Raw genomic sequence first — 57,671 nt, forward strand, 5'->3', positions numbered from 1 at the left:
TTCTCTTCAACCGTGCGCCAGCGACGTCGGGGCTCAGTGGTCCCAACACCAACTTCAGAACCTGCAACAATGCTCTGCTCCATACAGGCATCGTCTACAGATCCATCACCAGCGTCCAGACGGTCGGGACCAAACGCTTACCCACTTACCAATAACATTGCGATATCTATCGGTCGTAGGATTGGGGGTTGCATAGTTATTGGCAAAGGGATTCGAGGCAGGCGGTGGGGTTGAATTCGGCTTTGGATAGTAAGAGAGCATCTTCAGCGCAACAGGATTGATCCGTGCCGTCGGAATCTTATTCCCAGGGAACGGGTCGCGCACAAGTCGGCCTGTGCCGTCGTCATGAATAGTCAGAGGATCGTAGATGGTCATAGGCGCGTACTTGCTGCCGTCCCACCACGTCAGATTGCTGAAATCTCCGGTAAGCCAGGCTGGATCCGGAACACTTGTGACAAGCGAATTCGGAACCTTCTCGTTCCAGTTCTCATACTGCAAGACAAAGAACGATTTGTTACGGCCATCGTAGACTTTAGGAATAAAGACTGGACCGTCCAGCTCTCCGCCATACTGGTCAAGTTTGTGCTGGGACTTCGCGTATCGATTCGTGTGGTTGACGCTGTTCAGATAGTCATTCTGCCAGGTATTCGCATCCAGCCAGGAGCGACGAGCAAATTCATATATGTCGCCATGCACCCGGTTCGTACCCGACTTCAAAGTCATATCCACGACGCCACCTGAAGCACGGCCATATTGCGCGTCATACGGATTGGTGACGATCTTAAATTCCTGAACGGCATCGACCGGCGGAACATATGCAATCTTCGAGTTGCCGCCGACAGCAGACTCGTTGCTTACGCCGTCAAGCATCATCTCGTTGTTGCCGGAGCCACCACCATTGATGGACAGATTCGCCTGGGTGTCGTCAAAAGGACGCTGCCATTGAATGCTGCCTGTCCAGATAGCGCCTGCATTCAGGATCGAGAGCATTCCAGGATCGCGGCCGTTGAGCGGCAATTCAGTAACACGCGTATTCTCTACGACCTCACCGCGATCCGCTTTCCCGTAGTCGAGAATGGCCCCGTCGGAATTCACGACGACAGACTCAGATACAGCACCCACTGTAAGGGCGAAGTTTAGAGTCGCGGTTTGACCGACCTCCAAAGTGATGTGAGAACGGATCTCCTTTTTGAAGGACGGCGCTTCGACGGATACGTCGTAGACGCCGGGCGTCAGATACGGTACGGCAAAGTCACCCGTAGAGGTGGTCGTAGTTGTGACGTCAGTATTTTTCTCCACGTTATGAACGATGATTTTTGCTTTGGGAAGAACCCCTCCCGTCGAATCAGTCACTCTCCCTGTGAACTGCTGTGCGAAGACAGCTGTCGAGCAGAGAAATAGACACAATAGAAATCGAACGAACTTTCTTTCTACTTTCATCTAATTCCTCATGTAACTGGCCTATGAAAGGCTCATTTCCGGTGTCCGCTCACCAATACCGTTCCTGAGCCCAAGAGATGATACGTTTGGCACACGAAATCTCGTGAACCGCTGATGGAAGAATCGTTTTTTAGTGGTAGACGTGTAATCGATTACACGGCCGCTGCTAAAAAGTCTGCCCCAGCACTTTGAGCTCAGGCCTTATGGCAGCGTTCCCATATCAACGATGGACGAAAGATTAGATTTATAGAAAGTAAATTGTCAATACTGTTTGCTTTCGTTTTAAAGGACATTTGCGACAAATAGCCTAGTAAAGCCAACTATATTGTTGCTTCTTTCGCAAGCCATTCGAGTGGCTAGCCACTGCATCGGCGGCCTGGGATGCTACCCGTGGCAGTCGCTATTTTCTGCTTTCTATTGCTTGCGATCAGTCGTGCTACGGAGACAACGCGCGAGCCTGCGTGTGCGTCCCCATCTCTACTCACCGCTGCACACAGAAATTTCGCCGGAAGCCAGTCACCGCTGAAGAATGACCGGCTCGCTCAGCGAATTTGCCAACTATCTATGCTATTTACTGGACTTTCGTAGCTGCGGCGTTGACAGAAACAGGCGCGGCATCAAGGGATGGCATCTTTCGATCCTTCAGAATCGGAAGACGCCCGGTGCTGTCCCAATCCTGGTGGCCAGCGGGCACCAGTCGCAGCACATAGGAGAACGCCGTTGGATCGGACCACGGCACGTACTTATCCAGCGGGCGAGGGCCGCAACTATTCGACCCTACTCCTAAAGTTGCCACGTCAAGAGTCACAACGGTTGCAACGCTAGGCGGAAGATTGATCGAATATTCCGGTCCATCCAACTCCTCATCGGTGTAAGGCAGGGCCGAGACCTGAAGCAGTTTGCCGTCACTCTGGGCCAGCAACCCTGGCAGCTTGCTGCCGCGGATCGCTGCCCATCGAACATCCCCATGATTCCCGCATTCCATAGGCTTGGAATATGGAGTCAACTGTTCTTTGACGCTGCTCGAATAGAGTCCTACATCGGAACCGCGTTCGCGATCTGGATAGTTCTCCATCGGTCCGCGGCCCAGATAGCTGAATTGATCCAGTCTTTTATCCATCCGCATACGGACGCCGAGGCGGGCGAGCGGAATTCGCTTGCCTTGTGGCACAACGGCATTGTCCACCACGATGGAGCCATCTCCAGAGATGTCGTAGAAAGCCGTGTGCGTAGCGAACCATCCCTCACGGCCCACCTGCTTCACCGTGGCCTCAACACGCACGAGCGACGCACTGACCTGGCTCGCCGTAATCGCGATCACTTGCGGTCGAAGCACATTCAAGCCATACGCCTGCCAATCCTTGGCAGCCCACTGATCGTCGTTACGGTGGGGAGCGCGCCACAGGTATAGCTGCGGCCCTCCATTCGGGACCAGCAGCGGAACACCATCGCGCACCAACTGCGAGATGGCACCTTGTGATCTATCGAAGACTACCTTGAAGCCGTCGCCCTCCACAGTGATCAGCTTTGCATCCTGGATCAGGTGCAGAGGTTTGCCGGGCGCTGGAGTCATCGCGGTAGAAGTCGACTCCACCGGCAATTGGAACTGCGCTGTAGCTACCTCATAACCTGCCTTCGCCCATAGTTCGTCCTTCGCCAGCTTGAAGGAGAGTTGTAGAAAATATTCTCGTCCCGGCCTTGCAACAAACTTCGCAAAAGGAACCGTAACGTCGCGGGTTGTCGCAGGAGCCACGTCGAGTTGGCCAAGTGAGCCATGCTGAATTACGCTGCCATCCTGGCTGAGTGTCCACGACGCGAGGAACTGATTCAGATTGGTGAATGCGTATCGATTGCGAATTTGAAACTTGCCTGCCGCCACGTCCTGCGCGTCAAAGCTCACCCACTGGTAGACGCGTTTCAATTCAGGATAGTGCGGCTTCAGAGTTCTATCAGAGAAGACAACTCCCTTATGAATAAAGTAGTGGTCATTGGGGACCTCGCCGAAGCCTCCGCCGTAGGCTAGAAAGGGATGTTTGGGATCACGCCTGTTCCACAGCCCCTGGTCCTCCCACTCCCAGATGGCGCCGCCCATCAGCTTGGGATATTTATCAAATAGATCGTTATATTCCCCTACTGAGCCCATCGAATTATTCATGGCATGTGCGTATTCGCAGAGGTAGAAGGGCTTGGTTCGATTTGAATCTCGTGCGGCCTTCTCCAGATCCGCCACGTTGGTGTACATGTGGCTCTCAATATCCGCGGGCAACTTCTCTCCACCGCCGAACGGTTCGTAGTGTGTGAGGCGCGTCGAATCCAGTTGCTTGACGGCATTGAGTGCACTTCGAAAGTTGCTCCCGCCGCCGCACTCATTTCCCAGGGACCAGATCACAACCGACGCATGATTCTTGAGGTTTTCAACGTTGGCCACATTGCGATCGACAATCGCTTTTTCAAATCTCGGCTCGTGATCCAGCACGCCATAGTATCCATGGCACTCCACATTCGCCTCGGCGACGAGATAGATGCCGTATTCGTCGGCCAGTTCATACCAACGCGGATCATCTGTATAGTGCGAGGTTCGCACATGATTCGCGTTCACCTGCTTCAGAAGCTCGAGGTCGCGAACCATCCTTTCGTCCGTGACATAGTGGCCAGTATCGGGCCAATTCTCGTGACGATCTGCTCCCTTAAGCTTCACCGGGACGCCGTTGACTATAAACACTGCGTCCTTGATCTCGATCTTGCGAAAGCCGGTGCGGGATGACAGGTATTCAGCTGTGGATTTTCCTTCCTGAAGCTTCAGGACCGTTGTATAGAGGTTTGGTGTCTCCGCCGTCCACTTCTCAGGATTCGTAACTGGTATGGATACAGATACTTCCTTCTCCTCTCCGCCCTTCAGGGCAGGCACGGCAACCATGGCCGCCGCACCGGGGATCGCTTTGCCCGCTTTTGTTGTCAGTTCTACGGTCAACTGGCGCGGAGTTGTGTCTGCGTCGGAGAAGTTGTGGATCTTCGCGGATACCTTGAGCACCGCGTCGCGATATTGGCTGTCCAGTTCCGTCGTTACCGCAAAGTCACGGATATGAACCTGGGGCGCGCTCCAGAGCGTGACATTACGAAAGATACCGCTCAACCGCCACATGTCCTGATCTTCCAGATAGCTGCCAGCGGAATAGCGGTAAACCTCAATGGCGACCATATTCTTCTGGCCAACTTTCACATAAGGAGTAATGTCGAACTCCGCTGGATTGCGGCTATTCACGCTAAATCCGACTTTTTCCCCGTTCACCCACAAAAAGAAGGCCGAGTCGACTCCGGAGAAAGTGAGGAAGATCCGCTGCCCATTCCAAGCCGCGGGAACCTCAAAATCGCGGCGATAACTGCCCACCGGATTGCGTTCTTTGTAGGCTGTGAAATTCTTTGGCGGCTCGCTCATTACGCGCGGCCAATCCTTCTGGAAGGTATAGCCGTTGTTGCGATAAAAAGGTGTCCCATATCCCTCGACCTCCATATTCGAGGGCACAGGAATCGTCTTCCATGTCGAAACGTCAAACGATGTCTTGTAGAAATCCGCCGGCCGCTCTTCTGGCCGCGGAACCCAGTGAAATTTCCACAGACCATTGAGGCTGCGAGCCCAGGTGGAAGCCATACGGTTGGCCTTCACCGCTTCTGCACGATCCGGATAGGGCATCAGGGTCGCGTGATATGGCTGTTTGTTGATCCCCAGCAGCTGTTCGTTTTCAATCTCGGAGGGAACAGACTGTGCGCGCATCCTCGGCGACAAGCCAAAACCAAGCAGAAAGATAACGAGAGAAAAGCGAACAATACTCGTCGATAGACCGCGCTTCATCATCAGAAAGCCCTTCTTTTTCTATGGATCACGGGAACTCCATAGTGTAATCGCTTACAGACTCTTGCTGCTGCGCTCTAACGATTTATTTCCAAAGGCAGCTTTCGCCGGGAATTCCTACGCCGGGATGGCTGATTCGACCAGGAACCGCCTTTACCCCTATTTCGCGATGGAGTAGACTCGCCCATCTGCGACAATGGGTTTTGACATGCAACCTGAGAGTTTAACGATCCTCAAAGACGATATGGTGGCCTTCATTGAAGGCCACGGAATGCGGCGCCTTCCCGGCTTTGTCACGGAAGATATCCCCAGCGTGGAATGGGAAGACAATGGCAATCCCGACAGCTGGAAGGACTTCGTCGAGCTGGCAACCGCTGCCTCCGCCCCATTCCTGACCATGAGCGAAGTGACCCTGGAAAAGGATGATCTGGAGCTGCTCGTCGAGCAGTTACGCGATCAGAACTTTCCCGACGAAGATGCGCCGGAGATTCAGGAAGCACTCCTGCTGGTCAATTGCGTAGGGAAGATCGGCTACGTCCAGCTCGGTTTTGCGCACCAGGGCATCATGTTCCTCCATGAAACTTCAACCCCGTGGTATGAACACTACCAGCAGCTTCTGGAGAAAATGGAAGGGTTCAGCGACATCGTCTTTAATTCCGGCGATGGCGAGGACGAAAACGAAGCTCAGTGAGCAGCGCGAATCTGCCGGCGATAGCCGGAAAACAACGTTGGCTCCTGCCGGAAATCGATGCCGCACGCGCTGCCGAGCTTGCAGCCGCCGCGGCCACGCCGCTTCTGATTGCGGAACTGCTGCTCGATCGCGGAGTTCAAACTGCGGAAGAGGTTCAGCATTTTCTGCATCCGCAACTCGATGATCTGCTGGATCCCTATTCGATGTTCGGAATGGAGGCCGCAGTAAGCCGCGTGCAGGCCGCGATTCGCAATCAAGAACTCATCCTGATCTATGGAGATTACGACGTCGATGGCACCACTGCCGTTGTTTTGCTAAAGACGGCAATCGAGATGCTTGGCGGCAAAGTGCGCTTTCACGTTCCGCATCGCCTTCGCGAGGGCTACGGCATGCAAGGCAGTGTGCTCGAATCGGCCTTCGCGGACGGAGTCCGTCTCGTCATCAGCGTGGATACTGGCATTCGTGCATTCTCCGAGGCAAAGATTGCCGAACGCTTGTGCCTGGACCTGATCGTCACCGATCACCACCTGCCGGAGGCCGCTCAGGAATTGCCCCGCGCTCTGGTCATCCTCAATCCCAATCAGCCGGATTGCGAGTATGCCTGCAAGCACCTCTGTGGCGCCGGTGTTGCATTCAAGCTGTCGCAGGCGCTGCTGGAGGCAGAGAACCGGGAACGCACCCGCGCAAAGATTCTTCCCTCCTTTCTCAAGATGCTTGTCCTCGCCACGGTTGCCGATTCTGTTCCCCTGCTGGGAGAAAACAGGGTTGTCGCCAGCCTTGGCCTGCAACAACTGCAAAGGCCGGTCGGAGCAGGGCTGCGTGCTCTGATGGAGCAGGCCAAACTGGATCCCGCACAACGCCCGCTCACCGCCATTGACATCGCCTTCCGCATCGCACCGCGCATCAATGCTGCGGGCCGCATGGATGTTGCTTCCGATGTGGTGGAGCTCTTCACTACGCGCGATGCCGCACGCGCCTCCGAACTCGCGGCAAAGCTGGAGCAGCTCAACGCTGATCGCAAGCAAAGCGAACTGGCGGCGCTCGAACAGATTGAACAAAGGCTTGCTGAGGATTCCAGTCTGCGCGAAGCGCAATGCATTGTGGTTGACGGCCAGGACTGGCATCGCGGGGTCATCGGTATCCTGGCTTCAAGGGTGGTGGATCGCACCGCGCGGCCAGCCATTGTGATCGCAGTCGAGGACGGACAGGCCTATGGTTCCGGGCGTTCTGTGCCGGGCTTCCACCTGCTGGAGGCAATCGAGAGCTGCGCGGAACTCTTTTCGCGCTTCGGCGGTCACGAGCATGCGGTTGGTTTCTCTTTACCGACAGAGCGCGTTGGCGAACTCCGCGAAAGGCTGGCCATTTATGCCTCGGAACATCTCGAACCCGGCATTCCAGCCAAAACCGTAGAGTGCCACGGCGTTCTTGCGCTCGGCAGTCTTACTTCGGAACTCTACCAGTGGCTGCGCCAATTCGAGCCCTTTGGCATGGGTAATCCAGAGCCAACTTTTCTAGCGCGAAATGTTCGCCTGGCAACCGATCCTCGGGTTATGAAGGAAAAGCACATTCGCCTAACGCTGGAGGATGGTCCCGCAGGCAGGAGCATCTCCGCCGTCGGCTGGAACTGGGCGGAACGTGCAGCCGAGATGGATCTGGCGAGAGGTAGCGTCATCCATATCGCATACCACCTACGCCGCAACGAACACCCCAATTTCGGCGGCCTGGAGCTTGAGATCGTCGGCATGGAACCTGCTGAGGCCTAGAGAACACCTGGCTGCGAATTTCCTGGTCAGAATTTGTAGGTGAGCCCCATCCCGAAGACGGAGCGAGCGTGCAGATTTACACCGGGCATAATTCTGCCGGCCACCTGCCCCACTCCAGCATCAAAGGCGAACCGGGGATTCTCCCGCTGCGTGATGCGCACAGCATAGTCCATCGTTGTGGGAATATCCGCAGCTGGCAGATTCTTCACTCTGCGGGGCTCCTGCGTGAATCCGGCTGCCGGAACCGCAATCAGCCCGTGACCCAGCGGCAACCCGATGCCAAGCCCTCCATAAAATTTGCCTACAAAATCAGGAGAATTACCTCCTACTCCAAAAATGGAGGCGTTTGTCCCCTTATAACCAAAATTCAGGAGAAGGGGAGGTTTGGTCATGCGAAGCGTCCGCGTCGCCACAATATACACATCGCCGTTGTCATAGGACTTTCTGGCGATTGCGCCGCTCACATAGTGAACCCCATTGCGATACACGCCGCCTATCCCGACTGCTGGCACCCATGCATGTCCCTTGGCCGTCTCCGGGATAATGTTCACTTTGCCATGCACGACATTGAATCCGTCATAAAACCAAAGTGGGCTGAAGTAGGGATTTTCACCATTGCTGTGAAAGCTGCGGGTATATCCGGCTTCAACACGATTCGATAGGCCTTCCGTCACCGAGATCGTGTAGACATCCCCGATCACATCTCCTGCGGAGATGAAGTGGAACGCCACCACGGGGTGGGAAAACCGATGGCCCGCATCTGAGGGAACAATGTAAGCAGTGGGCGTAATAAAGCCACCTGTTTGCCCTTCGAGCGTGGTGTTCTGTGCCTGAGACAGCGACCCGCACAGCGCGAAGATTGCGGTAAAAATCAGCGCAACCCGGCAAAGAGAAACTGGACCGCTCGCAAAAAAGGAGGCACGAGTAACAAACAAATTCACCTGGGGCACGGGAAAGCTCCTGGAGTCCTGGAAATGGTCGTCTGAGGATAATCCGATGTGTCGGCTGGGGAAAGCTTTTTTCCGGAGCGCCGGAATCGGAACTGACAGGCAGTCAGTGCGAAGGCCACCGTGAACGATTCGCGAGTCAAGAAATTCTGCACCATCGAAGGGCCCTGCGCTGACATTTTCTATGAACGATTGAATCCCAATTCATCGAAGATTCTTAGCCGCGGAAAGGACTGCTGTCAACCTTGGATAATGCTCCAGCCCGTGGCTGCCAGGACACCTGGCCCAGCCTCCGGTGATACACTCGCGCCATGCCCAGGGGCTTTTTTTTGACATTTGAAGGGCTGGATGGTTCCGGCAAATCCACACAGTTGCGTCTCCTCGTTCGCTGGCTGGAAGCGAGAGGCGAGCCTGTCCTCGTTACCCGCCAACCCGGGGGCACTCGCATTGGAGACCGCATTCGCACCTTGCTGCTGGACAGCAAATCGGAGAGCCCTGCGCCCATGGCGGAGTTGGGCCTGATGTTTGCCGATCGTGCACAGGCGCTCGCTGAGGTGATCCGCCCTGCCCTGAATGTGGGCAACATTGTTGTCTGCGACCGCTTTACCGATTCCACTGAGGCCTACCAGGGCGGTGGCCGTGAATTGGGCAGCGAAATCGTTCTGCGGCTGCACGAAATCATGTGCTGCGGCTTGATGCCCGATCTCACAATCCTTCTTCTACCCGACCTTGCTGCCTCCCTGGCACGAGCTAGACGGCGCAACGAGCGTATGACCGCGAATGGGGCCGACGAGGGACGCTTCGAGCGCGAGGGCCACGCGTTTTACCAGCGTGTCTTTGACAAATATCGTGAGATTGCCGCACGTGAGCCTGTGCGTGTGGTCGTAATCGATGGAGACGCGTCCATTGAAGAAATCCACCAACGTATCGTATCCGTAGTAGCAGCGCGTTTGCGAACCTCCAGCGGCGCTTAGCGGACTTATGGCTGCTACTTTACCCTCCTCTTCGCAGCAAAACTGGATCGTCAGGGAACGCGGGGCCTACCGCTTCCCTCCCGGGCTCAAGCTCAATCTGCCTCTTTATCTAACCCGCCGCTTCTTCCGCCCCGGAAATCCCATCCTGCTCTTTCAGCACCTGGTGGCCACCTATGGAAGGATCGCTCACTACCGCCTGCTCGGGAGCGACATCATCTTCCTCAACGAGCCGGAGTTCATTCGCGAAATTCTGGTGAACCAGCCGCAGAACTTCATCAAGGAGCGCACCCAGCGGCGCATGAAGATCCTGCTTGGCGATGGCCTGATCACCAGTGATGGTGAAATCCACAGACGCCAGCGGAGAATCGCGGCCCCGGCTTTTCATCGCCAGCGGATTCAATCCTACGGAGCCATCATGGTGGATCGCGCGGCGAAGATGCGGGAGCAGTGGCAAGACGGCAGGGAGATCGATATCGCCGCAGAGATGATGCAACTCGCCCTGCAGGTGGTGGCACGCACCCTCTTCGACACCGATGTAACCGACGATGTGCGGCAGATCAACGACGAAGTGAATGTCATCATGGGGCTGTATCACTTCCTCGTCGCTCTGCCGTGGGCCGAGAAGTTGCTCCCCCTTCCGCTGCCCGGCCTCATGCGTTTCCGCAAGGCAAAAGCACGCCTGGACGCGGTGGTGTACCGCATGATCGAGGAGCATCGCAAGCTGGGCGTCGATCGCGGCGATCTGCTCTCCATGCTTCTCAGCTCACGCGATGAAGAATCGGATCACAGCGGGATGACGGACACGCAACTGCGCGACGAAGTCCTCACAATTTTTCTGGCAGGCTACGAGACGGTGGCCAATGCCCTTGCCTGGACATGGCTGCTGCTCGGGCAGAATCCGCAGGCGGAGGCGCGCTTCCACGCGGAACTCGATGAGGTTCTGGGCGACCGCCTTGCCACGATCGACGATCTGCCCCGGCTGCGCTATACGGAGATGGTGCTGGCGGAATCGATGCGACTCTATCCGCCGGCGTGGGCCATGGGCCGTCAGTCAATCCGGGATGTAGAGCTTGGTCCCTATCGGTTCCCCAGCGGAACGTATTTCTTCTTCAGCCAATACATCATGCACCGCAGCCCGGAACACTTTCCTGATCCGTTGCGCTTCGATCCCGAGCGCTTCACAGCGCAACAAAAGTTGGCCCGGCAGAAGTTCACCTACTTCCCCTTCGGAGGAGGAAGCCGTCAATGCATCGGCGAGGCCTTTGCGTGGATGGAAGGAGTCCTGATTCTTGCTACTCTGGGCCAGCAATGGAAACTGAACCTCGTACCGGGTCAGCACATCGAGGTTCAACCGAAGATCACTCTTCGCCCCAGGTCCTCCATCCGCGTCATCCCGGAGCGCCGCCAGAGACGAAGCTGACTTCCGACGCCGGCGAGCCTATAGCCCGTCAGAATCGCTCAGTCCACCTCAACCGCGTCGAAACCCAGACTAAGCAACATGGAATGGATCGTGCTTCGTGCGTTCTGCGTGGCCTTGTCCAAAATTCCATCAGCCAACGCGCTTTCGCGGATCTGCTGCTCCGCTTTCTGGCGAACCTCCGATTCGAGATTCGAATCCGCGGAGACCAGCAGGCCGGTTGTCCGTGAATAGACACGGGTCTGCGCGCTATCCAGCCGGGACGTGAATACCTGCGCAGCAGGCAGGTGTACGTGGATCTTCCGGCCCGTAATCGCCACATCCGAGGGCCTCAGACCGCCGAGGTCGATGCCGGCGACAACCTCTCCATGAGCCACCAGCAGCAGCTTATCCCCCGCAAGAAAATCCGGCAGGATGAGGCTCTCCCGGTCACCCTCGACCACCTTGTCCATGGTATAAACCACGGTTTCCAGGCGTCGGAGCTGCTGAATCTTCTCAACCACGGAGGGCTGCGATCGATACTCCGTCTTGCTCCTGCCCGTGGCGAGGGAGGCAAGGTGATCCCACACTCCCTGCTGCGCATTGTGAGCAAAGACGCCAAGCAGGACCGCACCCAGACCGGCGCCCAGCAGAATCAGGAGGACTGCGGCGACCCATCGAATCCCGGATCGGCCGCGAGTATACGAATTGGAAGTTGCGTCCATCGGTTTGATCAGAATATTCGTGCCTGCGCCACGTTTAGAGCCAACTAGAACCGATCCATCCGATCCTGGCTGGCGATGAAAGACGGGTCCCTGCGCAAATGGAAAGAGGCTGCCCGCACGAGCAGCCTCCAGGAATCATTCGTGAGCCGGGAATCTATGCCTTCGTAAATGCCGCTATGGCGCTTGCTTCATCGTCCTTGATATCGAAGACGGTATACAACTTGGTAATCTGAAGAAGGTCATGCACCTTCTTTGTCAGGTTGAGAAGCTTCAATTCCCCACCCTGGTTGCGGACAGTGGTAAATGCGCTGACAAGCTCGCCGATGCCCGAGCTATCAATGTAGTTGACATCCCCGAGGTTCAGCAGAATGTTCTTAGAACCTTTCGACAGCAGATCGCGGACGACATCCCGTAACTGAACGCTGCCCTCGCCCAGTGTGATACGGCCGCTAAGGTCTAGAATCGTGACTCCGTCTACCTGACGGGTACTGATTTTCATGCTGCTCACGTGGAAATCCTCCTTAAATGCCTGCTTGAGACGTTCCAAGGTGCTTGATCAGGGTCAATTCGGTCCCTGGATGCAGTAGCCTGAAGTGTACCTCATCCATAAAAGAATGAATGAGAAAGATACCGCGACCTGTACCGCGTAGGAGATTTTCCGGCGCCAGCGGGTCGGGGAGGGTCGCCGGGTCTAATCCGCGGCCCTGGTCGCAGATCTTGATGACGAGTGAATGGCCAGTATTCTCGAAGGAAACGGTGATATGTTTTTCGGGATCATAGGAATTGCCGTGCAAAACAGCGTTCACGGCAGCCTCCCGAACAGCCATGGCTACCCGGAAGACTTCATCTTCCTCCAGCCCGGCACTCTTGGCCATCTGTTCCGCGATCTGCTCAACGCGGTTTACGCTGTCCAAAGAAGAGTCGAGAGTGTAGTTGATCCGGCCTGTTTGACTTTCAGTCACTCACTCGTTCCTCAGGCCGGTGGCTTGCGAATCCCTTGATTGCGCCTGGATACGCTTGCCGACTGCCACATGCACGCAGTTTGCTTGGAGCCCTTTGGTTCTGTCAAGTTTAGCGCCTGCCAGCGAAGCGCGGGAAAGTCTTCCTTCCCGCGTTCCAGCCGGGCATCCGGTGAGCAGTGGGCTGGCCATTCGACCTGTCCACTCCGCCCCTGCCCTGAACCTCATTTCCCGCATTTTGTAACTCTGATCACAAAAATATATGGCTCGCAACTCTCCTCGCGGCCACTGGCTGCCTCGCCTGCCGCCTCATCAATATACCTGCGGTTCTGTCGGCAAAGAATCCGCTCCAACACACCCAGCGAACGGCGGTCACCTGCTAGACTGCAACCGGGGCCGATGCGATGCGAGCTAAGCAGACCAATCCGACCAATCTGACCAGCCTGACGGCACTGCTGGGAACCCCCGTGACAGATCGGGATGGTCGCCTGCGCGGTCGCCTGAAGGACATCGCCGTGGAAACCGGTGCGGAGGCAGGCCGGATCGCCGGATTGATTCTTCGAACCGGTGAGGGAGATCGCCTGGTAGAGGTCAAGGACATCCTGCAAACGCCGAGCGGCGCGCTCGAACTCCGCGATGTCGACGCACTTCGCGCCCTGCGTGGCGATGAAAATTTTCTCCGGCTGCAACAGGACATCGTCGACCGTCAGATCGTCGATGTCCATGGCCGAAAGGTGGTTCGCGCAAATGATGTCGACTTGCAGTGGTTCTCGCATGGAGCAACGCCGGCACTGCGGGTCTCCGGAGTGGATGTCGGCCTGGACGGAGCAGTACGCCGACTCCTCAAGGGCCTGGTACCGCGCAGCACATTGGAGTCCTTCTCCAGCCACTTTGCCACCCGCGTTATCCCCTGGGAGCTGGTTGATGTAATTGAAGTTGACCCGGCCCGGCGTGTGAAGCTCAAGATTGAGCACGTCAATATCGCCCAGATGCACCCTTCGGATATCGCCGATATCCTTGAGGATCTGGCCCCGGCGGAACGCAAGGCAGTCTTCACCACGCTCGACGAAGAACTGGCGGCAGAGGCTCTGGAAGAAGTCGATCCTAAGCTGCAGAAGTCGCTCATCGAGTCCCTCGATTCCGGTCACGTAGCCGATATCGTCGAAGAGATGGACCCCGGTGCTGCCGCCGACCTGCTGGGTGAGCTTCCCGACGAAAAGTCCGAGGCCATCCTCAAGGAGATGGAGCCTGAGGAGCGCCAGGAGGTCTCCGAACTGCTCGAGTTCCGCGAGGACTCTGCGGCCGGGCGCATGACGACCGATTACGTGGCGGTTCCTGCGGGAGCCACCGTAGCCGATGCCGTGCAGGCGCTTCGAACCTTTGATGGCGATCCGGACAACGTGGCAGCGGTATATCTCGTTGACGAAAGCAATGTTCTGCAAGGAATCGTACCGCTGGGGCGCCTGGTGGTTGCGCAGCCGGACACACGTCTTGCAGTACTCACCGATCCCAGGATCATCTCCTGCCATGCGGACCTGCCACAGAACCAGGTGGCCGAACTCTTTGATAAATACAACCTGCAGGCCTTACCCGTGCTCGACAGCGCGCAACATCTGGTGGGCGTCATTCAGGCAGATCATGTGATCGCATTTCTGCGGCAGGAAAAATGACCTTTTTAAAACGCTGGAAAGTCAGACTTCTACTCTTCCTCGCGGTGCTGGGCCCCGGCTTCATTACCGCAAATGTAGACAACGATGCTGGCGGCATCCTGACCTACTCTCAGGCAGGTGCGCAGTTCGGTTATACCCTGCTCTGGACGATACTGCCAATCACCCTCGCCCTTATCGTGGTGCAGGAGATGTGCGCCCGCATGGGCGTCGTTACCGGCAAGGGCCTATCCGACCTGATTCGCGAGGAATTCGGCCTTCGCGTGACCTTCATCGTGATGGTGCTGCTGGTTATTGTGAACTTCGGCAATGTCATAGCCGAGTTCTCCGGCATTGCGGGAAGCCTGCAGCTCTTTCATGTCAGCAAGTACCTGTCCGTCCCGGCCTGCGCGGCCCTGGTGTGGTACGTCGTCGTCAAGGGCGACTACAAGAGCACGGAAAAGATCTTTCTCGTCGCCTCGCTTGTCTATATCGCATATATCTTTGCTGGAGTACTCTCTGGACCGAGCTGGCATGAGGCGATCCTCTCGACTGTCAAGCTTCCCCCCAGCACGATGTGGCACGAGCGCACGTATGTCTACATGGTGATTGGCGTCATCGGAACCACCATTGCGCCCTGGATGCAGTTCTACCTGCAGGCATCGATCGTGGAAAAGGGCATCAGTATTCGCAGTTATGCTGCCTGCAGGCTTGATGTCATTGTCGGCAGCTTTTTCACCGATATCGTGGCGTGGTTCATCATCGTTGCATGCGCGGCAACCCTGTTTGTGCATGGTCTGGGCGCAATTCAGGTTCCCGCCGATGCCGCTGAGGCCATGAAGCCCCTGGCGGGACCATACGCCTTCCTGCTCTTTGCCTTTGGGCTCTTCAACGCCTCGCTCTTCGCGGCATCCATCCTTCCCCTCTCCACGGCTTACACGGTCTGCGAAGGGCTGGGACTGGAATCAGGAGTCGACAAAAGCTTCAAGGAAGCTCCCTTCTTCTACTGGCTCTATACGCTGCTGATTGCGGGCGGCGCCGCTATCGTTCTCATCCCGAATTTTCCGATGGTCAAGATCGTCATCTTGTCGCAGGTGCTGAACGGCGTTCTGCTTCCGGTCGTCATCATTCTGATGCTGATGCTGATTAACCGTAAAGACCTGATGGGCGAGCACGTCAATTCCAAATGGTTCAACGCGATTGCCTGGCTCACAGCCATCATCGTCATTGGACTGTCCATCGCCATGCTGTTCACGGCGGCCGGAACCTAAGAATAGGACTTGGAAATTGTTGTCAGCTTAGTGGCGTAGTGGGGCAACAGCACCCATTCTTAGAGAAGCTTTCCAGCCGCCAGATCGCGAATCAAGCTTCGATCCGCCGCTAGAAAGTCATACGAGGGCAGATCCTTCAGCTGGCACCAGCGCAAGTCATGAAAGATTCGGTTCGTCAGCTCGCCCGCAAAATTGCGGACCGCGAAGAACTGAAGATCCACCGCGCCACCGCTGCGGTAAGTATGCCGTAGCTGGATGATGCGTTCGCCAATTGTGGCGTCAATGCCCAGTTCCTCTTCTAGTTCCCGCTTCAGGGCCTGCTCCGGGCTCTCTCCCGCTTCAATCTTTCCGCCGGGGAACTCCCACTTGAGCGCCATTGGCTGGTCGGGGCGCCGCTGGCAGACAAGTACCCGGTCCTCACGCAGGATCAGTGCGGCAACCACCAGGCGAACCTGCTTGTTGCCAACTGCATAGCCGTTATGTGTCTCGTTGTCTTGCACGTCACTATTTTAGACGCTCAACAGATTCTTCCCTAGCCTCGGGGCCTTTCTGTTTTCGTCCAGTGGCACCAGCGCGTTAACCCTTAGAAGCCGACGCGGGGTAAAAGACGGGCCAGCCGCTGCTCGTCGCAACCTGCACCAGTTCCACGCTCGGATTTACCGCGAACGGATGTTTGGCAATTCGCAGCATGGCTACGTCATGGATCGAGTTTCCGAAGACCGCATCAGGATCGGAAATCCCGGCCCTTTCCAGCGCAAGCTGCTTTCCTTCGTCCGTTGGGACATCCATAAGGTCGCTGGTGATGATGCCATCTTTTACCTTTACGCGAGCTGCCAGGATCCGCTCCGGAGGAATCTGAAACACCTTCATTCCCTCTTCGATCACCCAGTTGTTGGTAGAGCTCACAGCCCAGATCGCGGTTCCCAGCGAGCGTAGCCTTTCGACCACGATGCGCATCGTCGGAAAGATGTCGTCTCCGATATGCGTGCGGAAATACTCGGCGGCGGCCCTGCGAATCTCCTCCTCGCGCAGCCCGGCGTAAATCTGCACCATCTCTCCGCACATTTCCAACTCGGAGACCCCGCCGCTGCGGTATAGGCGGTAGCGCGAATCGATCCAGTCGCTGGCATTTCTTGAAACCAGCCCCTGGTCGAGCGACCACACCATGAAGCCGTAGCCTGCGTCGCCGCTCCACAACGTGCCATCACAATCAAAAACCGCCACTGCCGGCTTCATCGCAAGCGTGGTGTCTAGTAATTCCGCATCTGAGAGCTGAACGACCCCTGTATTTTGAACGCTGATCACAACGGTGCTGCTCCTCTTGGCTTCGAGCCGATTTTGGCCCTACCTCCATTGTGAAGGATGAGAAGGCTTTTTGCACGATAACGTGCCATAAATCGGGCTGACGGCAAAATACCCTCTCAGCAATTCCGCTGCGATTCACGGGAACGCAATATTTCCCTACCCGCAACCTTCCGACGATCCCAGCTAAAGCGCAGGCATTCTAATCCGCCAGTTCCCGTAGATGGATCAACTCCGAACTGTTGCCTTCTGGCAGGCTCACACCCAACCCGTGCTGCAGGAGTTCGGCACCAGTGGCCGTTCTGTCTGCCGAGGTGTGGTCTTGAAAGCGGAGGCTGTATCTACGATCCGGACGAAGCCCCTGCAGAACAAAGGAGTGGCGATCCTCATCCGGACCGGACCCGCGAAACGCATATACGACTCCATCTCCCCGCCGCGGGTCGAAATACTCAATGCCATCCCAGTGAACGCCATCCGGCCGCTGAGAGATGTGGTACAGATTTGCATCGCGGATCAATGGCCGCAATTCATTCTTGTAAAGAGCAAACTCCTGCTTGGCGGTGTCATGCTGGGACGGCGTCCAGGCGTTCGTATCCTGCATAATGGTCAACCAACCCATCATCCCGCTGCGCAGCATGTACCGGAAATTTTCGATGGTTGGAGTCGGCCATTTTTGCACATAGTCCTCCAACATGGCCGCCGGCAAAACCTGGCTTGTGTCATAGAAAGCCTGCCGGTTCGACAGCGGATCATAGGAGTCCGTAATGGAAAAATAGTCGCCGTGTGCTGCACTGCCAAAGTCCACCATGCGCCCGCCATCGTTGCAGATCTCCAGCAGCAGTTCAGGATGCTCTCGTCGCAGATGCGAATAGATGTCGTAGTAGGCTCGCACCGCGTGGTAGTTTACGTCGGTCGAGTTCGCTGTATCCGGCATGTTGATGCCGCTGCCATTCACGCTCGACATCGACGGCGGGGCCTGCGCCATATGAGGATGATCGCTGCGGGCACAGTTTTTCGCCACCACATAGCCATCGTGTTCGAGCATATCCAGGCGATACTCGCGCACGATGCGCATGACCTCGCGCTGCGCGTAATCCCGGGCCGCAGGCAAACCGAGATCCGTCGTTCTCCCTACAAATTCATCCGGCTTCCAGTCGGCAGGCGCATCGGCCACCAGCCAGTCTCGAGTCTTTGGATTGTGCACATTCAAAGCTTCGGCTTCAGTGCTGACCCCTGCCTGCGCCCAGTCCACCCAGATGCCAAACTTGAGACCGCTCTTATGAGCCTCCTCCGAAAGAGCAGCAAGGCCATGCGGAAACTTCTTCTCGTCCGGATACCAGTCGCCTACTCCGCGAAACCACCCTGCATCGAGGTGAAACATCTCCAGCCCCAACTCTGCCGAGTCCCGGATCATGCGATGCGATAACTCTTCGTTCACTTGCATTCCGCTGCCCCAACTATTGTTCGTCAGCAACGGATAATGCGGGTCCTGCCATGTCACCGGATTCGTTAGAACCTGCCGCACCCAGGGGCGCAGAACGTTTCCTAATCCGTCGCGACCGCCGCTGAATCCGCCGACAAATACAGTCGGCGCATCAAAGCTCTCGCTTGGCAACAGCCGCGTGCGGAATGGACCGGGATCCGGATTCAAACCCGCCGCTCCCCGGATGAAGTTGCCCTCCCTCTGCAGACTCAACCGCGTACGCCCACTGAACTCCACCCCGACATACCACCCATCCCCGGAACTGCTGGCACGTTCCACCATGAACCAGGGAATGATTTCGGTCTCACCATCTCTCGCATAGGAACTCGATGTTCCCTTCCACCGATAGCCAACCGGAACCGCCAAGTGATGCGTCCCGATCGCAGATGGCTTCCCCGCCCCCTTATCGACGTAGAGATGTTCGAGCGCAACTCCTGGCCCCACGTGCCACTCGAAGCGAAAACTATCCTGCAAGGGAATTTGAATCTCTCGTGTGCTGAGATTTTCTATATGGATGCTGTGCTCAATTGGGCCGCTCGCGGCTGCAGCCTTCCACTCCCACGAAAGACGCAAGTGAGGAGAAGCGGATTCGTACACAAAGACGACGTGCTGAGGATCCGAGTGACTGGCGCCGCGATTGAGCCTCCATTGCAACGGCACAGAGCGGCCATCCATATCCACGAACGCGATCGGGGTTTCGGAAGCTCCATTGATCCATGCTGCGGATCGACCAGTTTTCAAGCTGACAACGCGAGGAGCATGCTCGCCGGCTGCCAGTTGCAAAGTAGTCTGCTGGGTCTGGAGCATCGCAGAAATCTGTCCGAAAGCAGCACCCGCCCAGCCGAGACAAACGATCCATAAGCAACACCTAATTACTCGTCGATACATACCCGTCCCTCGGAGTCAAACATTGAACGGGTCGGCCCTTCGAAAACAACAAAGAATTTGCTTTCACCGCTCCCCGTCGATACTAATAGATCTGTCCCGGCCGTCGGGGAGGCTTTGCCACAATCCGCACACTGAGCTGCGTCAAGGAAGGATTTGTAGATGAAGCTGATTCGCTTTGGCAATTTGAATGAGGAGCGCCCGGGCTTGCTCACCGACGACGGCAGGCGGATCGATCTCTCTGGACACTTCGAAGACTGGAATCCGACGTTTTTTCGGCGAAGAGGTTTGGCCGCACTCTCGGACCTGCTGGCTCAGACGGACCCGTCTCAATTTGCCGTCGTGGACGAAGCCGTGCGCCACGGCTCTCCTGTCGCTCGTCCCGGAAAGGTGATCTGCGTCGGTCTGAATTACTCAGACCACGCAGCCGAGGCTGGAATGGCCCTGCCCAAAGAACCCATTCTTTTCATGAAGGGCTCGAATACCGTGGTCGGCCCCTACGACAACATACTGATTCCCCGGCGCAGCACCAAGACAGACTGGGAGGTCGAGCTGGGCATAATCATCGGGAAGGATGCACGGTACTTGAACAGCGTCGTTGAAGCGCCAGACTATATCGCTGGTTATTGTGTGTCGCACGACGTCTCTGAGCGGGAATTTCAATTAGAGCGCGGAGGCCAATGGACGAAGGGCAAGAGCTGCGATACCTTCAATCCGCTGGGGCCCGCACTGATCACTCCCGAAGAGATTCCCGATGTGCGATCCCTGGCGATGTCGCTTTCGGTCAATGGAGAAAGACGGCAGAGCGGAAATACCGGCACAATGATCTTTGATGTATACACGCTGGTCTATTACATCTCACAATTTATGACTCTTGAGGCCGGCGATCTGATTTCGACTGGCACGCCGCCAGGTGTAGGGATGGGCATGAAGCCACCACAATTTCTCAAAGCTGGCGACATAGTCGAACTCTCCATCGATGGCCTTGGCTCACAAAGGCAGGTCTGCATGGCGGAGCCTCTCAGCTAAGCGACCGCACCTCCCGTCAGCAGCAGCTCCCCTGCAGCACTCGGGCTGATCGTTTTCTTCCCGCCCAATCTCGTATCTTTCCTATACAATTGCTCCCGGAAAACGTTTCCCACGGAGGATCGCGTCTATGTCCTGGCAGCATGCCCTCTCTCGATCTGCTGTCCTGCTATGCCTGCCGCTCGCTGCGGCGCTCTATGCTCAACAGGTTCCCGCCTCCCAGAATACGGCTCTGCTGGAAGTCCATCTGCAAAAGCCCACCGCCAAAGTCAGCCCCATGCTCTATGGCCTGATGACAGAGGAGATCAACTACTCCTACGATGGCGGCCTCTACGGGGAATTGGTCAGCAACCGCTCTCTAAGCGAGAAGAGTTGGATGGGACCACCGCACTGGCTTGTCGTACAAAAGGGAGATTCCCTGGCATCGATCGAACTGGACAAAGCGAACGGCCCCAGTGCGGCTCTCACCAACAGCTTGAAGCTCATTGTTCGTAAAGCGGATGCCGGGAACCCCGCAGGCGTTGAAAATGACGGCTTCTGGGGATTTCCTGTCCGAGCGCGCACAACCTTCCAGGGATCCCTTTACGCCAAGGCCGACAGTGCCTCCGTGGGTTCCATTACCGTGAGCCTGGTCAGCAACGACACGGGCCGCGTGGCCGCATCTGCCGTCGTGCCCGCGCCTGCAAGCGAGTGGAAGAAGTACGATTTTGAACTTAAGACTGGTGAGGTGGCTACCTCTTCCGCCTACCATCTCCTGCTTTCTGTGGAGCACCCCGGCAGCGTCTGGTTCGATCTTGTTTCGCTCTTCCCTCCGACGTATCACAATCGCCAGAATGGCAATCGCATCGACCTGATGGAAAAGATGGCGGCCATGAAGCCAACCTTCCTGCGCCTTCCTGGCGGGAATTATCTTGAAGGCAACCACATCTCTGAGCGGTATGACTGGAAGAAGACCATCGGCCCGCTGGTCGACCGTCCAACTCACCCAAGCCCCTGGAACTACCATTCTTCGGATGGAATGGGTCTGCTGGAATTTCTTGAGTGGTGCGAAGACCTTCGCATCCAACCTGTGCTGGCGGTGTACGCCGGTTACTCGCTCATGGGCGAGCATGTCAATCCCGGAACTGACCTTCAACCGTACGTACAGGATGCGCTCGACGAAATCGAATACGTCACGGGTAGCACCAGCACCACGTGGGGAGCCGTCCGAGCAAAGAATGGTCATCCTCAACCGTTCCCTCTTACCTATGTAGAGATCGGAAATGAAGACTGGTTTGATAAGTCTGGCAGCTACGATGAGCGCTACGCACAATTCTACAAAGCCATCAAAAAGCAATACCCCAGCCTGCAATTGATCGCGACCACTCCCGTCAAGGGCATCACTCCGGACGTGATCGATGACCACTATTACAAGCACGCTGTCGAGTTCTACGACGACGTGCACCACTATGACAAAACCGACCGCAACGGACCCAAGATCTTTGTTGGCGAGTGGGCAACGCGCGAAGGTTCTCCCACGCCCAACTTTGGCGCTGCTCTTGGCGACGCTGCGTGGATGACCGGCATGGAACGGAACAGCGACATCATCGTCATGGCTAGCTATGCGCCCCTGCTGGTCAACGTCAACCCGGGTGGCATGCAGTGGGAATCCGACCTCATCGGCTATGATGCGCTCACCAGCTACGGCTCGCCGAGTTACTATGCGCAGGTCATGTTCGGCAGTCACATTGGAACCGAGGTTCTCGACTCCAGGCTTGACGGTGCCGGACCACGCATCTTCTATTCCGTAACCCATGATCCGGCCAGGGGATTGTTGATCCTGAAGCTAGTCAATGGGTCGTCAATACCTCAGCCGCTTGAGATCAAGCTGGCCGGAGCGACGCAGGTAAAGCCCACTGCAACCCTCGTGAGTTTGAGCGCACACACCACGGAGGAGACAAATTCCATCTCCGACCCAACGCGGATTGTTCCGATCCAAAGCACCCTCAAAACAGCCGGGGCAGACTTCCATCACGTCATTCCGGGCTACTCCATCCAGGTACTGGAATTGTCGGTGAAATAGCTTCTCCGTAGCATCCGGTTTGTTGCTGACTGGCACAAATCCACGGCTCTCTCAGCGGGATTGTGCCGGTCAGTCGCGACGGCTACATCTGTAACGAAGGTATCTGTTGCAGATCGCGCGCGGCCTGCAGCACACTATCCGGCCTGCCAAGATCGCGCCAATAATATTCATTGGCGTCAAACGCAAGAATCTTTTCCCCCTCTCCTGCCAAGTGCAGGTACGTCGAAATGATGGAGAAGATTCCCTCGTCCATTCTCGAAAAAATGCGCGGCGAGAGAATATGAACCCCAGAGAACGCGCGCGCCTGTGTCCGCTGCGCCCGTCGAACCAGCTCCGTCGTCCCGTCCCGCCCCGATCGCCGGCCGCAAAGCCGCATCTGTTCATCGAATAGCAGGTAGCGGGAGGTCTCACGATCCTGTACCGCCAGCGTGGCCAGCGCATCCGCTTCCTTGTGAAATTGCGTCATCCGCTGCAGATCAATCGTGCTCAAGACGTCTACATTATGCAATAGGAATGGCCGCCCGGCATCTTTCGAATCCTCAAGAAAAAAACCTGCAGCTCTTTTCAAGCCGCCGCCAGTATCCAGCAGAGTCTCTTCGCGGGAGATTTCGATCCGCATGCCGAAGTTCTTATTCTTTTCGAGATACTCGACAATCATGTCAGCGAAGTAATGCACATTTACGATCACCTCGCGAACTCCAAACTCGCGCAGGCGAAGCAGCGTAATCTCCAGCATGGTTCGTCCAGCAACTTCCACCAGCGCCTTGGGACGGGAATCCGTGAGAGGCCGCAAGCGCGTGCCCAGACCAGCAGCAAGAATCATTGCTTTCATCTCGGCCAGTTCTCCTGTTCACGATGCTGCAAAAGTACCTCCACCCCGCTGCTACCCTGCAAATGCTTCGCCAGCCGTTCTGCCAGATAAACGGATCGATGCTGCCCGCCGGTGCAACCGAACGAGACCATAAGATTCTTGAAGCCGCGGCGCTGATAATTGCTTACGCTGGCGTCTACCAATGAAAAAGCATGATCGAGATACTGGTGCACGCTTTCCTGCTCATTCAAGTAGTCGATGACCGCTGAGTCTCTGCCAGTCAACTTCTTAAAACGTGCCTCACGGCCAGGATTCGGGAGACTCCGCGCATCGAATACGAATCCCCCTCCATGTCCCGTATCATCCTTTGGCAAGCCACGGTGAAAGGAGAAGCTGAAAATCCGTACCGTAATACTTGCTGCCGGAGTGGCCAGATCCTGCAATTTCTCCGATGCCAGCATGCCCCTGAAAGCTGCCATCAGCGCCGGAAGAGCGATCGGGAGTTGCACATAGTCGAGCAGCCAGCGCAGATTGTTGAGCGCATACGGAACGCTCTGCAAAAAATGAGATTTGCGCTCATAGAAGCCACGAAATCCATAGGCACCCAGCGCCTGCATGATTCGCACGTAGACGTAGGCATAGTAGTACCGCATGAACTTTTCGCGATCCAGATCAAGAAAACCAGATAACGTATCCAGGTAGTGATCGAGTAATTGCTGTCGAAGGGCTGGTGGCAAATCCGCTTTGGCGTCATAGAGCAGAGATGCAATGTCATACTGCAAAGCTCCGCGACGCCCCCCTTGATAATCCACAAAGAACGGAGACCCGTCTCGCAGCATCACATTGCGCGACTGGAAATCGCGATAGAGAAAGTAGTCGTGATCCGCGCTTAACAGGAACTTCGTTAAGCGGCTGAAGTCATCTTCCAGCGCTTGCTCATTGAAGGCGATGCCTGCGAGCCGTAGGAAGTAATACTTGAAGTAGTTCAAATCCCAGGCGATCGACTGGCGATCGAAGCTGGCTCGCGGATAGCATACCTTGTAATTCAGATCGCGCCCTGCCTCGACTTGAAAGCGCGGCAAAACCTCCACAACCCTGCGATAGGCTTCTACGGCCTCCGGAGCAATGATTTCGCCGTTGCGGTTCCGCGATAAAAACTCAAATAAAGTGGTGTCCCCCAGGTCTTCTTCGAGGTACGCGCCCTGGCTCAGATCCTCGATATAAATCTCCGGCACGGGCAAACCATAGCGGCGAAAGTGTCTGGAAAACTCAAGAAAGGCAACGTTCTCTTCCCTTACGTCATACAGAACTCCGATAGCACTGACAGAGCCATTCTTGAGCCGGATGATCTTCCGCCCCGAACCGCCGAGTTGCCCCTGCAGCGGTTGTACCTGCTCCACCGGCAGGGTGAAATGCTTCTCGAAAAGCCTTTTCAGAACATCCATAAAATATGAGTTTCCAGCGAATCGGAGGAATGAACTACCCGCGGATCCTTGAATGGAGATGCACGCAGGCACTGCAGAGGGGGGTGACCCTCTTTACAATATGCCTTCGTAGCTCATCCAAAGTGTAGCGCAAACTTCTTTGCAGCCGGGAGCCTGCCTAAGACAGCCTTTCCTGCAATTGAAAGATCCCTGATGCTTGCATATCCTTGCTAAGTAATTAGAAGCAGTTGGTTGATACTTCCACTGCCACTCGATATCGTCAACGTGGGGTCTTGAAAATGCAGTTCTCCTGGCGTCTGGGATTACGCTTAGTTCTGGTGGCCATCGCGGCAGCATTGCTTTGGGTTCGGTTCAGCTCGCCTCGCCACCCCAAGATTCCCGCGGTCAAACCGCCTACAGATCTGTCTCTCACCATGCCTCTTAACGAGCCTGGAGGCGGCGAAGCCCCCGCTGACTCCTATGAGGTCTATTCCGATCTCTATAAGGCCCCTATGGATGAACCGTTAGCATTCGCGGATGAGTCTTGGACGGATATTCCACAGGTGGACGGAACCTGCCTGAAACCAACGACCCCTGCGGAACACGAGATGGTGGACGGTTTCGATGCGGGCAATCGCCAGAGGCATCACTGGGAACAAAAATTCTCCATTCCCCAGGGCTATCAGCTACTACCCCAGCGCGAAGTATCTGTGGCCCAGCAATGTTTAGCAGCGCATTCGAGCGATGCGCAATGCGAGAAATACAAGACGCTCCGCTACGTGCGCCTGCTGGGAATTCCCGCATTCGACCACACCCACACCCGTGCGCTGGTCTCTGTAGCAAAGAGCTGTGGCGTCCACTGCGGAAGCGGCGGAGTCTTCGCGGTCGAGAAAGTCAATGGAAAATGGCAGCGATCCGAAACGACAGATTTTATTCGCGACTGCAGTTGGATGTATTAGCAATAAGCTGAAACAGGCTAGCCGAGTACCGAATCGAACGACAACACTGGTCGCACCAAACCATGCCTATACATGGATGGTCGGAGATGAAGTGAAGATCAAAATCGATGTAGAGGCTGTCCGCGCATAGTTTTCAATAGCAAGGGCTCAACTCGCAAGCAGCGCACATGGCCGCCGCTTGTAACCGTATGCTCGCACGGAAGCGCCAAACCTTCCTTGTCAGCGGATGCTTCGTTGCAGCCGGTGGCGGCGTCCTTCCTTACTCGCGCAAACCACACTACAGAGAGCAATATGGTATTAGGGGGATATTCACGGTGATCGTGAACTTTGCCGAACGGGCACATAACCATAACTGGAACCTGGACCCGGTCACACGGTCCCTGCTTGACACTGATTTCTACAAGTTGCTTATGCTCCAGTTCATCTGGAAGCATTTCCCCCGCACAAGGGCGACGTTTGAGTTGATCAACCGTACCTCCAACGTCAGACTCGCGGATCGCATCTCGCTTGAGGAAGTAGTGGCCCAGCTTGAGCAGGCTCGCCAATTACGCTTCCGCAAGTCCGAGTTGATCTGGCTCGCTGGAAACACCTTTTACGGAGTCCGGGGCATCTTCGAACCCGCATTTCTTGCATGGCTGGAGGACGATTTTCGCCTGTCTGATTATGAAGTCTCGATCAAGGACGGCCAGTTTCTTTTGAAATTTGATGGCCTGTGGACCGACACCACCATGTGGGAGATCTACGGTCTCTCAATCCTGGGTGAGTTGCGAACCAGGGCCAGCTTCAAAGGCATGTCCGAGATTTCTCTCGATGTCTTTTATGCACGTGCGAAGACCAGGTTGTGGGAGAAGATGGAGCGCCTGCGCGGGGTTCCAAACCTGAAGATGGCGGACTTTGGAACACGACGCAGGCATAGCTTTTTATGGCAGGAGTACGCCGTCAACGTATGCCGCAAAGCACTCGGAGAAAACTTTACCGGAACTTCGAATACTTACCTCGCCTACAAGCACGATATGGAAGCCATCGGTACCAACGCGCATGAAATTCCGATGGCGCTGGCCGCGATGGCTCCGGATGACGACGCACTTAAGGCATCTCAATACCGCGTGCTGGAGTTGTGGCAGAAGACCTATCAGGGCGAGTTGCTGATTATGCTGCCTGACACCTTTGGCACAACGCAATTTCTCAAAGATGCGCCGGCCTGGGCCGCGGATTGGACAGGACAGCGTATTGACAGCAAGAACCCGTACATCGCCGGCGATGAATATATCCAATGGCTGCAACAGAGAGGACGCGATCCGCAGAATAAGCTCATCATTGCGTCGGATGGGCTCGATGTAGATGTGATCCTCGGCCTGCACGCTTACTTCTCCGGAACGATACAGCCCGGAGCAACACCGGCAGATTTCCGCTCCGCTGCCGATTTTCATGACCCGGCAAAGTGGTCGCCCGGAAGAAGAATTCGCTTCAGCGCTGGTTGGGGAACCTTGCTCACGAACGACTTTCGCGGGTGCGATCCTGATGGGAACCGAGGCTTCGAACCCATCAGTCTCATCTGCAAGATGACTGCTGCGGATGGACATCCGGCCGTGAAACTCTCCGATAACTACGCCAAATCCACGGGCGAGCCCGAGGAGATCGAACGCTACCGGCGTGTATTCGGCACGATGGGAGTCGAGAACATTCCCGTAGAAGTCTGACGGAACCTCAATGAATAGCCGGCGCGGATGGCGGCAGCTCACCCGTTGGCCACGTTCCCGGCGCGGCCGACATAGTAAGCACCAACCGACCACCACCCGCGATCTCCGCGTGCCGCAGCCAGGCACGATTCAGCGGTTCCCCATTTAGTTCTGCCGCGGTTACATATTTGTTTGTGGCAGATACATTCTTCGTTTCAATCACGAATCTCTTATCGTCCGCCAGGTGCAGCGTTGTCTGCGGAAGACTCGGGCTTCCAATCAGGTACACATCCTGCCCTGCGTTGGGGAAAATACCTATCAGCCCAAAGGCGTACCACGATGACATCGCGCCTGAATCGTCATTGCCGGGCAGGCCCTTCCGTCCTGCATGAAAACTCACCGCGAGAATCTCCCGCACCCGCTCCGCAGCCTTGTCATGCCGTCCGGCCCAGATGTAAAGATAGGGGCTCAGAAATCCTGGCTCGTTGCCAACGTCGTAGGGTCCCGGAACAGTGAAGAATGCGTCCAGCCTGTTCACGAATCTCTGTGCCCCACCTGACTTCTCGATAAGCCGCGCCACGTTCTGTGGCACAAAGAGAGAGTAAGTCCAGGAATTACCCTCATAGAATGTCTTGCCGCCCCAACTGCAACCCTCGATGGCAGTAAATGGCGTCAGCCAGCTGCCATCGCGATGCCTTGGCCGGATGAATCCCTGGAAGCCGCCGTCTTCAAAGTGCGAATCCCACAGATTTTCCCAATTCCCTGAGCGCTTCAGATACTTGGCGTAGTCTGTCGTTTTTCCCAGCCCCTTCGCCAGCAGCGCAATCTCATAATCGTTCGCTGCATATTCCATCTGCTTGGATCCGGGACGATCTACCTCTTCAAGCGTCACGTAACCCAGGTCGCGCCATCCCGCCAATCCCCCGCGTCCCTCCTTAAGCTGGTCTGCTGGCGAAACCTCCGCATCCTTTACTTCCGCCGCATACGCGGTATTCCAGTCGATCCCTTTCAAGCCTTTTAGATATGCATCGGTCAGCACAAACTCTGCGTTGCTTCCACCTTGCGTACGACCGTTGTAGTTCCCGCTGCGCGCATCCGGCAACCATCTCTCGTGCCGGTAGAGATCCACCAACGCTCGCACAATCCTCGTCTCTCGCTCCGGCGCAATCAGAGTCAGCAGGGGGCTCGATGTGCGAAACGTATCCCAGATAGCGTAATAGTCGTCGTAGTAGGGTTCCGTTGATTGCCATAGCGGATTCTCGCCGGTTCGATCCACGGGCATCAGCATCGTGTGGTACAGCGCGGTATAGAACATCTGCGCCTGTGCTGGTGTCTCGCCCTGCAGTTCAATGGCACCCAACACTTGATTCCACTCCGCAACTGCAGAGGCGCGGGTTGCTTCAAAGTCGAAGCCAGCTACCTCTATGGTCGCGTTGCGCTTTGCCTGTTCCTTGCTCACAAACGATATGCCAACCTTCAACCGCACCTGCTGTCCCTTCGTCGTTGGAAAGGTCAGCCATGCACCCGTTCCAGAATTCGCACCGGCCTCTGCGCGCCTTACACCTGGATGCAGATCCTTGTCGCGCCATGTACCCCATGACCGTGCTGGTGTATCACTCTTCGCATAGAAGTACACCGTGTAGGAGTTCGGCTGCTTATTCCATCCTCCGGTCACGCTGCTTTGCCCGGTCACCTCCGTCGAAGACACAACCGTTACCTGGGAGGCGGTGATAGCTTGGCCCTCTCCCGACTTCCTGCCCGAGCTAAGGCAATGCCCCGCATCGAAAAGAATGTTTGCCTGCCGTGTCTCCGGATAGGTAAGGCGGTAGAGCGATGTATGCCGCGTTGCCGTGATTTCAACATCGACCGGATACTTCTTCAACGTGACGCGATAGAACCCAATGCTGCTCTCTTCCCTCTCGCGCGACGATTCATACCCGCTGGCGACCGGCTTGCCAATCGTGGGCTGAATCAAAATATTTCCGTACTTCGCTCCACCCCCAGTACCGCTGACGTGCGTCTGGCTAAAGCCGAGAATCTCGCCCTCCGCTGCCCATCCCGCATTTGCGCCATTCCCTCTTCCCCCCATATCCGGACCCGGCTTTGCCATTCCGAAAGGCATCGTCGGTCCCGGAAAGGTATTCCCGCCTCCATCCACGCCGAGCATCGGATCCACATACTGCGCAACTTGCGCCATGGCCGCTGCGTTAAAACAGCACACACCAAGTACAGCCATTCCAACTCGACATATCCGGTGCATCGTCATCCTTCCGCCGCTGGTGGCAACGTCTCGCAACTGGAGTGCTGAAATACTTTCACTCCTCCCAGCGGAAATCCCATCATAAGCTTGAGTGGCTAGCCTGGTCGCTCAATCCGGAGAGATCTGCAAATCACTGCAAAAAAGAAGGGCCTCTGCCAATAGGCCAGAGACCCTATCATTCATGTCAATACTCCGATTTAAGCCACGCTACAAATCAAGACCGACAAAGATTATCTCTGAGGCGTATCCGCGTCGAGACGGTAGAGCCCGCTGCCGTGGCTGTCCGGGGTAGCCTTCCCCGCGGACGAAGATGCATCCGCACCCGCTGGCTGGCTCAGTCGCACGAAGGCAGCACGAGTCTCCTCCGCTTCTTTCTTTCGTCCGACCTTTGCATAGGCCCGTGCCAGCGAAAAATAAAAACGCGGCTCAATGGGCACCATGGCTTTTGCGGTCTCAAGCTCCGGGATCGCCGAGGCAGCATCGCCACTATCCAGATATAGCAATCCCAGCAAATAGTGTGCGAAGGGAAAGTCGGGCGCAAGCCTTACTGCCTCGCGTGCATAGGGAATGCCCGTCGCAGAATCGGTCCGATAGTGGATAGCCGCGATCTGCAAGCGTGCACGCACGTGGTTCGGCTGAAGCTTCAGTTCCTCTGCAAATTGCGGAAGCGCTTCATCGGGTTCCTGAATCGTCAGCAGAAACCGGCCATAAGCATAGTGGATGTTAGGAAACGCAGGCGTGGCCTCTACCGCTTCTTTGTAGAGTTTCTTAGCCGTGTCATGCGTTTCCCGGGAGTCCATAGCTTCTGCATGTCCAACTCGCACCACAACCGCGCGCTCCGTCGAGCCAGCAGGCGGAAGCTCGGAGGGCTTCATCAGCAGGACGCACATTCCGTAAGCCAGATCGATGTCCTCACTGCTCACTCCCAGCTTTGAGAGACGGTGCAGAGATTCGATGGCGGATTCATACTTCGCCTTGTGAACCAGGATCATGCTCTCGTGATACATCAAGACGTGCCATAGCTTGGGATCATCCTGAATGCCGATCTTCCTGGCCTGCTGAAAATGACGTTGCGCGTTGTCCAGGTCTCCCAATTCGTATTGGCACAACCCAAGCATCAGTTGGGCCGTACCACTCTGCGGGCTAAGCACAAGCAGGCGCTGAAATGCCTTCGCAGCCGGAGCATACTCCCCGCGATCATAGTAGAGGGTTGCAAGCGACCACCAGCCTTCCGCCCAGTTTGCCTTAAGGACAAGGGCACGCTTATACAGCCCGATCGCTTCATCAAGTTGATTGGCATCCCGCGCGGCTGCAGCTCGCGCGGAGAGAATGGCAAAACTTCCTTCGGAACGAGTTTTAGATACCTGTCCGTAACTCAGCAGCCCGCACGAGAGAATTACCACCAGTACTATCGGTTTCCTGAGCAAGATCATCCCTGGGTTCGATGTCAAGGTTACGAAGCTAACACTTCACCCTCGTTCCCCGTCAGAGTAACGCGAATTTGCTGACCTGCGCCGGCCTTCTGATTAGGCCGGCGCATTCAGCGGAAAATCAGAACTTGAAGTGAGCTTCAAGCTCGATCGTGCGCGAACCGAGCACCGTCGTAGCGCGCCCGAAGTGGGCATTGGTAATACCCGGATCTGGAGTCAAGAGGTTGAGTTGGTTAAAGAGGTTATACGCATTCGCGCGAATTTCGAACCGCGCGCTTTCGCCTAGAACCGGCATTCGGGGTAAGCCGAATGCTTTGGTCCCGGTCGCGTCTATATCAAAGTAACGTGGTCCATTAAACGAATTACGCTGAATGCCCGGTAAGAACGGAAGAGCCGTCGGGGTTGGCGCATTTCCGTTGGGCAGCGGCCAGGAGCTGTTGTTTTGAACCACAGGAAGCTTGGTGAAGTAGACGTTGTCAGCACCCGAAGCCGAGGTTGACTTCGGAAAATTTCCGTTGCTCTTCTTGAAGGTATCTGTGCCTTGGCTGGTACCGGCGCCACCCAGATATTTGGCGGGACGCAAGTCACAGTTACCGCTGTTCGGGATAACCGCGTTACAGGCGAGTCCCAGATACTTGGGGTTCCAGGGAAATCCGGAGTGCCAATTCAAAATGCCGCTCAAGGTCCAACCACCGAGAACCTTTTCCATCCAGCTATGGCTGCCCCGGAAAATTACTGGCGACCATAGTCCCCACAGCTTGAACATGTTACGCACGTCATAGTCGGAAGGACCATAGTTATATCCCGGCAGGAAGGAGTAGTCGGAAATAGTAAATGGCCCGGAGCCATCATCCATGCTCTTACTCCAACGGTATTGCGCATCCACTTCATAAGTATGTGCGAACTGATGATGCATCTCCGCCATCAGCGCGTTGAAGTTCGATGCTCCAGTATTTTCGTACCAGTCAATATAGTTCAACCGGGGGTTATACATCACCTGACCTGCAAGCACATTCCCGGCATAAACCGCATTCAGATTCACCTGCAATGGAAGATGTCGTCCAAGGCTCCCTTGATATCCGAGCGTGGCTACCCATTGGTGCCCAACATCATATTGCGTCTGCAGTGAGTAGCGATAGTTGTACGTAGTGGGCAGGTTGCGAGGTATCCCCGTCACGTTGAGTGATACCCCGGAAGCCGTTGGCAAGTTAGACGAGTCAAAGGTAGTGATTAAGTTAGGATTCGCTGGAAGAGCCCCGAGTTGATACAGATTTGATGCAGTTCCATAGACTATCTGCGAACCTGTTAGTAATCCGCTTGAGGTGATGAATGGCGGATTGAAGCGCGTATTTGTCAGGATCGCGGCCTCCAGCCCCGTATAGCCCATGCCAAAGCCTCCGCGCACAACTAATTTGTTGTTAAGGCTTCCGGGACTCCAGGCAAATCCTATCTGCGGACCGAAGTTCCCCTTAGGAGCATCGACCTGGTTGCCACCGAGCTTGAATGCAATCCCAGAGAGAATGCTCGATCCAGAGCCGAGGCGCAGATTAGATAGATTCCCCTTCTTCTCGGTCAGGCCTCCAAAGTACTCCCAGCGTAAGCCAAGGTTCACGGTTAGATTTGGCTTTACCTTCCAGTCGTCTTGTACAAAGAAGTCCGCCAATGTCTGCCGTGTGTCTTTGCGGAAGGTTGACGGGATTCCCGTTCTCGGATCGACCGTAGCACTCTCCGATGCCGGCGCATCATTAATGAAATCCCACAAGTTATTAAAGTAGTATGTGGGTTGCGCCTCCCATGTCGGCTCATCCAGATATTGAAGCTTGATCCCTTCTCCGCCAAACTTCAGGCTATGACTGCTGATAACCTTCGTTACCGTGTCTTTAAGGCTATAAGTCCACTGGTCGAAAACACTCCCGACATTTGGACCAAATTGAGAAATGGTATTTGGATCGATACTTCCGAGGGTGCGAGCTCCGCTAAATGTCTGGAGCTTGCTCACAGGTAATCCATACGGAGTTTGAGGATTGCTCGCAATCTCATTCCATCTCCAGCCAGCAGCATCCACGCGCACTTCGTTCAACAGAGTCGGGCCAAAAGTATGGTTCCAGAGTACTGTCGTGGCATTGTTGGTCTGACTGTGATTAAAGAAGTTGGATGGCCGTGACGGGCCGTTGAAATTATGAGTGTCCTGTGGAACGTAGTAGATGCTGAAGGCTACGAGGTCATTGGAGGTGACCTGGAAATCCAGGCGCCCATTGAACTGCTGCGAAGTTTGACTGAAAGGACTTACGGTAGCGACAAAGAACAGATCGGCTATACCGTCGAAGTTGGCAGGGCTCCCCGTGCCGTCGCCGCCTAGTCCTGGCTGTGAACTGCTCACGAACGAAGGATCGTGCTTACCCAGCGGGACACCTGTAAGTGGCCTGCCAAGATCAAGACCTGCCCCGGCAATAAAGTTACAAGTGAGCCCCTGTACAAGTCCAACGTCGGCGCAGGTGTGCTTGTCACCTGGGCCCTCCAGAATCTTACTGTAACTGGCACCCGCACCCTTCAGCGTCAGGTACTTCGCGGAAGTACTTCCGGATGGTCCTAACTTGTCAAAGCCCGCGGTGTCATACCAGCCGTCGCCCGTGCTGGTGGAGCTGTTGCGGATCGTCTCATAGGAGAAAAAAGCGAAGATGTGGTCTCGCCAGATAGGCCCACCCACTGTCCCACCAATCTGGTTAAACCTCGATGTGTTTCGTACTGGGTTGTTGTCAGGTGAATAACGCTGGAAAGCGTTCAGACCGGGTCTATCGAATTTAAAGAATGCTGTACCGTGGAATTGATTCGTACCATTCTGCGAGATAGCTTGTATCTGCGTAGCACCGGTGCGGCCATATTGCGCATCATAACCGTTCGCAATAACCTTCATCTCCTTGATGGAGTCTTCGCTCGGAGTTACAACTGCGGCGCCGGCCCATGTCACACTATTGATGCTTACGCCATCCAGCGTGATGTTGTTCTGGTCCGTCCTGCCACCATTTCCCGATACCTGCGGTCGATTCTCTGTAGCAAATACGCCCCCGCTCGCGCCTGAACCCCCTGGCCCCTGATTGCCGGGTTGTTGTGAGGTGCCGCCACCCTTGCCTTGGGCACCGTCCCCGAATACGCCCGGTGCAAGCTGCACCAGTTGAAACACATCGCGCCCATAAGACGGAAGTTTGGAAATACCTTCCTGCGAAATCGTGCCGCTGATCTGTCCCGTCTCCGTATCGATCATCGGTTTGTCCGCAGCATTCACGGTTACAGTCTCGGTGGCTCCTCCCACTTCGAGCTGAACGTTCAGCGCGTTGGCCTGTTCTGCAATGATCTGGACGTTATCCTGCACCATAGTCTTGAAGCCTGCATGCGACACCGACAGCTTGTAGCTGCTGGGAGCCAACTGGTTAAAAATAAACTCTCCCCCAGTGCCGCTCGTCGCGTTCAATGTTCGATTTGTCTCTTTATCGACGAGCGAAAGCGTAGCGCCGGGAACCACCGCTCCCTGGGTGTCCGTAACCGTCCCTTGCAAAGTGGCCTTGTATTGTCCAAATGCGCCCAAAGGCTGGAGAAATGTGAGGAGTATGAAAAGGAAGCACGATACAATCAGTGCCCCTCGTGTAAAACCGCCCCCAATGCAACACCGCGAAATTGCCACCTTAGTTTGCATCATCCTAGGCTCCTTAGAACGCGACCTCTCAAGCTATTGAGCTGACAGGCTTATGTCACTTCCACCTCTGTCTCTCTGGTCTTTAATATCTGCATCCCATGAGAATCAAGTTCCCATCCTGCCTCGCTTGTGTACTGCCTTAAATCGTTTGTTGTCAAATCCCTATGTTCAGGGGATTTCAAATATTCCCTACCGGACCAAATCCAGAATTTGACGAAGCTAGTACCGAACGAATGACCCTTAAAAACTGTGTGATTTAGAGGCCCAAACCAACTAAAGGTTGCTGCTTTGTTTATCTTGCCTTCTTGACGAATTTCGGCATCATGGTCAAGAGTATGGATGCCGCATGTAACGCAAATTTCCGTTTATAGGGCTGTTACTCCGAGCAGGGAGGGATTTCAATGCAGCGAAAAAGGAAGCTGACCTGGTTCACGCTGAGTCTGGGAATCGCAATAGCATGCATCCTTCCGGTGGCCATCTGCGGTCAGGCTGTTGAAACCATACAGATCGACGCAAAGGCGCGGACAACCCCCTTTCCTCACTTCTGGGAGCAGATGTTCGGCTCCGGTCGCGCCAATCTCTCCTTGCGGGAGAGCTATCGGGATGACTTGCGTGCCGTGAAACAAATCACCGACTTCCGATATGTTCGTTTCCACGCTATTCTTCACGATGAAAATGGCGTCTACAACGAAGACGAGCACGGCAATCCCATGTACAACTTCGCGTATGTCGATCAGATTTACGACGGGCTGTTGAAGAATGGAGTGCGACCGGTAGTTGAGATCAGCTTCATGCCTAAGAAGCTTGCCTTTAATCCGGATGCGCTCCACCCTTTCTGGTACAAGCAGAACGTCTCTCCTCCCAAGAGCTGGGAACGATGGGATGCATTGATGACTGAGTTCGCAAAGCATCTGGTGAACCGCTATGGCATCGAAGAAGTCTCGCAGTGGTACTTCGAAGTGTGGAATGAACCCAACATCGATTTCTGGGGAGGCTGGCCGCAACAGAAATCGTACTTCGATCTCTACGCGCATACCGCCAATGCGGTGAAAGCAGTCAATCCGAGACTCCGAGTTGGTGGCCCCGCAACCGCAGCCGCAGCATGGATTCCGGAGTTCCTGAAGTTTGCTGCCAGCAAGCACGTTCCGGTCGACTTTGTATCTACCCATGGATATGGAGACGACACAGTGCAGGATCTGTTTGGCACGGACGAAAACATTCCTGTCGACGATCGCGTCGGTGGAGCGGTGGCCAAGGTCAGAAAGCAGATTGACGCTTCCCCATTTCCTCATCTGCCTCTGCTCTGGACCGAATGGAATGTTCCTGGACTAATGGAGTCACGAGACACAATCTACGTTGGGCCTGCGCTGGCCAACACTGTAAGAGAGTGTGATGGCAATGTAGACATGCTCTCGTTCTGGACGTTCTCCGACGTCTTCGAGGAGGGTGGTCCTGCTTCCCGCCCATTCAGTGGCCAATTCGGCTTACGTGCTATGGGGGGCATTAACAAACCCAGCTACTATGCGTACGAATTGCTCCACCAACTCGGCAACGAACGATTGGCGAACGATTCGAAGAACGTCATCGTTACCAGACAGACAGACGGTAGCCTCGACATAGCCGCATGGAACCTGGTCGATCCGGATAAGCAGGGTGCGGTGCACACTATGGACTTGCTCTTCCGTGGCCTGCCTGCTAACGTGCGTGCAACTCTCCAGATGGTGGACTCCAATCACGGAAATGTTCTGAAGCAGTATGCCGCGATGGGAAAGCCTCTTATACCAACCCCATCTCAGGTGCAGCAGTTGAATCGCGAAACCTCGTTAGCTCCTCCGACACAGGTAGACCTGAAGGACGGTAAACTGCATCTGGAGCTAACTCCGAACGCTCTCGTATTGATTAAGGTTCCAGCAACTGCCCGATGATCCACTTGGCTGCCACAGGACCGCTGGAGCGCTTGTTCGGGTGTAACATCCTGGTTCTGGAATTCCGTTCCTGCTACGGAGGAAGGATTATGTTGAACTCACGCCGCACTTTGCTGCGGGGGGCCTTCGCCGCTGCGGCCGCTTTATTGATTCTGCCAGATAAGCTCAGCGCACTGCAGCGTTCACCACAGCCGCTACCATCGCCTCATGCGCCAGACCAGAACGCACCTGCCGGCATGGACGGGCCAGAAATCATCAAACCGGAAAAGTCCCCGCGCAATCCAGTCAATCAGATGCAAATCGTTGCTCTGGTTCAGCAGCTTTACAAGCTTTCTGCCGAACTGAAAGACGAAGTCGATCACACCAACCTTAGTTCCACATTTCCCCTATCCATCGTGAAGAAAGCGCAACAGATCGAAAAGCTCGCCAAACAGATCAAAGAGCGAACCAAAGGGTGAGGTACATTTAGTTCGGACCTGACGGAACTCCGGCTGACTTTTGTGGAGCGGACATATCCCTGGCTTCGCGCGGACCTTGATATGCCTGGCTCCCGTGTTGGCTCTTCTGTTCTTCCGCAACCGCATTGAGCCTGACAAACGTTGCGCGCTCCTCGGCGGCGCGTTGCGGCTGTCCCGCCTTGGCATATGCCTTCGCCAGATTGAAGTGTGCCTCCGGACTACCAGGTGCAAGTGTGCAGGCAATCTCAAGTTCTCTTATTGACCTGGCGGTATCGCCACCGCTCAGTGCAGCCCTGCCCAACAGGTAATGAGCCTCTGCCGAACCATCCGCCAGTTGAACGGCGCGTTCCGCCGGAGCAATAGCATCCGAGGGCGACGCCTTTCGCAGAGCGATGGAGGCGAGGCGAATAAATGGCAACTCACTCGTTGGCGAAAGGACGCTTTCCGCACGCATCTGAGCCGCTGCTTCGTCATACTGGGAAAGAGAAAGCAGAGCAGTGCCATAAGCATAGTGGAGAAATGGAGTCGTGGGGTACTGCTTCAGCAGCGACTCGAACTCGACATCTGCCTGATCGTACTTGCTTTCGTGGAGCAGTTCTGCGATTCCCCCGGCACGATTTACAAGCTCACGCTGCGGCTCCTCTACGGCATCGGGCAGCTTCGCCATGCGCAGTAATGCGAGACCGGATGCAAAACGCACCTCGGGTTGAAGATTGCCCGGTCCGACAGCCGACATCAGAACATCCGAAGCATGGCTGAACTCTCCGGAGCGCACGAGCAGAACCCCCAGCGTGTACTTGGCCAGATGTAATGAGTCCACACTGCCGCTTAATCCAAGTTGCTCGCCGCGTTCCAGGTGAATCTGCGCGTTTTCATAATCCTTCAGCGCGAATTCGCTCAGCCCAAGCACCGCCCATCCTGTTCCATTAGCGGCGTTCTGTCTCAGCCACTGCTTCAGCTCGGCAATTGCTTCGCTATAGTTTCCTGCGGAGTACGCCAGCAGTCCCTGCCTCCATCCATTCGCTCCTGTTAAATCGATGGAGCTGCCGCCTGCCGCATACAGAGAAATCATTCGCGGGTCACGCACCTTAGATTCTTCATGGAGCGCGCTTATACGGTCGCGCTCCTGCTTGGCTCTTGTTCTATTTCCGCTCGATTCCAACGCAGCAGAGAGGGAGTTATGAGCCGCGCGCAAGCCAGGCTCCAGCACCACAGCCTTCTCTGCCGCAGATACAGCGCCGGCCGCATTCTTCAATCTCAACTGCAATGCGCTTATCTCAATCCAGGGCAGGGCACTCAGTGGAGACACTCTCACCTCTTCATGCTGCTGCACCAATGCTTCCTTCCAACGTCCTGCATCTTTCAACCGAAGCCCATACTCGTAATGGAGATACGGCGTGGACGGGTAGTTCGCAATCAATTTGGGAAAGAGCGTCACGGAGTCCGTCTTGCTTGAGGCTATTTCGCCTGCGTCTCGTACAACCGCATCCTTCGATGGATCCATCTCTTCGGGAAGAATCGGAACTCGAAGCATGGCAAGCCCTAAAGCCAGTTTCACCTGGGGTGATAGGCGACTCTGACCAAATGCTGAGTCCAGCAGTTCTCTGCCGCGTTCAAAGTCCCCCTCATGGATCCGCAACAATGCAAGATGGTAGCTCGACACCTTTGCGATCTCAGGGTCATCGCCGACGCCCAGCGATTGCGCCTTTTCCAGATGCGACAATGCCGTCGCATAATCCTTTAGTTCGAACTCACAGAGCCCGAGCAGCGCCCATGCGGTCCCGCTTCCTGGCGCGGACTCGATAACCTTTCGGAAAGCCCCCGCAGCCTCCACGTATTGGTTCGTTTCATATTGGAGGGTACCCAGGTTCCACCAGCCTTCTCTCCAGTCCGGACGAATCTCAAGAGCACGCCTGGTATCGCGTATAGCTTCGGCGTTCTTCCCGGCATCCATCTCGGCAGCGGCCGTTCGCTGCAAATCCACAAAGCTCGTTGCGGCAGTGGCTGGATTGGACTGCTGAGCCCGCAGCAACCTTGCACTCGGCTCTGCAAGGATCAACACGAGAAGAACCGGCCATGATTTTTTAATGTTTCGAAAAGCCCACATCGACAGGCTCGCCATTTGGCTGTAAGTTTATCGTTGTTATAGAGGACACTGCCAACCGAATGAAGCAGCAGAGTACCGGGATCGCGACAGAACTCTCTCGCCGAGCCCTTCTCCGCAACCTTGGCATTCTTGCCGGCGCATCCCAGCTCCGCGCCACCCCGTTGCTCTATGCCGCGGAGGGGCCCACAATCTACACGTTTGAAGAAGTCCCGCCTTCCCTCAGCGGTATTACCTGGACGCATACGGCGGGCAAATCATCGGAAAAATTCCTGCCGGAAACCAGCGGCGCAGGCTGCGCTTTTCTTGACTACGACAACGATGGATGGATGGACATCTACCTCGTAAATAGCGGCAAAGCGGACTTCTATGATCCTCCGCACCCGCTAAGCAATGCGCTCTACCACAACAATCGAGATGGCACTTTTACGGATGTGACCGCCAAGGCCGGCGTGGCTGGTGGCGGGTATGGGATGGGTGTTGCTGTCGGCGATTACGATGGAGACGGCTTTCCCGACATCTATGTAACCCAATACGGTCGTAACATCCTCTACCACAACAATGGAGACGGCACCTTTACCGACGTAACCGAGAAAGCAGGGTTGGCCGTTCCCGGCTGGAGTTCGAGCGCAGTCTGGTTCGATTACGACAACGATGGCAGACTCGATCTCTTCGTCTGCCAGTTTGCAGAGTTCGATCCCTCTCTCGGCTGCGGCACCGACGCCGCAGGTGTGCATCACTACTGCATCCCACGCATCTTCAAACCTCGCCCCAGCAGTCTCTTCCATAACAATGGCGACGGTACATTCACCGATGTCAGCAAGCAAACCGGAATCGCCGGCCATCTCGGCAAGGCCTGGGGAGCAGTGGCAACTGACCTCAACAATGATGGCAACATGGACCTGTTCGTCTCCAACGATACTGTTGCGAATTTCCTGTTTCTCAACCGTGGCGACCGGTTCGAGGAGTGCGGCCTAAGTTCGAACGTAGCCTACAGCGCTGACGGACATGCTCGCTCCGGCATGGGAGTCGATTCCGCCGATGTAGATGACGATGGGTGGATGGACCTCTTCGTGGCGAACATTGACCAGGAGATCTTCGCGCTTTACAGAAACAACCACGATGAGAGTTTTGATGACATCGCCATGCCAATGGGCATCGGCATGGTAACGCGCTGGATGAGCGGTTGGGGACTGAAGTTCTTTGACTACGACAACGATGGCGATCTGGACCTGATCCTTGCCAATGGCTTTCCCGACGATCTGATTGATCAGAGTTCCAGCAGCGTTACGTGGAAAGAGCCGCTGCTCCTCCTGCATCGCGAAGGCAAAGCGTATAGAAACGTAAGTTCGCAGAGCGGGCCAGTGTTTGAAAAAAACTTCCCTGCTCGCGGACTCGCCATCGGCGACTTCAATAATGACGGCGGAATCGATGTGCTCATCAGCAACAATGACAGTGCACCGCTATTGCTGCGCAATAATGTAGGACGACATAACCACTGGCTCGGCATCCGCTTGATTGGCCGCAAGTGCAATTCCGATGCAATCGGAGCACGCGTTACCTATCAGGCCGGTGACTTGAAGCGATCCCGCATGAGAGTAGGGGGCGGAAGCTTTCTCTCGACTCATGACCCGCGAATCGTACTGGGAATTGGCAGCCGGTCAAAACTCGACTGGCTGGAGGTAAAGTGGCCGCAACCCAGTGGCACTGTCGAGCGCTTCACGGATTTGCCGATCGACCGGTACATCACCCTGGTAGAAGGTGCCGGCAAATGGAAGTAGAATTCTTCTAAAGTACAAAATCCGGCATTAATGACTGCCCACCCTAGCAGCTCTTCTTCGCAAAACTGGACGAAGCACGCACAATCAGTTCGGGCTCGACCACGATCTCCGGAACATATTCGGTACTCCCCTCAATTCTGTCGATGATCGTTTTGGCTGCAATCTGGCCCATGCGCTGGAGCGGCTGCCTTACCGTTGTCAGCGCCGGTTTGGAGAAGATCGAGAGTGGGACATCATCGAATCCAACCACCGAGATGTCTTCCGGCACGCGCAGGCCGGCCTCCTGGAACGCCCAGATGGCGCCGATTGCAGAAAGGTCGTTATAGGCAAAAAGTGCGGTAAAGAATTGCTTTCGGGCAAGCAGTTCCTTCGCACACGGATACCCGAGTTGCGGTGTCGCGACATCGCCCTCAATCTGTACCGTCAGCTCCGGTCGAATTCGCACTCCGAGTTCCTGGGCTACTTCACAAATCGCATTCCATCTCGTGGCGGAATCGGAACTGCATGTCTGTCCCTTCAAAAACGCGATTTCGCGGTGGCCGTTATCGAGCAAGTGCATGAGTTCCTGCCGGACTGCAACCTTGTGGTCGATCGTTATATTCGTGACTCCCTGAATGCGATGGTGCCCGGCAATGGCCACGGTAGGCAGTGCGGGCTCCTCCTGGATCGAAGTGTCCACTGTTACAAACCCCTCAACGCCGCGCGCCAGCAACACCTGCGAATAGCTTTGCAATACTCGGGGATCGTGGCGATGCACCACGGTAAGAAAGAAGTACTCCGTATCGCGAAGATACTCCTCGATTCCACTGATGATCGCGGAACCGTAAGGGTCGCCGATCTGTTCGACGATGACGCCGATCGTGTAGGTACGCTGCAGCCGGAGAGAACGCGCAAAGTAGTTGGGCCGGTAATTGAATTCACGCGCTGCGTCCAATATTCGGCGCTTGGTATGTTCCGGAATAGCGCGCGCTGCGGCCGAGTCGTTCAATGCTGCGGAGATCGTGCCTGGGGTCAGGTTCAGGTGCTGAGCCAGCGTCATCAGCGTTACCCTGGGCCCGTTTGGAGACTTCCTTTTAGCCATGAGGATCTTTCAATCTTTCCGGTTTCATCCGCACAAGTTTAACCGCAGGATACTGCTGACATGCTCGGGGGAATGACATTCAACGTAAAGGATACGCAAGAGGAAAACAAACTCCCAGCTATTCGTATGTAGGTTTACCAGAAAACTTCAGGCTGGTCCGCTCGCTTCTTCCCTTGATCGGTTTCGCTGCTCTTCTTACAAATTTCGTCAAGAATAACATTATTGTGTTGACAATCGCATACCTGGTCGCTAATGATCCTCCCGCATTTGAAGTAGACCAAAAGTACGAGAGCACCTTCCGCCCATCGATCTAGATCCGGGTTCGCAAGGTAAAGCTATCAGACACCTGGATTAAGGGACGGCTGGATCGGCAAGCAGTTGGACGACTGAGGAGGCTGGTCAAATGTCGAATTTCATTTCGAAATGTCAGGCAGCAGTCCCAAAATGGTTTGGGCTGCGGCTGGTGGTTGGTTCCTTCATCCTGATCGCCGTAATGCTGGCGGCCACAACATCCTTGCATGCACAGGCTTACAACGGGGCGATTGTCGGAAACGTGACAGATAGCAGCGGCGCCACGGTGCCCGGCGCAAGCGTGATGGCAGTGAATACAGGCACAAATGCCAAATACAACACTACGACCAGCGGATCAGGCAACTTCGCTATTCCCCAACTACCCATCGGCACTTATGAGCTACATGTCAGCCAGGGAAACTTCAAGGAATCCGTCGTAAAGGGTATTGAAGTCCACGTCTCGACCAATGTTGAAGTGAATACGGTACTTCAGGTGGGTGCCGTGACTGAAAAAGTCACCGTCCAGGCAGATGCCGTTCAGGTGCAGACCACCTCCGCAGCTGTGGGCGAGATTATCGGTGGCTCACAGGTCCGCGAACTGCCGCTGAATGGCGAAAACTTCGTCGGACTCACCCAGCTTTCGCCTGGGGTCTCTGCGGCAGCCTCGTATGATGGCACCGGCAAGGGCCTCTCCGGTGGCGTCAACTTTTCTGTGAATGGCAACCCATATACCAACAATCTTTTCCTCGTCGATGGCGTGAATAACAACGACGTAGGCTCGAACCGGACGATCCTGGTCTACCCCGCCGTCGATACCATTGCGGAGTTCAAGATGATCCGCAACTCCTTCGGACCGGAGTATGGTCAGGCGTCCGGTGCAATCATCAGCATCAATACCAAATCCGGCGATAACCAATGGCACGGCGGAGCCTTCTACAGCGGCCGCAACAATGCGCTGGATGCCAATGATTGGGTACATAACAACGAGGGCCTTGGGAAAGGTAAGCTGCGCAAGAATGACTGGGGTTACCATGCCAGCGGACCGGTCGTAAAGGACAAGCTGTTCTTCTGGTGGAACCAGGAGTGGGATCGCGAGATTCGCGGCGGTGCCTTCGGTACCTGCGTGCCAACCGATGCAGAGTCGAAAGGTGATTTCAGCGCCTATGGCTCTGCTAAGGCAGATCAATGCGGTGCAACCATTCCCAGCATTCCCTCTTTTGCGCAAGGGACAAATCCTTTGACGATTGCCAACCCGGATGCTGCCGGCTTATTGATCGCGCAGTTTTATCCATCGCCTAACTTCAACTCCTCACAGCAGACGTTGACAAACAAGAATGGCTATAACTGGAGTACCTCCGTCAACAACAATCTGAAATGGAGTGAATGGAACGTGCGCGCGGACTATGACCTTACCAAGGCAAACCGCGTCACCTTCCGCTGGACGCAGGACACCTGGGACAACCCGGCGCCAAACAATGGAGCGGTCTTCTGGGGGGAGTCTTTGTACCCTACCGTTCAATCCAACTGGAGCCAGCCCTCCAAGAGTGTTATGGCGAAGCTCAGTTCCACCATCTCAAACAGCATGGTGAATGACGTCGAGTTTGGATATGGCCACAACGCGATCATCACTAGTCTGGCCGGCACCCGCAAGAATATCGTGTCGGAATTACAGACTGCCTATCCAGCTTCGTTTCCAGGCTCCATTAAGCAGAAGGATGAGTTCTTTGGCGGATGGGGCGGCTTGAACCCCTATGGTTCCTATCAGGGCAGCGCCTCTATCTGGAATATCGCTCCTTACAAGAACCATGAGGACCTCTATACTGTTCAGGACAACCTCTCCAAGGTACAAGGCAACCATCTCCTTAAGGTCGGCGCCTTCTTCGGTACCAATGCAAAGGTCGAGGATAATGGAAACGGTGCGGACAGGCCGACACTTCCATCGACCATCTATTGCGACAAGGATGCGTCTGGCAACAACATCATTGGACCTGGGCATCCTGCCTGCGCACAAACCAACAACGCACTCGCCAATATTCTTATTCCTGGCACCGGCAGCCAGCCTCAGATGTTCAACGTCAGCGAGAACAGCATCGACGCAACTGCTTTTGTTCACTGGCACGACTTTGAGTGGTATATGGGTGACACTTGGAAGATCAGCCGCAATCTCGCTCTGGATTTCGGGTTCCGCTGGTCCTTTTATCGTGAGCCCTATGCGGGCGACAATCATTGGGCAAACTGGAGCCTCGCCAACTGGAGCGCGGATCGGGCCACGTCTAACCCGTCAGATGCCTGCAATGGCGTTGTCATCGTGCCTGGAACAAGCCCATGCTCCGATGCGAGCAAGTTCCTCGCAAGCCTGGGTGTTAATCTGCCCCTTTCTCCAGGCACACCGGGCAAGAACAGTGCCCTCGTGGAGCAGAACAACCACAACATTGCTCCTCGCGTCGGCATTTCGTGGGATGTCTTCGGCAACGGCAAGACTGCCCTGCGCTTTGGCGGCGGCCAGTTCTTCCAGCGCGAGTTAGTCGGCATCGACGAAGGTCTGGCCCGGACCGCTCCATTTGTCATCGGCATCAACACAAACCGGGCGCTCGATACTCCTGCACCGTTGGCAAATCCGTCCGTGTCACCCAACGCCGGGAAGAGTCCTCGCGGCGTAACTCCAAATTCCTGGCAATGGAATGCAACCGTGGAGCAAGAGGTAGCAAGAAACACGACGCTCGAAGTCTCGTACGTCGGCAATACTGGCCTCCACCTCACCTCCATGTATGACCTGAACCCGATTCCAAGCTCTAACTGGAAGCAGGCCGCCTTTGCCAGCGGCAGCGCCCAGAACCTCTTCCGTCCAGCCTTCAACTTCGGCACGATTGGGGGGTTCGCCCGGGGAGGCCATGCGTCCTATCACTCTCTTCAGGCTATGTTCCGCTCCCAGATGGGACCCTCAAGCTTCCAGGCTGCATACACATACTCTCACTCCCTCGGCAACGTGGAGCTTGACAACTCTTCGGGTGGCTTCAATCAGCAGGCAATTACGGATCAGAGTCATCCCGGCCTCGATAAAGGAAATACCAACATCAACCGTCCACACATCTTCGTCTTCAACGAGGTGTACTATCTGCCCAAGTTCACCAAGGAGAACAGGCTTGTGCAGAACTCCATCGGCGGATGGGAAGTGAACAGCATCTTCACCGCTGCTCATGGCAGTTCGTTGACGCTCTTCAGCAGTGGGGTCAGCGGCGCATGCACCAAGCTGGATGCCGATGGGAACTGCGTCACTGGATACTCCAGCCCCCTGACCTCGTTGATCGGCACAGGCTACAACGGAAATAACCGGCCTCTTAAGGTGCCGGGTAAAAGCTGTAACTCGGGGACCAAGGAGAACCAGATACTCAATCCGGATGCGTTCACGCTTGTGGGGTACGTAATCGGCACAATTCCCTCGAACATTGCCAGCCGTGGGGCCTGCTACGGTGCGCCGACTACGAATCTTGACCTGCAACTTGCAAAGAACTGGACCGTCAAAGAGCGCCTTCGCGTGAAATTCAGCATGGACTTCTTTGACATTCTGAATCATCCGAACTTCAACAGCTCCGGTCTGGAGGGAGCCGGTATTACCTCCTCAAGCCCGGTCTACTGCGGCGGGGCCACGCCTCCGGTAAAGGGAGGCCCAGCGACCGGGCAGCCCTGCAGCCCTACAAACAACGTGATCACCTCGGCAGCTACACCTACAATGGCATCTCCCAATGGCTTTGGTTCGACACAAAGCCTGCAAACAGGGCGCTCAAATCGTGAGCTGCAATATGCTCTTAAGTTCACGTTCTAACCCAGCTCTCTCTGGGTCAGGGACCTAACCTGTTACCTGCGCAAGCGGCGAATCTTTTCATAGAGCTTCGCCGCTTGTGCTTTCTGTAAAATCAGTCCAATCTGCTGACGTGGCTTACCTATCAAAATCCGTCGTCGGGCTCACCCCACTTCGAGCTCTGCGATTCACTATCTCCTTTTTCTCGATTGCCACCTGCTTCTCATGCAGCGTAATTGGCACCGTTCGCGCACAAACCTCTTCTCATACCCACACTTCCCCCCGCCACGCCGAGACCAAGCCCAAGGCGGATTCCTCCGAACTCACATCCCGCATCTCCGCAGCGAACGCTGCACGGGAGTCTGGAGATCTCGCCGTCGTTGCCTTGGCAAATCAACGCCTCATCGCCGCTGGCCTCCGAGAAGTGGCCGAGCTGAGGATGGTCGAGTCAGCATATCCGCAAGCCGTGGACCTCTATCGCAGGTCTCTCGAATACGAGGATTCCGCGGAGATACGCACCGATCTTGCCTTTGCCGAACTGCGCGCCGGCCGCTTCGACGAGGCGATTGCTCAAGCAGAAAAGGCACGCAAGGATTACCCATCCGTCTCCTCTTCACAAGGTACGCGGATCGATCAGGTGCTCGCGCATGCGTTCATGGAGAAAGCCGACTACGCACACGCCGCAGAGAGCTTCTTGCGACTCACGGCTTCTCAGCCCGATATACCCACGCTTTATTCACTGTCCATCTGCCTGCTTGGAACCAGGAAGCCTGAAGATAAACAGCATGCTGCAGAGATCTTCGGCCAGATGCACAAGATGGCGGGCGACAGCGGATCGCTGCATGTCCTCTTCGGACGCGCCTACCGTGATGCGGAAGACATGCCAGCGGCCATCCGGGAATTTCAGCGTGCGATTGAAATCGATCCCACCACTCCTCACGCACACTACTTCCTCGGCCTTGCGCGACTCTCGCTGAATGAATGGAAGCCTACGGCAGAAGCAGAGTCCGAGATGAAAAGCGAGATCCACAACTACCCCCGCGACTATCTCGCAAACTACATGCTGGGTTTTCTTCTTTCCGCAGAGCGCCGTTATCAGGAATCCGACAGATATATGGAGGCCGCAGCCGATATAAACCCGACAGCTCCCGAGCCGCCCCTGTACATGGGACTCAACGCCTATGCACAAGACGACGCGAAACGTGCTGAAGAAATGCTCCGCAAAGCCATCATCCTGACGGGCAACGATGACGCCAGATCGAACTATCAGATTCGCCGCGCGTACGTGGATCTGGGGCGCATCCTATCCACCTCTGGCCGCAAAGGTGAGGCAGAAGCATTCCTGACCAAGGCACGCGAACTCCAAAACAAAACGATGGAGCAGAGCCAGCAAAGCATCGCATCCATGGCGATGGCAGGAGGAGGCGGCATGGCAGCCGCTATAGTCCCGCTCAGTTCCCGCCAGGAAAACGAAGCCGCGCCAGCGCTGCAGCCCGGTGCTGAGTTCGCCAGGCCAGACGCCGCATCGCTCGCAAATACCCGGCTGACTCCCGCACAGCGCGATGCGGTCGATACCCGCGAGAATGATCTGCGCTCTGTGCTCGGACTGGCATTCAGCGACCTCGCTACCTCCGAAGCGCTTCGTCGGAACTATGCAGCGGCCTTGAGCCATTATCAGCAGGCCGAACAATGGGACGCTTCCGTTCCCGCGCTGGACAAGAATCTGGGCCAATCCGCCTTTCGTAGCGGCGACTATGCGGAAGCGATACGCGGATTATCGAAGGCGCTTCTATCTGCGCCGGACTCAGCCCCGCTGCGCGCCATGCTCGGCATGTCTTACTTTGCCACGGACAAATATGCAGATGCTGCGAAGACCTTCGCCCCGCTCGGTGTAAGCGGAATGACCGATGGCGAGACCGGGTATGCCTGGGCCGCTTCGCTTGCTCACCTCGGAGACATGAAGAAAGCGGCGGATGTGCTCAACGAATTTCAGTCCTCGCCGCGGCCCAACGACGTTCTGTTGTTGGCAGGTCAACTCTGGACGGAGATTGGAGATTACTCCCGCGCCATTGCAACCTTCTCCCAGGTTCTTCAGTCCAATCCTTCGCAACCCAGGGCGCACTTTGACGCAGGCCTTGCCTACATCCGGTGGGAACATTGGCCGGAAGCTGCACAGGAATTTCAGAAGGAACTGGCGCTCTACCCCGGATCGCCAGACCCGCAATATCATCTCGGCTTTGTCTATCTGCAGCAGGCGAAGGTTGCGGAAGCCGCGGACCTTTTCCAGCAAGTCGTAACCAATCATCCAGACTATGCGAATGCACAATACGAACTCGGCAAGATCCTGTTGGATCGCGGACAAACAGCAGATGCAGTCACACATCTGGAACTAGCGGCTCATCTCAGCCCTCAGGCCGATTACCTCCACTACCAGTTGCAGGCCGCCTATCGCAAACAAGGCCGCACTGCCGAAGCCAACCGCGAACTCGACATCTACAAAGAACTCAAAGCAAAATCACGGGAACGCGCTGCACAAGCGACAAAACAGAATCACTAACCCAGGATAGAAACCGATTGAGCCGTTCATTCATTGAGTCCTCGTTCCTCCGCTCGCTTGTGGTTGCCTGCTTAACCTGCAACATTGCTGCTGCCCAAAGCGGGCACCCCACGCCGCCGCCTCCTCCCCCGGGAGCAAAATCCACCAAGTGTAGCGGTCGTCCAATCCCTCAACTCGACGACGTCACGGCCTCCACCGGGATCACCTTCTCGCATACCTCCGATCCCTCAAAGAGGTACATCGTTGAGTCGATGAGCGGTGGCGTCCTGCTGATCGACTATGATCGCGATGGCTGGCCGGATATCTACTTCACCAATGCTCCGACGGTCGAGATGGCCACTAGGGGGGAGAAGAGCCTCGGTGTCCTCTACCACAATAATCACGACGGCACTTTTACCGATGTGACTGCAAAATCTCACCTCACTACTCCATGCTTTGGGATGGGAGGGGCGGTGGGCGACTTCAACAACGATGGCTGGCCGGATATTTACGAAACCTGTCTCGGTGGAAACGTCTTATATCGTAACAATGGCGATGGCACTTTTACCGATGTGACTGCCAAGGCTGGCGTGGCCGATGGACGCTGGTCTACCGGAGCCTCGTTTGGGGACTACGACGGAGACGGCTACGTTGATCTGATGGTGGTGAACTACGTGGACTTCCACCTCGACGATCTTCCTGGCTTCGGCAAGGAGCCTTTCTGCAAATATCGCGGTATCGATGTGCAGTGCGGTCCACGCGGACTGCGCGGTGCTGGCGATTCCCTCTTTCACAACAACGGAGACGGCACCTTCACTGACGTCTCCAAATCTGCGGGCGTAAACGATGCCAATGGATTTTACGGTCTCGGAGTCATCTGGGCCGACTTCAACAATACTGGCCGGCCAGATATCTACATCACCAACGACTCGACCCCCAAGTACCTCTACAAGAACGAGGGAAATGGCAAGTTCAAAGACATTGGTCTGGAATCCGGAACCGCGGTGAGCGATGACGGCTCCGAGCAAGCCTCGATGGGGATTGCTGTCGGCGATTACAACCACACCGGTCGTCCATCCCTTTTTGTCACCAACTTCTCCGATGAAAATGACGTTCTGTATCGCAACGATGGAGATTGGAACTTCAAAGAAGTTTCGTACGCCACGGGAACGGCTCTACCCTCGCTTCCCTGGGTGAAGTGGGGTACAGCCTTTGTGGATCTGGATAACGATGGATGGCTTGATCTCATCGCCGTCAGCGGCCACGTGTATCCCCAGGTTGATTCGTTGCCCTCCGGCGGCGGATATCGCGAACCCAAGCTGCTGCACCTGAATCAGAAGGACGGAATGTTCTGCGATGCAAGCGATTTGGCGGGGCTCGCCCTCAAGCAACGCCGCGTCTCCCGTGGCCTCGCGGTCGGCGACCTATGGAACGATGGCAACATGGATGTGGTTGTCAGCGATATCGATGGAACCCCGATGATTCTCCGCAATCGCGGAATCCCGGGTCGCCATTGGGTGAGCTTCGAGCTTGCCGGGACGAAAAGCAATCGACTCGCTCTCAATGCACGAATCAGCATCGTCGCCGGAGGGATGACGCAGACTGAGGAGATCCACAGCGGGGGCAGCTATCTTTCGCAAAACGATCTGCGCGTACACTTCGGACTTGGCCCGGCTGACAAAATCCAAAGCGTCACGATTCATTGGCCCTCGGGAAAAGTCGAAACCGTGAACGACCTTGCTGTAGATAAGTTTTACTCGGTGTTGGAGGGGCAAGGCATTGTCCCCCGCAACAAGATTCTTCCAACTCCTCAGAAGCCCTAGCGCAACCGAATTCTTCCGCCACACGTGGAGCCTATTGCAGTCAAGAATGCGAAAGGGATGATAATATCCCCTATCCGGCTACAAAATGCCTGGAGCATGTTGAACTGGCGTGATCAGAGGTGGATGAAGATGGAACGAATCCTAGATGATTGGTGGACGCGGAAGGAATCGAACCTTCAACCTGTCGATTAAGAGTCGAATGCTCTGCCAGTTGAGCTACGCGTCCAAGATAATCTGCCTTCGCGGCAGTACTGCGGATCTAAAGGCTGGAAGCGCGAATGAACAACTCCACGCTTAAGAAAAATATACCACATCGTTCGCAGACAGGCGCACTCTACGCAGACAAAAATCCACCACAATATACCCCGGGAAAGAGACGAGAGCCATGGCGTAAGGAGCAAGCGGTGTTGCTCACGCTGGATCAGAAGGTGAAGGATAGTCCGCCCTGAATCGAGCGCTCCGTTTGTGCAAAGTAGAGTGTGCTGCCATCGCTGGTTACAAATGGGCGATAGCCCTCAGCCAGCAGATTCCTCACATCCACTAACGCCTCCATCCCACTCGGAAATATCCTGCCATAGCGGATCGGTTGACGCAGGTAAAGGGTGAGATAAGCGTCTGGCAATGCGGCATCGAATGGTGCAACTTCGGTCAGGCTATCCGCCGGCTGCCAGCGATAGGAAGCACGCCACCGCGTTCCAGTTCGATTCACTTTGCCATTCAGGCCCACCGCATACATCTGCGCGCGCTGCGGCCGAATGAATGCAATTGTCTGCTCGAGACTCGCTTTATTGATGAGCGGCCCAAGCCCCAGTGCCGTGCCACTCGCAAGGGAAAACGACATCCAGGTGTCGGCCAGGATTCGTGTCTTCACTTCCCCAACAAAACCCGCAGCCGAATAATCCGGCCCCTGAACGCGGAGTAGCTGGCTGGCTGCATCATAGAGCAGTTCCCCCCCGCCCAGATCCTCCACCGAGACATCTCCGCCACCACTGATAACTGGATTCGTCAGACGGTCGCGATAGAGGGCCATCTTGACATGAATATCGTCGTCGGAGTGCTCAACCGCGAGCTGCTGGTGTAGCCCATGCTCGACCCGTATGACCCCGTGGGCATTTGAGATCACCGGAGCGGTGGCATTCGCGGCGTCTACCTCATCAGCGCGCTGCAGCCCGCGGGAGGTTGCCAGACGATACGAAACCGAATTTCCGCCCTGACTCCATATCACCCCGGCAAAGGGGTGGTTGGAGACCTGGCTCTCGCCCAGCCGAACTACCTGAAGTTCATTCCCGACCTCAGCATGCACTTCCGGCGACAACGCCATCGTCTGAGAGCTGCGCACCACCATCGATTCGAGGCCAAGCTGGTTAGACGTCCCAACAATTTCCGGCCTGTCCTCTATAGCTAGAACCGTCCGGAGGGTTCGGCCTGCGCCGAGGTCTTTGCGGTAGCCCGCCAGGGATTCGAATGCGGAGTTCCCGCCAGCCGCAAAGTCCGCGCGCAGGATCAACTGCTGGTTGTCGCTTTTAGAGCGGGTTATCTCGAAGGCATTTCTCACACCGCCATCGCCAAAGGTATGATCCGCGCTGCTAAACGTCACACGAGCCTTCATCACAGGGCGAGCGGTGCTGTCAGAGTCGGTTACGATCACCAGTGGACCATCCTCCAACATGCGCAACAGCGGGCGATTGGCAGACGATCGGAGCGTCCAGATCCAGTCGTCGTCCGGTTCACTGTCCGTACGGCGCTGTGCCGGGAACCACTGGGCAGCCTCAAACAAGGTAGTCAACGTAAGATTGACCACCGTATCGGCGTGAACCTTGAGATTCTCACGAAGAGCAGGAAGGAAGGCAGCACCCACGGCCTTCAGGTTGTAGGTGCCAGGATCAACTCGTTGAAGCGAGAAGTGGCCATGCCCATCGGTGAAGGTCGTGGCAAGCACCATGGCATCCGCCCCAAGCAGCTCCACCATCGCTCCGACCTGTGGAGTTCCCTGGGAGTCGCGCACCATCCCCGAGACCGACGCAGCCCTGCTGGCCGCTGCCGCCTGCAGAACGCAGACCATGAGCAGCAACGTCATACCGCCGCCGAATTTGAGGATGCCGCGCTTCACTCGCTCAGTCGCTCTTATGTATGCTCCGCTAGCCTCATTTTCCAATAAATCTGGTAGAACACCGCAGATCTGGGTACTGTCTGCTTGTGCTGTGCAGCGTGTTACATGCGGTTCGCGCTATTCGACGGAAAAAGGAGCCGATTGCACGATCTCCTGCTTCGACACACTGTCGTTTATCTTGATCACAACTTTGTATTTGCCAGGAACAAGGTTCGTCAATGGGACACTTTTCTCAACAGTCAGTTGATCCGAGTTTCCACCGATCGTCTTGCTGTCCTCAGACGTATCCAGTACCGTCTTGTTCGAGTCTGTATTTGTAATAATGTACTGGACCGTTGCCGCGTTGCTCTTGCTCTTCTCGTCGATGCCTAGATTGTAAACCTGCATCCAGAAATTCAACTTCTGGTTCCGCGCAAACGAAATCGGGGTAACCGGATTGGATGCTACCCGCGGGCGGATGTAAGTGTTGCCAATAACGAAGTTACCGCTCCCGATCTGCTTGGACGGAACACGCTCCATTTTGTCCGCCAGGATCAGGGAGGAGGTTTCCAGCTTCTCGTCGTCGTACTTTGGCACCTTAACACCCTGCGCCCAGGTACCGATGTGGTCTGGATTGTTCACGTCCTTGATTACTACATCGATACGGTACATGCCCGGCCGCAGCGGCAGCGACTTCCAATAAACCGACCGGTTATCCATGGTCTTGCTGAGTAACTCACTGGGTACCTGGACCTCAACCGTGTCTTCGAATGTCTGCACCGGCCTGCGTGAAATGGTCGATACCCGCCCCAGGATATTGACGACTCCCTTAGCCACTCCATCCTTCGTGTTGAAGGTGATATCCCGGTTCTTTATCTGAATCGTAATCGGGACCAGCACCGTATCCGAGGTGACCTTGATGTAATCCGTCCGCACATCGAAGGGGAACACCGGCCCCGTCAGGAGCTTGTGCTCCGTCATGTACGATTCAAGATCCTTGAACTTGATGGGAGGCGGGGCGCTCAGTTTGGCGTACAGTTCCAACCGGTCAAACTGTTTGCCTTGATTGCCCTGCGTCCCCGGACCTGTTCCCAGGTTCTCCAAGCCGCCATTGGTAAACCGATCCGCCTTGGAGCCCTTGCCCATTGCCTCCATCTGCGTAAGGCCGGCACCGGGAACATGCAGCAGCGCATCCTTCTCCGACCGATCGATCGTCATGTGGTAATCACCGCACATGCACGTGTCCACAAACTCGATATCGATGTTGTCGCCAATGCCCTCCAGATAACGGTAATGCCAAGTCTCAAAGGGGAAGGTCGAGGTGGTGCCGCCGCCCTCCTCTACCGGACGGTCATAGGTACCGCCGCTGGGGTGGGCCTCAATGTTATCCGGCTTGCCGAACGCTATATATATGTGGCCACGGTCGGTCTTCCAACCCGGCTTGCCTGCGGCAAAGTGCTCATTTGCGTAAGCAATACGCCGGTAGTGCTCTTCGCGGAATTCGTTCTCGGGCGAGTCGGGATTAGGATTCCGGCGCAGCCAGAACTGCTCGATGAAGGCATCCCGCTCCTCATCGTTGCTCAGGCTCTTAAAAGCCTTCAGCTCCTGGTCCGTAATGATCCAGTGCACATCTTCGTTAAGCCACGTCTTGTATGGCCCCTTCAACTCCTGCCTTACGGCCTTTTGGCGTTCGAACTTCTCCTTGTCGGAAAGCTCGCGCTTGAGCGGATCTACCGCTGGAGCTTCGTTGGGAGAGGTGGACTGGCCGGTAGCGGCGGGTTGAGACTGTCGCGCCTGCGAAAGAGGGGCGGAGAGTCCGAGAACACCCAAGGCTATCGCAGGAAACAGTAAAGTACGGCCCATGAACATAGGTTTGCTGGTACTCCTAATAGCGCACACTAATTTTAAGGTCTGGTAAAGGGGGAAGCAAGCAGGCGCACATGTTATTTGAAACTCCCCGCAGTGGCCAGCCGTCTCCACCTGTAACAGCCTCTCCGAACCCGGCGCAAAGCAGTCAATGGCCCTGATATCATTAGGCGCCGGAGGCGCGTCGGGTTAGACGGGGCCGCGACCTGGGAAGTGAGCAGGAAGTCACAATTCCTTTGCAAAATCAGCTCCGTGGGAACTTTGCTTTCAGCCCCAGCGTACCTATTCGAAAGAAGCCTTGCGCGAGACATCGCAGGACACATAAGAATGAGCCTAAAGAAGATCCTAATCATCGCCGGAGCCGTTATTGTGGCCGCGGCCATTGTGGCATTTACGGTCGTGCGGGCGCAGTCAGGCTATACCAAGGTGGTTACGGGCAAAGTGGTCCGGCAGAACCTGAGCTCTGTGGTGAGCGGCACCGGCCAGATCAAACCCAAGACCTACGTCAACATCGGCGCTACCGCCTTTGGACGCATCACCCACCTGGACGTCAAGGAAGGCGAGCGCGTCAAGAAAGGCCAGGTTCTGGCCACAGTGGAAAACGTCGTGGCCTCCTCCGGCGTTGCCGCCCAGAAAGCTTCTATCGCATCATCCAAAACGGATGTCGCCTCCTATGTGGCTGCCGAGAACACCGCAGTCGCCAATCTGGCGCGCGCCAAAGCTGACCTCGAACAGAAGAGGCTGGATTTCGACCGCGCCCAGGGACTCTACAAGGAAAAACTGATCGCCAAGCAGGACTACGACGCCAAGAAAGCAGCCTACGACACTGCCGTGGCTACCGTGGCGCAAAGTGACGCTGCATTGGTTCAATCCCGCGCGCAGACCGCTTCGGCACGCGGCAAAGTGGATGCTGCGGTGGCAAATCTGCGAAGCAACATCGATTCCTTGGACAAGACCATCTCCACCGCCCCTTTTGATGGCATCGTCACCAACCTGCCGGTGCGCGAGGGAGAGACGGTTGTCGTTGGCATCCAGAACGCCGAAGGCTCCACCCTGATGACGCTGGCGGATATGTCCGTAATCACCGCCGAGGTCAAGGTGGATGAGACCGACATCGTGAACGTAAAGATCGGGCAGCCGGCCGATGTTACAGTGGATGCCTTGCCGGGCAAAGTCTTCAAGGGCCACGTCACTCTGGTAGGCGATCAGGCGCTGCTTCGCTCCACCGGCATCGCCACCAGCCAGAGCACCAGCGGTACGGAAGAAGCAAAAGACTTCAAGGTGGTCATTACCATCGACGGCTCCCCGCAGGAGCTCAGGCCCGGCCTTTCTTCTACCGCCAAGATCACCACCGCGCATAAAGATGGCATCCTCATCCTGCCCATTCAGGCTCTCACCATGTATTCGCCCGACGCGGATAACAAGGCCCACGTAGAAAAGACCGCAGTCAGCCCGGCCAGCAGCACCCCTCCGGCATTGATTCAGGGGGTCTTTGCTCTGCGGGTCGAGAAGGGCAAGCTCAGGACGCTCTTCGTACCCGTTACCACCGGAATTACCGGGGCAACCGATATTGAAGTGGTCAGCGGCCTGAAGGAAGGCGACGAGATCGTAATCGGCCCCTACAGGACCCTGCGTACGCTAAAAAGCAATACTCTAGTGAAGCGGGACAATGCACCCAAAGCAGTGAAGGAAGGCGACACCACAACTTAAAGCGATTCTCCTTCAGGCGTGCTCGAAAGCGAAGCCGTACTGCGCGAGCTCTCCGCACGCAGTACAAAGAGAATTGCTGGAGTCAGTCCTGCTGAAATCGGCGGACGACTTTAGATCCCAGGGCGGAATGAGCCAGAATGAGGAATATGGTAGAGAGACCGCCATCTTCCGTTCATACAGCGGCAAGCTGCCAGAGAGAGATAGGAGTTACGGATGGCAACCGAGATGACAAGTGCAGAGATCCTGACCAAGCCTCCCGTGGGGACTGAGGGGGATGTAATCATCGTCGAAGACCTCTGGAAGACCTATGACATGGGGTCCGAGCAAGTGCATGCCCTGCGTGGGGTCTCGCTCCGCATTAAGCACAACGAGTATGTCGCCATCATGGGGCCGTCCGGTTCAGGCAAATCGACGTTGATGAACCTCATCGGATGCCTGGATACCCCTACCAAGGGCAGTTATTGGCTGAATGGACACCTCGTCAGCGAACTGAATGACGATGAACTGGCACGCATCCGAAACCGCGAGATTGGTTTCGTCTTCCAGACGTTCAATCTGCTGGCACGCGCCACCGCCCTGCACAACGTGGAGTTGCCGTTAATTTATAACGGAACCCCCGCAGCCGAGCGCCTGGAGCGTGCGCGGGCCGCGCTGCGCGCCGTCAACCTGGAAGACCGCATGAACCACAAGCCGAACGAGCTCTCCGGCGGCCAGCGCCAGAGAGTCGCTATCGCCCGCGCGCTGATCAACAACCCCTCCATCATCCTCGCTGACGAACCCACCGGAAACCTCGACTCCAAAACAGGAGACGAGATCATGGCTCTCTTTGACGATCTGCATGCCAAGGGCAACACCATTGTGCTGGTCACCCACGAGCCGGATATCGCCGAATACGCGCACCGCGTTGTCCACATTCGCGACGGGGAAATCGCCTCCGACGTCCCCTCCTCTCGCGTCCGCAAACCTCTTTCTTAGTTCCAGCCGCCTGGCGGCGCGGTCTTTCGTGTGGGGGAATGGCCGCATGTTCGTGCTGCCGTGACCCCCAGGGTCCGCCTTCCCAATTTGGGCAGCTTTCCCTTTTTTGCATTCCCCCCGGTCGCCAACTCCAGTGCAAAGCTTTTCCCCTCATACATTTCCCTGCTCAGCCGATAGCCTCGTTATCGAGGAATATTTTTGCAATGAGCTCCATGGGACTCCTGCGAGAAAGCTCTCGCAGCATAGCACTTCCCCAACCACCTTCTAAGCGAGTGGCCACGGTGGAACCGCCTTCGTCACACTCGCAAATTCTTGGGCGGAGCACGGCCATTCGCCGGCTTCTTGAACAAATCGAGCGGGCCGTTCCGCATCTGCGTGTCGGCGCCATCGAGGGGGAAGCCGGCACCGGCAAGAGCATGGTTGCCCGTAGTCTGCACGAGTGCGGCCCTGCATCGCATGGTCCCTTGCTCGCCATGCACTCGTCAGTATTTGATCCCTCCAAAATCCCGGCGAGTGGCGGGCTGGTGTGGCTGCAGCGTGTCGACGAGATGCCGGCCAA

37 protein-coding genes and 1 tRNA gene (1 of these 38 running past the window's edge) are annotated in these 57,671 nt (G+C 55.9%); 19 read left to right on the plus strand and 19 right to left on the minus strand.

The window, feature by feature from the left end:
- Positions 1-105: 105 nt before the first annotated feature.
- Both VM554_11665 and VM554_11670 read right to left on the minus strand, forming a co-directional pair.
- Complete coding sequence (locus tag VM554_11665) at positions 106-1,353, minus strand: carboxypeptidase regulatory-like domain-containing protein (GenBank protein ID HVJ09030.1); 1,248 nt, start codon at positions 1,351-1,353, stop codon at positions 106-108.
- A gap of 658 nt (positions 1,354-2,011) precedes the next feature.
- Complete coding sequence (locus VM554_11670; GenBank protein HVJ09031.1) at positions 2,012-5,293, minus strand: glycoside hydrolase family 2 TIM barrel-domain containing protein; 3,282 nt, start codon at positions 5,291-5,293, stop codon at positions 2,012-2,014.
- 205 nt (positions 5,294-5,498) lie between these two features.
- On the opposite strand from VM554_11670, the gene VM554_11675 reads away from it, so the two are divergent.
- Complete coding sequence (locus VM554_11675; GenBank protein HVJ09032.1) at positions 5,499-5,981, plus strand: hypothetical protein; 483 nt, start codon at positions 5,499-5,501, stop codon at positions 5,979-5,981.
- Positions 5,978-7,744: a single-stranded-DNA-specific exonuclease RecJ gene (gene recJ / locus VM554_11680; protein ID HVJ09033.1), complete on the plus strand. Its 1,767-nt coding sequence runs from the start codon at positions 5,978-5,980 to the stop codon at positions 7,742-7,744. The genes VM554_11675 and recJ overlap by 4 nt, the downstream gene beginning before the upstream one ends.
- 26 nt (positions 7,745-7,770) lie before the next feature.
- Here the strand turns inward: recJ and VM554_11685 are convergent, their stop codons facing one another.
- Positions 7,771-8,694, minus strand: a complete 924-nt coding sequence (locus tag VM554_11685) for a DUF3034 family protein (GenBank protein ID HVJ09034.1) — start codon at positions 8,692-8,694, stop codon at positions 7,771-7,773.
- 308 nt (positions 8,695-9,002) lie between these two features.
- On the opposite strand from VM554_11685, the gene tmk reads away from it, so the two are divergent.
- Together tmk and VM554_11695 are read left to right on the plus strand one after the other, a co-directional pair.
- A complete protein-coding gene (gene tmk, locus VM554_11690; protein ID HVJ09035.1) occupies positions 9,003-9,665 on the plus strand; it encodes a dTMP kinase in 663 nt (220 codons plus the stop codon).
- 7 nt (positions 9,666-9,672) lie between these two features.
- Entirely contained in the window at positions 9,673-11,085 is a 1,413-nt protein-coding gene (locus VM554_11695; GenBank protein HVJ09036.1) for a cytochrome P450, read from the plus strand.
- A 38-nt stretch (positions 11,086-11,123) separates the two neighbouring features.
- Here VM554_11695 and VM554_11700 read toward each other — a convergent pair whose 3' ends face one another.
- The 3 genes from VM554_11700 to VM554_11710 all read right to left on the minus strand — a co-directional run bounded on the left by VM554_11700 (position 11,124) and on the right by VM554_11710 (position 12,748).
- Positions 11,124-11,786 carry a DUF4230 domain-containing protein gene (locus VM554_11700; GenBank protein ID HVJ09037.1) on the minus strand — a complete coding sequence of 221 codons (663 nt, stop codon included), beginning with the start codon at positions 11,784-11,786 and terminating at the stop codon, positions 11,124-11,126.
- A 154-nt stretch (positions 11,787-11,940) separates the two neighbouring features.
- The gene (locus VM554_11705; protein ID HVJ09038.1) at positions 11,941-12,285 is read right to left on the minus strand and encodes an STAS domain-containing protein; all 345 of its coding nucleotides are present in this window, start codon (positions 12,283-12,285) and stop codon (positions 11,941-11,943) included.
- A 22-nt stretch (positions 12,286-12,307) separates the two neighbouring features.
- Complete coding sequence (locus VM554_11710; protein HVJ09039.1) at positions 12,308-12,748, minus strand: ATP-binding protein; 441 nt, start codon at positions 12,746-12,748, stop codon at positions 12,308-12,310.
- A gap of 401 nt (positions 12,749-13,149) precedes the next feature.
- Between VM554_11710 and VM554_11715 the strand changes: the two genes are divergently transcribed.
- Together VM554_11715 and VM554_11720 are read left to right on the plus strand one after the other, a co-directional pair.
- Positions 13,150-14,415: a CBS domain-containing protein gene (locus VM554_11715; GenBank protein HVJ09040.1), complete on the plus strand. Its 1,266-nt coding sequence runs from the start codon at positions 13,150-13,152 to the stop codon at positions 14,413-14,415.
- Entirely contained in the window at positions 14,412-15,662 is a 1,251-nt protein-coding gene (locus VM554_11720) for an Nramp family divalent metal transporter (GenBank protein ID HVJ09041.1), read from the plus strand. Before VM554_11715 ends, VM554_11720 begins: the two co-directional genes overlap by 4 nt.
- A gap of 59 nt (positions 15,663-15,721) precedes the next feature.
- On the opposite strand, the gene VM554_11725 is transcribed toward VM554_11720, so the two are convergent.
- From VM554_11725 to VM554_11735, 3 genes are all read right to left on the minus strand, one after another.
- Entirely contained in the window at positions 15,722-16,162 is a 441-nt protein-coding gene (locus tag VM554_11725) for a (deoxy)nucleoside triphosphate pyrophosphohydrolase (protein ID HVJ09042.1), read from the minus strand.
- Positions 16,163-16,238: 76 nt separating this feature from the next.
- Positions 16,239-16,967, minus strand: a complete 729-nt coding sequence (locus VM554_11730) for a haloacid dehalogenase-like hydrolase (GenBank protein ID HVJ09043.1) — start codon at positions 16,965-16,967, stop codon at positions 16,239-16,241.
- A gap of 199 nt (positions 16,968-17,166) precedes the next feature.
- Positions 17,167-19,254 carry an alpha-galactosidase gene (locus VM554_11735; GenBank protein ID HVJ09044.1) on the minus strand — a complete coding sequence of 696 codons (2,088 nt, stop codon included), beginning with the start codon at positions 19,252-19,254 and terminating at the stop codon, positions 17,167-17,169.
- A gap of 240 nt (positions 19,255-19,494) precedes the next feature.
- Between VM554_11735 and VM554_11740 the strand changes: the two genes are divergently transcribed.
- Together VM554_11740 and VM554_11745 are read left to right on the plus strand one after the other, a co-directional pair.
- The gene (locus tag VM554_11740; GenBank protein ID HVJ09045.1) at positions 19,495-20,361 is read left to right on the plus strand and encodes a fumarylacetoacetate hydrolase family protein; all 867 of its coding nucleotides are present in this window, start codon (positions 19,495-19,497) and stop codon (positions 20,359-20,361) included.
- A 127-nt stretch (positions 20,362-20,488) separates the two neighbouring features.
- Entirely contained in the window at positions 20,489-22,420 is a 1,932-nt protein-coding gene (locus VM554_11745) for an alpha-L-arabinofuranosidase C-terminal domain-containing protein (GenBank protein ID HVJ09046.1), read from the plus strand.
- Between the two features lie 82 nt (positions 22,421-22,502).
- On the opposite strand, the gene VM554_11750 is transcribed toward VM554_11745, so the two are convergent.
- A complete protein-coding gene (locus tag VM554_11750) occupies positions 22,503-23,252 on the minus strand; it encodes a nucleotidyltransferase family protein (GenBank protein HVJ09047.1) in 750 nt (249 codons plus the stop codon).
- Positions 23,249-24,676: an RNase adapter RapZ gene (locus VM554_11755; protein HVJ09048.1), complete on the minus strand. Its 1,428-nt coding sequence runs from the start codon at positions 24,674-24,676 to the stop codon at positions 23,249-23,251. Before VM554_11755 ends, VM554_11750 begins: the two co-directional genes overlap by 4 nt.
- Before the next feature lie 278 nt (positions 24,677-24,954).
- On the opposite strand from VM554_11755, the gene VM554_11760 reads away from it, so the two are divergent.
- The gene (locus tag VM554_11760; GenBank protein ID HVJ09049.1) at positions 24,955-25,614 is read left to right on the plus strand and encodes a hypothetical protein; all 660 of its coding nucleotides are present in this window, start codon (positions 24,955-24,957) and stop codon (positions 25,612-25,614) included.
- A 314-nt stretch (positions 25,615-25,928) separates the two neighbouring features.
- Positions 25,929-27,314 carry a nicotinate phosphoribosyltransferase gene (locus VM554_11765; GenBank protein ID HVJ09050.1) on the plus strand — a complete coding sequence of 462 codons (1,386 nt, stop codon included), beginning with the start codon at positions 25,929-25,931 and terminating at the stop codon, positions 27,312-27,314.
- A 7-nt stretch (positions 27,315-27,321) separates the two neighbouring features.
- Here VM554_11765 and VM554_11770 read toward each other — a convergent pair whose 3' ends face one another.
- From VM554_11770 to VM554_11780, 3 genes are all read right to left on the minus strand, one after another.
- Positions 27,322-29,529, minus strand: a complete 2,208-nt coding sequence (locus VM554_11770; GenBank protein HVJ09051.1) for a GH92 family glycosyl hydrolase — start codon at positions 29,527-29,529, stop codon at positions 27,322-27,324.
- Between the two features lie 254 nt (positions 29,530-29,783).
- Positions 29,784-30,956 (minus strand): tetratricopeptide repeat protein, encoded by a 1,173-nt coding sequence (locus tag VM554_11775; GenBank protein HVJ09052.1) that lies wholly within the window; start codon positions 30,954-30,956, stop codon positions 29,784-29,786.
- A 148-nt stretch (positions 30,957-31,104) separates the two neighbouring features.
- Complete coding sequence (locus VM554_11780) at positions 31,105-34,536, minus strand: TonB-dependent receptor (protein HVJ09053.1); 3,432 nt, start codon at positions 34,534-34,536, stop codon at positions 31,105-31,107.
- Between the two features lie 539 nt (positions 34,537-35,075).
- Between VM554_11780 and VM554_11785 the strand changes: the two genes are divergently transcribed.
- The gene (locus VM554_11785; protein HVJ09054.1) at positions 35,076-36,599 is read left to right on the plus strand and encodes a hypothetical protein; all 1,524 of its coding nucleotides are present in this window, start codon (positions 35,076-35,078) and stop codon (positions 36,597-36,599) included.
- 89 nt (positions 36,600-36,688) lie between these two features.
- Entirely contained in the window at positions 36,689-37,057 is a 369-nt protein-coding gene (locus VM554_11790; GenBank protein HVJ09055.1) for a hypothetical protein, read from the plus strand.
- A gap of 7 nt (positions 37,058-37,064) precedes the next feature.
- Here VM554_11790 and VM554_11795 read toward each other — a convergent pair whose 3' ends face one another.
- On the minus strand, positions 37,065-39,119 hold the full coding sequence (locus VM554_11795) for a tetratricopeptide repeat protein (protein HVJ09056.1): 2,055 nt from the start codon (positions 39,117-39,119) through the stop codon (positions 37,065-37,067).
- Between the two features lie 104 nt (positions 39,120-39,223).
- Here VM554_11795 and VM554_11800 point away from each other — a divergent pair, with 104 nt between their 5' ends.
- Positions 39,224-40,942, plus strand: coding sequence for a CRTAC1 family protein (locus VM554_11800; protein ID HVJ09057.1), 1,719 nt, complete (start codon positions 39,224-39,226; stop codon positions 40,940-40,942).
- A gap of 43 nt (positions 40,943-40,985) precedes the next feature.
- Here VM554_11800 and VM554_11805 read toward each other — a convergent pair whose 3' ends face one another.
- Positions 40,986-42,023, minus strand: a complete 1,038-nt coding sequence (locus VM554_11805) for a LacI family DNA-binding transcriptional regulator (GenBank protein HVJ09058.1) — start codon at positions 42,021-42,023, stop codon at positions 40,986-40,988.
- Between the two features lie 403 nt (positions 42,024-42,426).
- On the opposite strand from VM554_11805, the gene VM554_11810 reads away from it, so the two are divergent.
- The 3 genes from VM554_11810 to VM554_11820 all read left to right on the plus strand — a co-directional run bounded on the left by VM554_11810 (position 42,427) and on the right by VM554_11820 (position 50,472).
- On the plus strand, positions 42,427-46,137 hold the full coding sequence (locus tag VM554_11810) for a carboxypeptidase regulatory-like domain-containing protein (protein ID HVJ09059.1): 3,711 nt from the start codon (positions 42,427-42,429) through the stop codon (positions 46,135-46,137).
- 109 nt (positions 46,138-46,246) lie between these two features.
- On the plus strand, positions 46,247-48,670 hold the full coding sequence (locus VM554_11815; protein HVJ09060.1) for a tetratricopeptide repeat protein: 2,424 nt from the start codon (positions 46,247-46,249) through the stop codon (positions 48,668-48,670).
- 17 nt (positions 48,671-48,687) lie between these two features.
- Entirely contained in the window at positions 48,688-50,472 is a 1,785-nt protein-coding gene (locus VM554_11820; protein ID HVJ09061.1) for a CRTAC1 family protein, read from the plus strand.
- 150 nt (positions 50,473-50,622) lie between these two features.
- Here VM554_11820 and VM554_11825 read toward each other — a convergent pair.
- From VM554_11825 to VM554_11835, 3 genes are all read right to left on the minus strand, one after another.
- Positions 50,623-50,698 (minus strand) — tRNA-Lys (locus tag VM554_11825).
- 195 nt (positions 50,699-50,893) lie between these two features.
- The gene (locus tag VM554_11830; GenBank protein ID HVJ09062.1) at positions 50,894-52,582 is read right to left on the minus strand and encodes a carboxypeptidase-like regulatory domain-containing protein; all 1,689 of its coding nucleotides are present in this window, start codon (positions 52,580-52,582) and stop codon (positions 50,894-50,896) included.
- A gap of 117 nt (positions 52,583-52,699) precedes the next feature.
- On the minus strand, positions 52,700-54,424 hold the full coding sequence (locus VM554_11835) for a GWxTD domain-containing protein (protein HVJ09063.1): 1,725 nt from the start codon (positions 54,422-54,424) through the stop codon (positions 52,700-52,702).
- Positions 54,425-54,754: 330 nt separating this feature from the next.
- Here VM554_11835 and VM554_11840 point away from each other — a divergent pair, with 330 nt between their 5' ends.
- From VM554_11840 to VM554_11850, 3 genes are all read left to right on the plus strand, one after another.
- Entirely contained in the window at positions 54,755-56,137 is a 1,383-nt protein-coding gene (locus tag VM554_11840; protein ID HVJ09064.1) for an efflux RND transporter periplasmic adaptor subunit, read from the plus strand.
- Between the two features lie 213 nt (positions 56,138-56,350).
- The gene (locus VM554_11845; GenBank protein HVJ09065.1) at positions 56,351-57,112 is read left to right on the plus strand and encodes an ABC transporter ATP-binding protein; all 762 of its coding nucleotides are present in this window, start codon (positions 56,351-56,353) and stop codon (positions 57,110-57,112) included.
- A 281-nt stretch (positions 57,113-57,393) separates the two neighbouring features.
- Positions 57,394-57,671, plus strand: partial view of a sigma 54-interacting transcriptional regulator gene (locus VM554_11850; GenBank protein ID HVJ09066.1) — the beginning only. The gene runs 595 nt beyond the window's last position; the window shows 278 of its 873 coding nt (coding positions 1-278); the start codon lies at positions 57,394-57,396; its stop codon lies beyond the right edge, outside the window.

The organism is Acidisarcina sp. (assembly GCA_035539175.1).
Taxonomy (GTDB): Bacteria; Acidobacteriota; Terriglobia; order Terriglobales; family Acidobacteriaceae; genus JANXZS01.

Excerpts from the sequence above, each read along its gene's own strand:
- VM554_11845 (HVJ09065.1), top strand. The coding sequence starts at position 56,351 with ATGGCAACCGAGATGACAAGTGCAGAGATCCTGACCAAGCCTCCCGTG.
- VM554_11810 (HVJ09059.1), top strand. The coding sequence starts at position 42,427 with ATGTCGAATTTCATTTCGAAATGTCAGGCAGCAGTCCCAAAATGGTTT.
- VM554_11770 (HVJ09051.1), bottom strand. The coding sequence starts at position 29,529 with ATGGCTGTACTTGGTGTGTGCTGTTTTAACGCAGCGGCCATGGCGCAA.
- VM554_11745 (HVJ09046.1), top strand. The coding sequence starts at position 20,489 with ATGTCCTGGCAGCATGCCCTCTCTCGATCTGCTGTCCTGCTATGCCTG.
- VM554_11785 (HVJ09054.1), top strand. The coding sequence starts at position 35,076 with ATGCAGCGAAAAAGGAAGCTGACCTGGTTCACGCTGAGTCTGGGAATC.
- VM554_11740 (HVJ09045.1), top strand. The coding sequence starts at position 19,495 with ATGAAGCTGATTCGCTTTGGCAATTTGAATGAGGAGCGCCCGGGCTTG.
- VM554_11800 (HVJ09057.1), top strand. The coding sequence starts at position 39,224 with ATGAAGCAGCAGAGTACCGGGATCGCGACAGAACTCTCTCGCCGAGCC.
- VM554_11790 (HVJ09055.1), top strand. The coding sequence starts at position 36,689 with ATGTTGAACTCACGCCGCACTTTGCTGCGGGGGGCCTTCGCCGCTGCG.
- VM554_11735 (HVJ09044.1), bottom strand. The coding sequence starts at position 19,254 with ATGCTCCAGACCCAGCAGACTACTTTGCAACTGGCAGCCGGCGAGCAT.
- VM554_11705 (HVJ09038.1), bottom strand. The coding sequence starts at position 12,285 with ATGAAAATCAGTACCCGTCAGGTAGACGGAGTCACGATTCTAGACCTT.
- VM554_11700 (HVJ09037.1), bottom strand. The coding sequence starts at position 11,786 with ATGGACGCAACTTCCAATTCGTATACTCGCGGCCGATCCGGGATTCGA.
- tmk (HVJ09035.1), top strand. The coding sequence starts at position 9,003 with ATGCCCAGGGGCTTTTTTTTGACATTTGAAGGGCTGGATGGTTCCGGC.
- VM554_11670 (HVJ09031.1), bottom strand. The coding sequence starts at position 5,293 with ATGATGAAGCGCGGTCTATCGACGAGTATTGTTCGCTTTTCTCTCGTT.
- VM554_11720 (HVJ09041.1), top strand. The coding sequence starts at position 14,412 with ATGACCTTTTTAAAACGCTGGAAAGTCAGACTTCTACTCTTCCTCGCG.
- VM554_11840 (HVJ09064.1), top strand. The coding sequence starts at position 54,755 with ATGAGCCTAAAGAAGATCCTAATCATCGCCGGAGCCGTTATTGTGGCC.
- VM554_11805 (HVJ09058.1), bottom strand. The coding sequence starts at position 42,023 with ATGGCTAAAAGGAAGTCTCCAAACGGGCCCAGGGTAACGCTGATGACG.
- VM554_11760 (HVJ09049.1), top strand. The coding sequence starts at position 24,955 with ATGCAGTTCTCCTGGCGTCTGGGATTACGCTTAGTTCTGGTGGCCATC.
- VM554_11755 (HVJ09048.1), bottom strand. The coding sequence starts at position 24,676 with ATGGATGTTCTGAAAAGGCTTTTCGAGAAGCATTTCACCCTGCCGGTG.
- VM554_11715 (HVJ09040.1), top strand. The coding sequence starts at position 13,150 with ATGCGAGCTAAGCAGACCAATCCGACCAATCTGACCAGCCTGACGGCA.
- VM554_11675 (HVJ09032.1), top strand. The coding sequence starts at position 5,499 with ATGCAACCTGAGAGTTTAACGATCCTCAAAGACGATATGGTGGCCTTC.
- VM554_11835 (HVJ09063.1), bottom strand. The coding sequence starts at position 54,424 with ATGGGCCGTACTTTACTGTTTCCTGCGATAGCCTTGGGTGTTCTCGGA.
- VM554_11695 (HVJ09036.1), top strand. The coding sequence starts at position 9,673 with ATGGCTGCTACTTTACCCTCCTCTTCGCAGCAAAACTGGATCGTCAGG.
- VM554_11750 (HVJ09047.1), bottom strand. The coding sequence starts at position 23,252 with ATGAAAGCAATGATTCTTGCTGCTGGTCTGGGCACGCGCTTGCGGCCT.